Here is a 55,096-nt window from a genome sequence, read left to right as displayed (position 1 = left end):
AAATGGAAGAGTTTCAGCACGTTGGGATCTTCCAGCATCCGGCACAAGTTGGGGGCTGCGGTCTGGCCCTTCTCTACCTGCACGATATGGGCATTGCCGTCGCCGCCCGACATCTGGATCACGCAGAGCCGGTCTCGGTGCGGATTGAGCCCCATGGTTTCGCAATCGATGGCGACAACGGGTCCGAGGTCCAGCCCGTCCGGCAGGTCGTTCTTGTACAGGTGATTGGCCACTGAAAGTCCCTTTTGATTATGATCGCGGCGGCAGGGTCTGGTGAGGAGATAGGCGCTTTGCCCGCCAAACTCAACTGTGCCGTAGAAAGGGGCCGGGACCTGGAAATGCCTGAAGGCAGATGCCCTGCGCATGGGGCCTGCGCAGGGTTGCGGGCCAACGGCCGCTAATACATGAAGCCATCTACTCTAAGGCTGCTTAGATGAACGTCCTCAAGCAGGATTGAGCTGTTGACGCCAGTGGAAATCAAAACGCCCTCTGCTGTATTGGAAGCGGTGGCCCGCAGATCCGCAAAATTGTTCAGCGCGCCAACGCCGGAAAGATCAACAGTTTCTCCATCAGTACTGCCGCTGAAATCAGTGATCCGGTCGCGGCCATGATGCTCCCGAAATACGAACAAGTCACTGTGGTCGCCACCGGTCAGCGTGTCGTTGCCATAACCACCGTTCAGGTGGCCGGATCCTCTCCCGACAAAGAGCCGGTCACCCCCGCCGCCGCCGACCAGCGTGTCGCTGCCATTTCCGGCAAAGAGCCTGTCATGGCCAGCTTCTCCGAAAAGCAAGTCATGCCCTATGCCGCCAACGAGTTTGTCGCTGTGCTGGCCTCTGAGAAGATTGTCGCGGCTATCATCGCCAAAGAGGTTGTCGCTTCCATGTCGATCTTCAAACAGGTCGTGGCCATTGGCACCGGTCGGCCGATCGCTGCTATAGCCGCCGATGAGTCTTTCATTCTCGTCTGCACTAGTAAGAGTGTCATGCACGCCGATGCAATGGATAGTGTCATTACTATTTCGGCCCTTTGCAAAATCGGTACCGCCATTTGAGCGGATGGAATTGGAAGCTCCATTGCCGGACACTCTGTCGTTTCCTGAGCCGGAAATAGGGTTTTCGACAAAAGCAACCGCACGCATTGATGCGCGATCAGCAGAAAACTGTTTCTGTTCGGGAAATGGTGCCCAGGAGAGGACTCGAACCTCCACGTCCATACGGACACTAGCACCTGAAGCTAGCGCGTCTACCAATTCCGCCACCTGGGCAGGTGTCGTGAGACGGGCGTATAAGCGGAGTCGCAGGCAGCGTCAAACGGAAAATGTGCGACTTTGCCAGATTTCCGGAAAATTTGCCTGCCGATCGTTTTCCCAAGTGAAACCAGTGCGTTGACGGCAGCATCCAGGAATTTGCCTATGCGGAATTCCGGGTTTCGGTTTGATCCTGCGCAAAGTGGCGGATTCGTAAAAGGGGCATAGGAAAGTCATGAAACAGATTGACCGCCTCCAAGCCCTTGGGCTGTTCGACAGCCGGGTGCCCCGCTACACCTCTTATCCGACCGCACCGGTGTTTTCTGCAGCCGTTGGTGCTGCGGAGCAGGCCCGCGAGCTGCAGGCGCTGGATCCGGATGTGCCGGTCTCCGTGTACCTGCACATCCCGTTCTGCGAGCGGCTGTGCTGGTTCTGCGCCTGCCGCACGCAAGGCACCCAGACGCTGAGCCCGGTGGAGAGTTACATCGGCACGCTGGAGCAGGAGCTCAAACTGGTGGCGCCGCTCTTGCCCAAGGGGTTGCGGATGGGGCGGATGCATTGGGGCGGCGGCACTCCGACCATCCTACCGCCGCATCTGATTCACCGGCTGGCGCAGGCGGTGAAGGCGGTGTTCCCGCATACGGAGGACTGGGAGTTCTCGGTGGAGATCGACCCGACCATGGTGGACCGGGACAAGATCGCAGCGCTGGCCGCGGAAGGCATGAACCGCGCCAGCATCGGCATCCAGGACTTCGATCCGCTGGTGCAGCAGGCAATCGGCCGGGCGCAGCCGTTTGAGGTGACCAAGGCTTGTGTCGAGGATCTGCGCGCGGCGGGGATCAATTCGCTGAACGCTGATCTGGTCTATGGGCTGCCGCATCAGACGCAGGCGCGGATGGCGGATACGGTGGAGAAGGTGCTGAGCCTTGATCCCGACCGGCTGGCGCTGTTCGGTTACGCGCACGTGCCTTGGGTGGCCAAACGGCAGAAGCTGATCAAGGAGGAGACGCTGCCCGACGATCTGGCGCGCTATTATTTGGCCGGGCTGGCGGCGGAGAAGTTTGCTGAGGCCGGGTTTGCGGCAATCGGCATCGACCATTTCGCCAAACCCGGCGACGGGCTGGAGGTTGCGGCCCGCACCGGCCACCTGCGCCGGAACTTCCAGGGCTACACGGATGACACCTGCCCGACGCTGATCGGGTTCGGGGCCTCGTCAATCTCCCGCTTTGCCGGCGGCTACATCCAGAATGCGGCGGCAACGCCTGCATATGTGCAGCGGGTCGAGGCCGGGCAGCTAACCGGCGCGCGCGGCCATGTGATGAGCCAGGACGACCTGCTGCGCGGCCGTGCCATCGAGATGCTGATGTGCGAATTCCGGCTGGACCGGGCGGAGCTGTTGCAGCGCTTTGGAGATCTGGCGGCAAGCCTGGATGCAGAACTGGCGCAGATCGCGGCCCGCTTTGGTGACCTGGTGCACTTGGATGACGAAGCTCTAGAGATCCTGCCCGCGGGCCGTCCGCTGACCCGGATCATCGCCAGCAGCTTTGACGCCCATGTGCCTGAGGGCGTGCGCTACAGCCGGGCATCCTGAAACAGGCAAGGGGATTCCTGTCTGTTGCCGGGCCTCCTGCCGGAGGCCCCTCACAGTTGGGCGTGGCGCTGTGCTGTCGCACAGCGCGGCTTTCCTCAATGAGCACGCTGCTTGCCGGTGCGTGGTCAAGGACCGCGTTTGCCGGCGACTCACGGCGCGGCCTGCCTTTCATCGGGTTTTCGGCTGAACAGGCAGCGCAGCTGCCGGGCGCAAGGCCGCCAAGGAGTTCCGGCGCAGCCGGGGCACCTGCGGGTGCAGGAGTGCCCGGCCAAGAATTTGTCAGCTGTCCTTTACCAGCCGGAACCCCAGGTAATCCGGCGGCAGCCCGACGGCGCAGCCGCCAACGCTGGCGTCGCGGATGAAGTCGATCACCACTGCCCGGTGGCGGCCGCCGGTGATGCGGGCGCTGCAGTAAGGATCGCCAAGTTTGAGGCTGCCGTCCTTGCTGACCTCACCGTTCTGCATGCAGCCGCCGGTCCATTCCCAGATATTGCCGCCAAGGCCTGTGAGGCCGTTGCTGTTGGCGCCCGGCTCGCTTTTCGGGTCCTGTGCCGGTCCCGGCAAGCCGCGCAGCGTGACGCCGCGGGCGTATTGGCGCAGCCAGCGCTGGGCCGGGTCGCCGCTATCGGCTTCGACCACCTCGTCGCCGAAAATCTCCGCCGCAGCGAGCTGCCATTCCGCCTCGTCCGGCAGGCGCCAGCTCTCGCCGGTCTCCTTGGAATACCATTGGGCATAGGCGGTGGCGTCGTGCCAGCTGACATGGGTTTGCGGCTGGCTGCCCTCTGCCGGGGTGCTGTCCGCTTCCTTGCAGGCGCCCGCTGCCACGCAGGCCGCATATTCCGCGCCTGAGACCTGATGTTTCATGATTTCAAACGCCGCAACAGGCCGCTGCTGTTCCGGAGGCACCACGCTTTTGCCGTTGCGGTGAAAGTTCCCGATCGGGCGGTAGGCGATTGTGTCTGCGGCGATGACAACGGTTTCGGTCAGTGGCGCCGGGTCCTTGACCGTCGAAAACCAAAGGCCCGGAACACCAATTGCGGCGGCAAGCCCGGCGGCGATCAGCTCAGCTTTCATGTCAGCGTCCCTTCAAGGCAAAAACGGGCGGCCGCGTGCTGCGGCCGCCCTGTCCAGTTTCGCATCCGGCCGAAGATCAGGAGCCGGAGTATTCGGTCGGGGCGACCACCTGTTCCATCAGGTCGTTGTTCCATTCGCCTTCGACCACCACGTGGGCCGTTGCGCCGAGGTTCACCGCCTCGATCAGGTTGTGGTTGACGTAGGCATAGACGCCCGGCTGCAGGAACTCATAGAGCGCCGCCCCGGCGGAGCCGCCGCGGATGAACCAGGTTTCCAGATCGCGGTCCGGCACGTTGTTGAACTTGCCGGCTTCCCAGACCAGGTCACCGTGGCCGCCGATCAGGTGCGGACGGCTGTCGCGGTTGGCCTGGCTGTGAACAAACAGCACTTTCTCGCCCTGTTTCGCTTTCATGGCGTTTTCACCGGTCAGCGCGCCGACCGCGCCATTGAAGACCACGTGGCTGGGGATCAGTCCGTTCATGACTTCCAGTGTGTCGGGGTAGCTTTCGCCGACGTCCTCATAGCGGATGTAGTCGCCGTTTTCGTCCTTCGGAATGTAGAACTCGTTCTCGCCGATATAGTAGACGCGGTCGTATTTCACCGGATTGCCGTTGTGGTCCGACAGCCCTTCGCGCGGCAGCACCATGATGGTGCCGGCCATGCCCGAGGCGACGTGCCACGGAATCATGGGGCCGCCCGGGGCGCAGTGGTAGACAAAGGTGCCGGGGCGGGTGGCCTTGAAGCGCAGCACCGTTTTTTCGCCCGGATTCACCAGGGTCAGCGCGCCGCCGCCCAAGGCACCGGTTGCCGCGTGGAAGTCGATATTGTGCTGCAGCATGTTTTCCGGCGGGTTGATCAGCGTGAGTTCGACATAGTCGCCCTCATGCACCACCATCATCGGGCCCGGGATGGAGCCGTCAAAGGTCATGCCCTGCAGGTAAGCGCCTTGGTCGACCTCGATCTCTTTCTCGACGATCTTCATCTCGAATTCGACGATACGGGGTTCGCCGGGCGCCACTTGCTCGTGCTCATGCACGAATGGCGGGGCGACCAGCTCGCGCTTGATGCGCTGCAGGCTGGACAGGTCCACCGGTGCGGCGGCCTCGTGAACTGTGGTGCTTTCGGCCTTGGCGGCTTTGGCAAGTACAGGCAGCGCTGCTACGCCGGCTGCCCCCATCAGTGCGGCTCTGCGGGTCAGCATGATGTTCTCCTTTCAGTGTCCCATTTGCCGTGTTGGCCAGAAACTAGCCCGGGCACCGCTGCTCCATGTTGCTCTTGATCAACCTTCGATAAGTTTTCTCGAAGTCGAGATAAGGAGCCTTTAAGATGCAGGTTTTAGATTGGTGCCGCCAAGAGCCGAGCTTCCGGCGGCGGAAGCGAACTGCCGGCAAATTTAACTGTTAAGGTCAGTTTAACGGGCCGCCTGCTATCCCGGAGATGGGTGAAAATAGTGGTGGTGGACATGAGCGCACAGAGCAATGTGGCGCCCATTATCATCAAGAAGAAAAAAGTCATTGGTGGCGAGGGTCACCACGGCGGCGCGTGGAAGGTGGCATATGCCGACTTCGTGACCGCGATGATGGCCTTCTTTATGCTGATGTGGCTGCTGAACGCGACGACGGAAAAACAACGTAAGGGGCTGGCGGATTATTTCTCGCCGTCGATTCCCCTCAGCCGGATTTCCGGCGGCGGCAATGGTGCGTTTCAGGGGGACAGCATGTTCACCGAGGAAATCAAGCCGCAATCCGGAACCGGGGCGACAGATATCAATCCGATGGACGCCCAGAAGGCGCAAGGGAATACCGGTGTCGAGTCCGACGACAAGCGGGAACAGGACGACGACAAGTTCCGCGCCATTGAGGAACAGCTTTCCGGGCGCGGCGGCGAAAGCATGGTTTCTACCGCTATGGCCCGCCACATCGTGACCCGTGTCACCGACGAAGGGCTTATCATCGAGCTGTTCGCCACTGAGAACACACCGCTGTTCAAAGAGGGGCAGGCAAATCCGACGGCCTTGTTCCGGGACCTGGTCAGGATGATTGCCCGTGTGTCCGAAGGTGTGACCAACAACATTGCTGTCGGCGGCCACATCAGATCGCATCCTGTTGTGCTCGCGAAGAATCCGGTATGGGAGCTCTCCCATGATCGGGCCGATGAAACCCGCAAGCTGCTCGAATCGGGCGGGCTGGCGGCGGCCCGAATTGACCGGGTGACGGGACATGCCGACCGCAAACTGGCCGTCAGCAACCCGATGGCGGCCCGTAACGACCGGATCGAAATCATCCTTTTGCGCGAATAAATCGCTGTAAAGACGAGATTCTGCCGCTTACGGAAGCCCTGCTCCCTTCCATAAGCGGCTCGTTAGCCGCCCGTTAATCGCTGCTGCGCTAACTGTTGCATCCAGAATGATTAGATGCAGCAGAAAGGCGTGCTATGACCATTTCTTCGTCGCTGAACGCGGGCGTTTCAGGATTGAGCGCCAACGCCAGCCGGTTGGCTTCCATTTCCGACAACATCGCCAACTCCTCGACCCGCGGCTACAAGCGGGTTGAAACCGACTTCCACTCCATGGTCTTGTCCGGGTCCGGCGGCACCTATTCGGCGGGCGGTGTTCGCACCACTAATGTCCGCCTGATTGACGAGCGCGGCCCGCTGGTCTCGACCAACAATGCCACCGACTTGGCAGTTCGCGGCCGCGGCATGCTGCCGGTGGCCTCAATCACCGAGGTGGAAGCCGGCGGCAGCCCATCAATGCTGCTAACTTCAACAGGGTCTTTCCGCACTGACTCGAACGGATATCTCTCTACAGAATCCGGCCTCGTGCTGATGGGGTTCCCGGCGCTGGCGGACGGCACTATCCCTGATGTTGCGCGCGACACCAGCAATTCCTTGGAGCCTGTCCACATCGACCTGAACCGCCTGTCGGCAGAGCCGACAACAGAGATCAGCCTGACCGCAAACCTGCCTGCCTCCGAAACTGATCCGGGCGCAAGCGGCGACCCGGTGGAGCATGTTGTCCAGTATTTTGACAATATGGGCCGGTCGGAGGAACTGGCGATCACTTACACGCCGACGGTCGCAGTGGCGCCTGCAACAACCGGCACCAATGAATGGACGATGCAGATCGTCGATTCGGCAACCGGTGCAACGGTGATCGGCGAATACACACTGACATTTGATGACAGCGCAGCCTCTGCCGGCACGCTGCAAAGCGTGGCCACCACGACCGGCGGCGCCTATGACGCTACGGCCGGCTCAGTCACCATCACCACTGCCAGCGGCCCGGTTGAGATCAACATCGGCGTCATCGGCGAACAAAACGGGATGAGCCAGTTGGGCGACGAGTTCGTTCCAGGCACGACCGTGAAGGACGGCACCGCGGTTGGCTCCTTTGTGTCCGTTGAAATCAACGAATCCGGGGAAGTCATTGCCAAGTATGATTCCGGTGACACCCGAGTTATCTACCAGGTTCCACTGGCGGATGTGTCGAACCTGAACGGCATGCAGTCTCTGGATTCCCAGACCTACAAGCCGACTGATGACTCCGGGGCGTTCTACCTGTGGGATGCTGGCGATGGCCCGACTGGTGAAATCCTGGGCTATGCCCAAGAGGAATCAGCTGTCGACGTGGCGACCGAGCTGACCGACATGATCCAGACCCAGCGGGCCTATTCGTCCAACGCCAAGGTCATCCAGACCGTTGACGAGATGCTGCAGGAAACCACCAACATCAAGCGCTAAGGCGCTTGATGGCCCCCTGACACTGGCTTCATGAAAGCAGGCTGAACATGTCAATTTACTCCGCCCTGAACAGTGCGATGAGCGGTCTGTCCGCGGCCAGCCGGTCCTCGCAGATCGTTTCCGAGAACCTCGCCAACGCTCTGACGCCGGGGTATACGCGCCGGGTTCTGGACCTGAACAGCCCGGGTGCCGGTGTTCCCGGCGTCCGGGTGGGTCATGTTCAGCGCCTGAACGATCCGGTGGTGATCTCCAATCGCAGGGCTGCCGAAGCTGACTTCGGTGCGGCCAAGGTTCAGGCTGACTTCTTTAGCCGGATGTCGGACCTGGTTGGCACCGTGGATGACGAGATGTCGCTGGCTTCGCAGCTGTCGGAGTTCGAATCCTCCTTGATCGAGGTTGTCTCGCGCCCGGATTCGCAGCCCCGGCTCAATGATCTTTCGGTAAAGGCGGAAACCCTGGCGGATTCGATTTCCCGTACGGCTGAAGGGCTGCGCGATCTGAGGATCAACGCTGACAGCGCGATCAACAGCCAGGTCGACACCGTGAACCAGGCTTTGAAGGAAATCGAAAAGCTGAATGCCCGCATCATGGTGGTGGAAGCTGGCGGCATGGATGCCGTTTCCATGCATGACCAGCGCGATCAGCTGATCGACCAGGTGAACGAAATCATTCCGGTCAATGTGGTCCGGCGCGACAACGGGCAGGTGACGCTGTATTCCACCGGCGGGGTGATGCTGCTCGACGGCAAGGCGTCCGAGCTGAGTTTCAACCCCTCGCGGGATATCATGCCGCACATGACGCTTGGCAATGGCATGCTGTCCGGGCTTGAGGTCAACGGCAGGATGATCGACACCGGCCCGAACGGGCCATTGCGGGGCGGCACGCTGACTGCGCAATTCGAGATCCGTGACGTGACCGCTGTGGAAGCCCAGGAAGACCTGGACGCGATGGCCAGGGATCTGATCGAGCGGTTTCAGGACCCGGCGCTGGATGGCACCATCGGGGTGACCGACGCCGGTATCTTCACCGACGGCGGCGGCTTCTTTGATGCCGCGAACACCGTGGGCATTTCCAACCGGATTGAATTGAACGGCCTGGTGTCCCTGACCGGCAGCGCGGAGACGTGGCGGTTCCGCGACGGGCTGTATGCCGCGGCACCTGGCGACCCAGGCGACTCGAGCCTGCTGCAGGGCTATTCGGATGCCTTGAACACCACACGCACGGTGTCCTCGGTCGGGCTTGGGACGTCGGATCTGACCGCGAGCACCCTAAGCGCAAATCTGTTGTCTCGCTTTGCGCAGGACAACGAAACCGCTGCGCGCGGCTCCACCTTTGCTGCCACCAGCTTCAATGAGCTGAGCCAGGCCGAGCTGGCACTCGGGGTCGATACCGACGCCGAGCTGCAGAACCTGATGCTGGTAGAGAAATACTACGCTGCCAACGCTCGGGTCATCTCTGTTGTCGACGAGCTTATGGAAACACTTTTGAGGATCTGACGCATGATTATTAATTCTTACGGCGATATGGCGCAGCACCTCTTCCTCCGTAGCCGCAATGCGGATCTGAAGGAAAACGTCACCACGCTTTCCGAGGAATTCGCCACTGGCAAAACCGCCAATCTGTCCGAACGGCTGGGCGGAGATTTTACCTACCTGGCGGATCTGGAGAGCAATCTGAACCGGCTTGACAGCTATATGGTCACCAATAGCGAAGTGCAGCTGTTTGCCACCACCATTCAGGGCAGCCTTGATAAGGTGCAAAGCCAGGTGCAAGCGATGCGCAATGATATTCTGACGCTGTCGCCGGCGATGGATGAATACAACGCAGAGCAGTTCGGCAGCCAGGCAAAGCAGCGGATTTCCAGTGCCATCAATCTGATGAACACGTCCGTTGGCGGCCGCACAATATTTGCCGGAACCGCAACGGATACAAAGCCGCTCAATAACGCCGGCACGCTGATGAGTGCTGTTTTGACGGAAGTGTCAGGGCTGACGACAAGCAATGACATCATTCAGGCGGTCAAGGACTGGTTTGACGACCCGGCCGGCTTTGATGCGGTCATGTACCAAGGCTCTGCCACAGCTCTGCAGCCGGTAACGGTGGGTGAGGGCGAGCGGGTCTCCCTGGGTATCCAGGCCAATGATCCCAGCCTCAAGCACGCGTTGCAAAGCTACGTCATCACGGCGCTGGCGGACGAGCCCAGCCTTGGCCTGAGCGAAGACGTGAAGATCGACCTGGTCATCGAGGCCAGCAGCGAGCTGACCGAAAGCGAAGACCGGCTAATCAAGGTGCAGGCCGATGTCGGCTTTATCGAAGGGCGTCTGGATGCAATCAACACCCGCAACGAAGCCTCGAAAACCAGCCTGAGCATCGTCAAGAACAACCTTGTGTCCGCTGACCCGTATGAAACCTACACCCGGCTGCAGGAAGCGCAGACACAGCTTGAAGGCCTCTATACCGTTACCGCGCGCAGCTCGCAGCTTTCCCTGCTGAAGTACATCTCATGATCAGAATTCTTCGTCTCCTTATTGCGTGCCTGTTTCTGTTGCCTGCAGTGGCGCAGGCCAATGCTATCCGCCTCAAGGATCTGGTCGAGTTTGATGGCGTCCGCGGCAATGACCTGGTCGGCTATGGTCTGGTTGTCGGTCTCGATGGCACCGGTGACGGGCTGCGCAATTCGCCCTTTACCGAAGAGATCATGTCCAACATCCTTGAGCGTCTCGGCGTCAACGTGACCGGCGAGCAGTTCCGGCCGAAGAATGTCGCCGCGGTCTTTGTGACCGCGACGCTGCCGCCGTTTGCGCGGGTTGGCAGCACCATTGACGTTACAGTTTCCGCCATCGGCGATTCCAAGAGCCTGCTGGGCGGCACCCTGATCATGACGCCGCTGAATGCGGCTGACGGGCAGATCTACGCGGTTGCCCAAGGCACGATCCTGGCCGGTGGTGCTGTGGCCGAAGGCGAAGCCGCGGTCGTTACCCAAGGGGTGCCGACAGCCGGGGTGATCCCGTCGGGAGCCCGGGTTGAACGGGAGATCGATTTCGATCTCGCTTCGCTCAATTCCATGCGGCTGGCGCTGCGGGAACCGGATTTCACCACGGCCGGGCGGATCGAACGGGCAATCAACGCCGAGTTCGGCGGCAACGTTGCTCTGATGCGGGATTCCGGCACGGTTGAAGTGGATATCCGCCGCACCAATACCCGCTCAACCGCCCATGCGGTGGGGCGGATCGAAAACATCCTGGTTGAGCCTCAGCGCAAGGCGCGCGTGGTGGTGGATCAGCGTTCCGGCACGATTGTGATGGGCAGCGATGTGCGGATCTCCCGCGTGGCCGTGGCCCAGGGCAACCTGACCTTGCGGATCGAAGAGACCCCGCTGGTGGTGCAGCCGAATCCCTTCTCCGACGGCGAGACGGTTGTTGTGCCGCGCACCGGCGCTGCCATCGAGGAAGAGGAAGGCATTCAGCTGGCGGAAGTTCCGGAGACAACTTCATTGTCCGAAGTTGTGGCGGGATTGAATGCCCTGGGTGTGTCGCCGCGGGACATGATCGACATCCTCAAGAGCCTGAAGGCGGCCGGAGCACTGCACGCAGAGTTTGTAGTGCGCTGAACCAAGGCACAATCCTGAAAACTGCCCGGCCATTGCATCCAATGGCCGGGTTTTCTCTGTCAACTGATGCGGCGTGCAGCTTTGGATGGCCGACCGGCCGGGCCGGAAATGGTGTTTGCCGGCTCCGATCCGGGTCACTTCCGGCAGGGAATTGAGCGGGGCACATGGCAACGGAGCGGAGAGCCTGAACTACGAATTTGCGTGAGGATCGCGGCAAAACGCCGGAGCTACTGCGGCGCTTTTGCTTGCAGGCCCAGGCAGCAAATGGAAATCGGGGATGACCGGCGGACGGATTGCTGACGGGTGTTAGGCAAAATGTCTCATTCAGAAACCTCTCCGCACGAAAAAGCCGGGCACTGCATGCGCCCGGCGTGGGCCGCGTGGTTTGGGAGCGTCAGGGGTAGTAGCTGCGCACCAGTGCGGTTGCGATCAGGCTCCAGCCGTCGGCGACAACAAAGAACGCCAGCTTGAACGGCAGGGAAACGATGGCTGGGGGGACCATCATCATCCCCATCGACATCAGGATTGCGGCCACGACGAGGTCAATCACCAGGAAGGGCAGAAACACCAGAAAGCCGATCTGAAAGGCACGGGCAATTTCCGACAGCAGGAAGCTGGGCACCAGCGCTGACAGGGGCGCCTCGGGCACCGGGTCCAGGCCCTGTGTTTCCGGCCTGAGATCTGCAATTGCATAGAAAGTGTCCGGGTCCAGCCGGTTGGCCATGAAGGCCCGGAACGGCTCCAGGCTGCGGGTAATGGCCTCACCCGGCTCCAGCTGCTCTTCCAGCAGCGGATTGATCCCGGTCGTCCAGGCCTCTGTGAAGACCGGTTCCATCACGAAATAGGTCAGAAACAGCGCCAGGCTGATGATCAGCATGTTTGGCGGTGCCTGCTGCAGGCCAATGCCCTGGCGCAGGATCGACAGAACGGTCACCAGGAACGGAAAACAGGTGATCATGATCAGCAGGCCGGGGGCCAGGCTGAGCACGGTAATCAGCAGGATCAGCTGGATCGAGCGGGCGGATATAGACTGCCCGTCTGCCAGTGAGAGGCTCAGTTCTTGAGCCAGGGCGGTGTGCGGCAAGGCCAGCAGGAGCACTGCGACCAGAGCCGCCCGCACAAATGTCTTCTGTGTCATCCCAAACCGCTTTGCAGATCGGCAATTTCCGTCAGGCGCACGGCCAGCTGGCCTGCCTGGTCGCCTTCCAGCTCTTCCAATTGGCCGCGCGCCACCAGCCGGTCACCCACATAAAGGTCCACCGGGTCTTCTACCCGCTTGTCCAATGTGAGGATGGCGTTTTCACCGAGGCTGACCAGGTCGCGGATCAGCGGCCTGGCCTTGCCGACCGAGACCACCACCTCGACGGGAACCGAAACGAAAGGGTTGCTTGCGTCGGCGGGTTTCATGTTCAGATCGGCCGCGTCATCCATAATGGCTGTCCTCATTGGCGTGATAGGTAAAGGCCTCAATCGAGTCCTGGATCGATTCGAGCAGGGCATCGCAGTTGATTTCGCACTCAGCGCTGCCGACGCTCAGGTAGGCTTGGCCGGGCGACAGCATGCTGTCTTCCCGCACCGTCACCGGCACGGAGAATTTCTCCGGCAACAGACTGCGCACGGCAGCACCTTCGCCGGGGGAGACCACGATCTGCATAGGCTGATCTGCCTGCCCCTTGGCCATGCCCGCAAGCTGGTCGACAATGTGATGCCCGAAGGAAGCAGCCATTGCATCCGGCAGCACCGCACTGGTCAGCACCTTGAACATCGGATCCAGCGAATCAAGCAGCTGGCTCTGGGCTTCTTGATAAGTAAAGCTGAGGTCTTCCAGCGAGCTGGCAAGCTCAGCGGAAATCCGGGTGTTTTCCTGATCTTTGGCGGCTACCGCGTCGTCCCAGCCTGCGCTGTAGCCGTTTTCGAAGGAAGCCAGCCGCTGCTCTTCAATGAGCTCCTCGGGAATTGCGGGCAGAGCGGGTTCCACCGGCGTCTTCATTCCGAAGTCTTCAAGCAAATGTGCAATTGTCATCAGGCCTGCTCCTTATTCTCTTCCAGCCAGCCGCGCAGAATCTGGACCGTTTCCTCCTGCCGTTCGCCGATCAGGCTGCGCAGGCGGTCGACGGGATCATCCATGCCGCCGCCCATGGCCGGCAGTCCGATGGCCCCCATCATGTCGCCGGTGCCCATCTCCGGCAGGCCGCCCAACGGCTCGAACTGGCCGGTTTCGCTGTTTTCAATTTCACCATCCAAGGCCAGGCCTGCTCCCAGGTCCGGGGCGGTCATGAAGCCGTCGCCGCCCATCCCGGGCAGACCAGGCAGCGCATTCGGAGACGGGCCCGGTGCGGCCAAGGCATTGGCAGGGGCGGCTTGGTTCGACAGGATCGGGCGGACCACAAACAGGCCCAGGATCAGGCTGACAATGGCGAGTGCCGCGATCTGAACCAGCGACATTGCGTCGAAGTTCAGATTGTCCATGAAGGATGAAGTGGCCACAACGCCTTGGGGTTCCACGGCCGGCAGTTCCATCGACTTGAGCGTGATTACGTCGCCGCGGTCTGCATCGAACCCGACTGCTGCGGAGATCAGCTCCTGCATTGCGGCCAGTTCTTCATCCGGCCGGGGCCGGAAAATGGTCTCGCCCGCGTCATTGGTCACGGCGGTGCCGTTAATCAGAACTGCGACAGTCAGGCGTTTGATCGCACCGGGTCCGCGCAGAATTTCTTTTTCGGTTTCCGAGATCTCGTAGTTGATCCGCTCCCGGGTCGCGCTTGTGTTGGCTTTCGACCCTTGGCCTGAAGCGGCGTCGCCATCGGGAATATTTGAGGCAACTGTGACTTCACCGGACTGGTTGGTGGAGGAATCTGCGCGTTCTTCGACATCGGTGCTGACCGCGACACGGCTCTTCGGGTCCACCAGTTTCTCACGGATCGATTCGGTATCGGTGACGGTTTCCACGCTTACTTCGACAACGGCATTGCCCTGGCCGACGCGGGCCTCAACCAGCCGCAGAACCCGCTCGCGAATCGTCTGCGAGCGGTCATCTGTGCCGGCGCTCGCAGCTGCGGTCGCGTCTGTCGAACCGATCAGGGCGCCATTGGCGTCGATCACGGCCACGTTGTCCACGGCCAAGCCAGTAACGGCAGAAGAAACGAGGAAACGAATGGCGTTGGCCTGGGCGGGGGTGATCGGCGAGCCCATCGGCACAATTGACACGGACGCAGTCGGCTCAACAGTGCGCTGGAAGGGATTCGATCCGGTGTTGGCGATATGCACCCGTGCCTGGCTCACATGCGGGCTGGCGACGATGGTGCGGGCCAGTTCGCCTTCCTTGGCGCGCCAATAGGCGGCATCGAACATCTGCGAGGTGGTCCCGAACCCGCTGAGCGAATCGAGCAGTTCATAACCTTTGCCGCCATTTGCAGGCAGGCCTTCGCTGGCCAGCGTCATCCGCAATTCGTCGCGCTGGGTGGAGGGCACAAAAATAGAGCCGCCGCGCACCTCGAACTGGGTGCCGCGCTGCTCCAGCGCCCGCACCACATCTCCGGCCGAACCGCTTTCCAGCCCGGCATAGAGCAGTGTCATTGTTGGCTTGCTTGCCACATGGGACATCGCGATGACGCTGAGAATCATGATCACCGTGGCCCCCACGGCAATCAGACGCTTCCGCATGTCCATTTCTGCCCAGACATTCTTGATCTGCTGCACATTAACCTCCGTCGCACCGGCGTTCTCTCCGGCATGCAACCGTTTTGAGGGATCGGCCTTAACATTCGGTTAGTCCCTCGCAGGTTATGAAGAAGCTGCACGACGTTTTAGGGATAGCCATGACAGACGCTGCAGTAGATATCGAAGCACAAGCCCCGGCCAAGAAAGGCAAACTGCCCCTCATCATTGGGGCGGTGCTGGCACTGGCGGGCGCGGGCGGCGGATTCTTTGTCGTTCAGTCAGGCCTTCTTCCCTTTGGTCAGAAAGCGGCGCCAGAACCGGTGTACGCGGCCGAAGTGGCGCCAGAAGGCGTGGACACTGGTGAGACGGCGGAGGATATCGCCAATCTCGCTTTTATCGAAATGGACCCGATTGTGATTACCCTGCGCAAAGCCAGCGGTTTGAGGCATTTAAGGTTCCGTGCGCAACTTGAGGTCGGCCTGGCACATCAGGCTGAGGTCGAAAAAGTCCTCCCGCGGGTTGTCGATGTCCTGAACAGCTACCTGAGAGCACTGGAGCTAGAGGATCTGTCTGATCCGATGGCGCTGCCGAAACTGAGGGCGCAGATGCTGCGGCGGATCAATATCGCCACCGGCCAGGGCCGGGTGCGTGATCTGCTGATCATGGATTTCGTACTGAACTAGGAGGACAGGATGGACATTATTGCTGATATCCTGCTTGCAGCCGGAGCGCTGGGCGCCGGATTCTATTGTCTGGTGCTGTCGCGCCGGCTGAAGCGGTTCAATGACCTTGAAAAGGGGGTGGGCGGTGCGGTTGCCGTTCTGTCTGCGCAGGTGGATGACCTGAACAAGTCGCTGAAATCGGCACAACAGGTGTCCGACGGCTCCAGCAAGGCGCTGCAGCAGCTGACGGGCCGGGCCGAATCGGTGGCCCAGCGGCTGGAGCTGATGATGGCTTCCATGCATGACATTCCCGAGGCTGCCGCAGCGCCGGCACCGGCCGCCCCTGCGGCCGAGGACGAGGCGATGGCCGCCGCATATGAGGCAGCGCCGCAGCCTGCAGCGGAGACCCAGGAAGAGCCCAAGTCTTCGGGTTTGATGTTTGTGCGCCACAATCGCAGCCAGAACCGGGTGGCATGATGGCGAAGACGGCAAAGAAGGCAAAGAAAGCCAGGCGTTTCCGGCGCAGCGGTGCCCTGACAATGCTGGCGCTGCTGCTGATGGGATCGGGAGCGGTGCGGCTAGGGCTTGAGGCCGGCCCGGCAATCGCCCGCGAGGTGGCAAGCCTGCAGGAAACCGGCCAGGAAGAACCTTCGCACAACGGAGAGCCGCAGCGTGACGCAATGCCGACTTCTGCGGAGCTGCAAACCATGCTGGCCGCGTTCCAGGAACGGGAACAGGTCTTGGCCTCCCGTGAGGCGGAAATCGAAGACCGGATGAAGGCGCTGGAGATCGCAGATCAGGCGATCGACAAGAAATTGGCCGCATTGGAGCAGGCTGAAGCGAATCTGCGCGCGACCCTCGCGCTGGCGGACGGCGCCACGGAAGCGGATGTTACCCGCCTTACAACAGTCTACGAGCAGATGAAGCCCAAGGAGGCTGCCGCGCTGTTCGAGGAAATGGATCCCGGCTTTGCAGCGGGTTTCCTGGCCCGGATGCAGCCTGAGGCCGCAGCAGGTATCATGGCGGGTCTCAGCCCCGAGGCGGCTTATACCATCAGTGTGGTTCTGGCCGGCCGCAACGGATCCGTGCCCAAGGAGTAACTTGGGCGCCCCCTTAGTCTTTCCTTAGGAAGACTCGCCTAATCTTATAAAAACCAACGGAATTCGGAGTGGACCTATGATCGGGATTGTAGGCATTGTGGTGATCTTTGCCATGGTGTTCGGCGGATACCTTCTGGCCGGCGGCAAGATGGCGATCATCCTGAAGTCGCTGCCGTTTGAGATGATGATGATCGGCGGCGCTGCTGTCGGGGCCTTCCTGATTGCCAACGATATGGGCGGTGTCAAACACACGCTCAAGGACATCGGCAAGGTGTTCAAAGGCCCCAAGTGGAAGCCGGATGATTACCGCGACCTTCTTTGCCTGCTGTTTGCGCTGATTCGCATTGCCCGGGCCAACCCGGTGGAGGTGGAACAGCATATAGAGGACCCGGAAAACTCCTCTGTCTTCAACAAATACCCCAAGATCCTGGGCGACAAGGAAGCGGTGAACCTGATCTGCGACACCATGCGCTCAGCCTCGATGAATTATGACGATCCGCATCAGGTCGAAGAGGTCCTGGAGAAGCGGATGGAGGCCAATTTGCATCATGCGCTGCACTCCAGCCACGCGTTGCAAACCATGGCCGACGGCCTGCCCGCGCTGGGGATTGTTGCTGCGGTTCTCGGGGTGATCAAGACCATGGGCTCCATCGACCAGCCGCCTGAAGTTCTGGGCAAACTGATCGGCGGCGCACTGGTGGGCACGTTCCTTGGGGTGTTCCTGTCCTACGGCCTAGTTGCGCCCTTCGCGGGCAAGGTAAAGGCTGTGGTGGAAGAAGATTCCCACTTTTATCAGCTGATCCGCGAGGTGCTCGTGGCCAATCTGCACAACCACGCCGCAGCGATCTGCATTGAAGTCGGACGCCAGAATACGCCCTCGCATTTCCGCCCCGGCTTCTCGGAACTGGAAGAAGCTCTCAAATCGGTGAAACAGGACGCAGCATGATCTGGCGAGTATTTGCCACCGCAGCCGTTCTTCTGACGGCAGGCACTGCCCAGTCGCAGACGATCGTGACCCGCTCTGGCGAGCACAAGGGGTTCACGCGCCTGGTGATGCGGCTGCCCAACGGAGCGGACTGGTCGCTGACCCAAAGCGGCACGACGGCAACGGTGAATATAGATGCGCCTGAAGCTGTTTTCGACACCTCCCGGGTGTTCCGACTGATCCCCCGCACAAGGCTGCAATCATTGGGGCAGACCGCCCCGGGCCAGCCCTTGCGGCTGCAACTGGGTTGCGATTGCAACGTTACATCGTACGTCCAGAAGGACGGCTACCTGGTGATCGACATCCGCGACGGCGGAAAGCCGGAGCAAAAACCGCAGCTGAAATATGCCTCAAGCGTTCTGCCGCTTACCACGCCGGCGCCGCAGTCCGGCTACAGGTTCGGGTTTTCCCAGCCGGCTGCAGCAGATGCGCGTCTGGCGCTTGAATTGGCGGCGGCTGTTGCCGGACAAAGTGACAACGCGCAAGCAGTTCTGCCGCAGAAACCAGCCGCACCGGCTGGCACAGAACCTGCTGCTGTTGCGGAAGGATCTGCGGCACAGCTGAAAGAGCTAACACTGCCAATGGACGGCAGCCATCCCCCTGCAGAAACAGCAGGTGAAGCCGGCGCAGAAGCCGTGACTGAAGAGGCACCCGCCAAGAAACTTGAGACCGCCGTGCTGCTCGACCTAGAGGAATCCGAACGTGCCGCCGCGGTTAGCGAATCTGAACAGCGGCTGCTGCAGCAGATCGGCCGGGCGGCCAATCAAGGCCTGCTGAACATAGCAGCAGACGGGCTTCCGGCCGCGGACACATCTATTGGACTGGATCCGCTAAGCGGGGCCGACCGGCCGCTCAATCCGCTCGACCATATTTCTGTGACCTCGGCAATAGACCGTGAAACCGGACTGATTGCTGCCCTGGCCGATAACGGCGGCGAGGCGTCTCATTGCCTCCGGAGCGGGGATGTCGCCATCCAGACCTGGGGTAATGAAAGCCCCTTTGCGGACCAGCTGGCACCGCTGCGCAGCGTCCTGGTCCGGGAATTTGACGATGTGAACGCGGCAAGCGTCCATGCGCTTGCCAAGCTTTATCTGTACTTCAGCTTCGGGGCTGAGGCGCGCTCGATCATGACCATGCTGCCGCCTGAGCAGCAGCAAAGTCCTGAAGCGGTCTTGCTGGAAACTATGGCGATGCTGATGGATGGCACGGGCTTGCCGGTCAATCATGTGCTTGCGGGCCAGCAGGGCTGTGACAGCGACAGCGCCTTGTGGGGCGCCTTGGCGGATGGCGCGATCAAGAAAAGCGCCAACAGCGATGCCATTCAGCAGGCGTTTTCCAAGTTGCCGGTCCATCTTCGGGTGCATCTGGGGCCGCGGGTAAGCAAGATGTTTGCTGAAACAGGCAATCACCACGTCGCCGAGGCCGTGCTGCGGGCCGTGGACCGGACCGGAGTTGAGGAGGTTCCCGAGATCAACCTGGCCGAAGCAGCAATTGCTGAGCTGGAAGGCGACACTGAGGCGATGGCGGAGGAACTGACCAGCGAAGTGGCTGAGAGGACGGGCAATGCGCCAGCAGCGCTGATCGACCTGGTTGCGCTGAGTGTGAAGGAGCGGAAAGCGCTTTCGCCTGACGTGCCGGACTTGATCGCGTCGTATGAGCTGGAAAACCGCGAAACGGCGCTCGGCGCGGAGCTGCGCTATTCCCTGGTTTCCTCGCTGGCGCTGATGGGGCAGTTCCATGACGCGTTCAAAGAGCTCGAGAACGTGACTGAAAGGGACGGGCCGAATGCGCGGGCGGCAGCGTTGGAGCCGCTGATGCTGCTTTTGACGGAACGTGCCGACGATGTGACGTTTCTGCAGTACTCCCTTGTTTTTTCCAAGCAGTCCACTCCGGCTGAGGCCGCACCGGTGGCTGTACAGGTGGCGCGCCGGCTGCTGGAATTGGGCTTTGCCCAGCAGGCGCAGGATCTCCTGACCAAGCTTGCGCTGGAGCCGGAAAATGAGACCCGCCGACTGTTGATGGCAGAAGCCGCATTGGGGCTGGATAAACCGCACCGGGCGCTTGTTGAACTGATGGGTTTGGAAGGTTCAGACGCCAACCGGATGCGGGCGCAAGCCTTGTGGCACAACGGTGAGTACGGACGGGCCAGCGAGTATTTGCTGGCCGAAGAGGAAACCGGCGCAGCCGCCCGCGGCTTCTGGCATTCCGAAAACCTCGGTGCAATCGAAGCCAACGGGATAGATGCCGGTGTGCGCTTTGGGCATGTTGCTTCAGTAACTACGCACATTGGGAAGACAGCCGAGGACCCCGAGGGCCTGGCGCCGCTGGCCCATGCAAGGGCCCTGGTCGAAAGCAGCGAGGGCACGCGCGGCAGTATTGCGGACCTGCTGAACCAGATCGGAACCGGTCTGCAGAACTCTGAAGAAGATCAGTGACCTGAGAGAATTCAGGTGCCTTGCAGGCCGCCTCCTCCAGAGGCGGCCGTTGCCTATTCTGATAACACTTTGTCAACCAGCCGCCAGTAACGTGACAAGCGGGTGAATCCTGAATTGGAACGGGCAGAATGCCGGACAACGACAAGAAAAATAGCCCGCATGGGCTGATTCTGCGCGCAGCAGGCTCAGGGTGCGGAGCCGCCGCTTTGGTGCGCACGCGGACGAAATCTCTCTTACAGCAATTTTGCGTCACGGCCGGCTTGCCGCCGGGGCTGAATTTGCCGCGCGTCAATTGCGGCTGGCAGCCTGCCGGGACCGTATTCTGCTTGCGCAGAGACAGCATGTCGGCGGTTTCGACAATGCCGTTCAGACTGCCTGCCAAAGCGCGAAACCTTGCTCTCATCCGGTCTATTATTAACATATTTCGGGGTGTGACTTGTGCCTAAGCTGACGACAGAACAACTCTTCAGCCCGACGGTTCTCCTGGCGCTGGCGTTGATGGCGATCATCGTGATGATGATCCTGCCGATGCCGGCCTGGGTGCTGGATGTCGGCCTGGCCGCCTCCTTTGCGCTGGCCATCCTGATTTTCACCATCACGCTATTCATCGAACGGCCTTTGGATTTCTCGTCCTTTCCGACGATCCTGCTGGCTTCGCTGATGCTGCGATTGTCGCTCAACGTGTCCTCAACCAAGCTGATCATTGGTCAGGGGCATACCGGGACCGATGCGGCGGGCAACGTGATCGAAGGTTTCGCCCAGTTTGTTATGGGCGGAAGCGTTTTCCTTGGCCTTGTGGTGTTCGGCGTTCTGCTGATCGTCAACTTCATGGTGATCACCAAGGGCGCGGCGCGGATGGCGGAAGTCGGTGCCCGTTTTGCCCTGGATGGGATGCCTGGCAAACAGCTGGCGATCGACGCCGACATGTCTGCGGGCGCAATCGACCACCAGACCGCCAAGGAGCGCCGGGAGCGCGATCAGCAGGAAACCACGTTCTTCGGCTCGCTGGACGGTGCCTCGAAGTTCGTCAAAGGCGATGCTGTTGCCGGTCTGCTGATCACCCTGCTGAACCTGGTGATGGGGCTGATCATGGGCGTTCTGGTCCACGGCATGCCGGTTGGCAACGCGTTTGAGACCTATGCCATTCTGACCGTCGGCGACGGTCTGGTGTCGCAGATCCCGTCGGTGATCATTTCCATTGCGGCGGCGCTGCTTCTGGCCCGGGGCGGCACCACCGGTTCCACGGATATCGCCCTGTTCGATCAGTTCGGCCGCCATCCGGCTGCGCTTATCACCGTTGCGGTCCTGATGGTCATGTTTGCACTGGTTCCGGGCCTGCCGTTCCTGCCCTTTGTGACAGGCGGCGGCGTGCTGGGTTTTATTGCCTTCCGGATGGCCAAGAAAAAGAAGGATGATGCGGAAGCTGAGATCGAGGAAAAGATCGAAGAAGCCTCTGATCCCTCTGCATCGCGGCCGCTGGGCGATATTCTGGACCTGGATGATCTGCACTTGGAATTCTCGCCGGACCTGGTGAGCATGGTTCTGGACGCAGGCACCGGGCTGGACGCCCGGATTGCCAACATGCGTTCGCATATCGCCACCACATTCGGCCTGATCCTGCCGGAAATCCGGCTGACCGATCAGCATGAACTGGACAGGGGCACCTATGTGATCAAGGTGCAGGGCGTTGAACAGGTCCGCGGCACGCTGCATCCGGACATGGTTCTGGCTCTGATGCCGGACAATCATGATGCACTTCTGCCCGGCACCGACGTGACTGAGCCGGTTTACGGGGCCCCGGCGCGCTGGATCTCTGCCAAGTCGCAGGAACAGGCCGCGCTCGCCGGTGCGACCGTAGTCTCTCCGCCGGAAATCCTGGCGACCCATCTGCTGGAGATCATCAAGCAGAACTTCTCCCGGCTGCTGACCCTCAAGTCGCTGCGCCGCCTGCTAGACGAGATGACCCAGCTGTCCGATGGCTTCAGGTCTGAAGCAAACCGCAAACTGCTGGACGCGCTGGTGCCGGACAAGGTGCCGATGGACACCCTGCACGCCGTTTTGCGGCTGCTGCTGGAGGAGCGGGTGTCGATCCGTAATATGCCGCTGATTCTCGAGTCGATTGCCGAGGCGCGGATGCACACCACCCAGCCGGAACTGATCTGCGAGCATGTGCGCCAGCGTCTGGGCTTCCAGCTGGTGGCGGAAATGAAGCGCGAGGACGGTACTATCCCGCTGATCCAGCTGGCACCGGAGTGGGAGGACAAGTTCTCCACCTACCAGGTGGATGCGCAAGGGGCTGGCCTGGATATCGCCCTGCCGCCTGACCTGTTCAACCGGCTGGCTGACGGGTTGAGTGACAAGCTGGGCACGGTCACCGATCAGGGGGTTTTTGCCGCTGTGGTGACGTCCACCCGTCGCCGCCGGTACTTGAAAACAATCCTGAAATCGCGCGGCATTACCAATCCGGTCCTGTCGTTCGAGGAAATCGGCCTCGAAGCGCGGCCGGCCTTGGTCGGGATGGTCCAGGCATGAACCTGAATTTTCTGCCGCCAGAGCTGGTACTGCTGCTGGGGGCAGGATTCTGGCACGCGGCTATCGTTTTCCTGCGGGTTTCGGCGATGGTTTCGGTGCTGCCCGCAATGGGCGAGCTGTACGTGCCGACCCGTGTCAAGCTGGCGATCGCAGTTGCCTTTACCTTTGTGGTGGCCCCCGCGCTGCCGCCCTTTCCCGAACCAAACGGGGTCATGGGGTATGCCCGGTTTGCGGTGACCGAAGCCATCATCGGTCTGGCGCTTGGCATTGGCGCGCGGATATTTGTTCTGGCGCTTCAAACCGCCGGGGCGATGGCGGCGCAAAGCACATCCTTGTCGCAGGTTCTGGGTGGTATCGGGGCCGAACCTATGCCCGCGCTTGGGGCCGTTCTGATGATCTCCGGCGTGACCCTGGCGGTTATGCTGGGGCTGCATGTGAGGGTCGCTGAGCTTCTGATCGGATCCTATCAGATGTTTCCTGCCGGACAGTTTCCAGCTGCGGCCGGGCTGACGGAATGGGGAGTGTTCCGGGTATCGGAGAGCTTCTCCTTGGCCTTCACTCTGGCAGCCCCTTTTGTTCTGACGGCGGTAATTTACAATTTGGCGCTCGGGGTGATTAACCGGGCAATGCCGCAGCTGATGGTCGCCATGGTCGGTGCGCCGGTCATTACTTTCTTCGGGTTATTCATCCTGATGGTTGGCAGCCCGATGATTCTGGACGTCTGGTCTCGTGCTCTGATGGCCTTTCTGTCCAATCTCGGAGGCGGAATGCCATGAGCGGCCAGGATGACGATTCCGACAAGTCATTTGAGCCGACGGAACAGAAGCTCCGCAAGGCCCGTGAGAAGGGTGAAGTTGCCAAATCCACGGACTTGTCAGTGGCAGCGGCCTACCTGGGTCTGATTGTAGCATTCTATGCGGCCGGCAGCAGCAGCGTTGAGGGGACCGGCACTGCTCTGATGGCGTTTCTGGATCAGCCGGACCGGCTGGCTCAGCTGTTCTTTGATAGCGGATCCGCGGCTGCCCCTGTTGGAGGATTTGCCGGCAGCGTGCTGAGGCCCATTCTGCCGTGGTTCATGGTGCCTTTTGCCCTTGTTCTGCTGTCAATTGTCGGCCAGCGCGCCCTGGTTTTTGCGCCCAGCAAGCTGGAGCCGAAACTGTCGCGCATCTCGATCATTTCCAACGCCAAAAACAAATTTGGCCGGTCCGGCCTGTTCGAGTTCCTGAAAAGCTTCCTGAAGCTGACCCTCTACTCTGTCTGCCTGGGTGTCTACCTGAGCCACAGGCTGCCGGACATGATTTCATCCTCCGGCACCGGGCCGCAATCGGTTGTGCTGATGCTGTCGCAACTGGCGCTGGAGTTTCTGTTTCTGGCGCTGGTCATAGCCTTGGCCATCGGCGTTGTGGATGCGGTGTTCCAGCATGCTGAACACCGCCGCAAGAACATGATGTCGCGCAAGGAAATCCAGGACGAAATGAAGGATGCCGAAGGCGATCCGCACATGAAGGGCAAACGGCGCCAGCGCGGCCAGGAAATTGCAATGGGCCAGATGATGGCCGAAGTGCCCAACGCCGATGTGGTGATCGTCAACCCGACCCACTACGCGGTTGCCTTGAAATGGAGCCGCGAGAAGGGCGCTGCGCCGGTTTGTGTCGCCAAGGGGGTTGATGAAGTGGCAGCAGCAATCCGGCGCGTGGCCAACGAAAACGCCATTCCGATCCACAGCGACCCGCCCACCGCCCGTGCGTTGCACGCCACCATCGAAATCGGCGACGAGATTCTGGAAGAACATTATGCGCCGGTAGCGGCGGCCATCCGCTTTGCCGAGGAAATGCGCAAACGCGCCAAAGGGAAAATCACATGAAGCAAAAGATGCTCGACCAAATGGCGGCAGTGACCGCCGCGCAGTACATGCAGGAGCACGCTAAGGTTCAGCCGGCACTTGCGCGTGAAGCGGAACTGCGCGGCCAGCTCGCCAGGCTCAATGAGCAGGTGCAGGCGACCCGGGAACAGGCAAATGGCGATCACGCGATGAAAGCCTTGGGGGCGGATCTCCTTTGGCAGGGCTGGCATACCCGCACGCGGCGCCAGCTGAACATGGATCTGGCTAAGGCTACGGCGCAAAAACTGCGGATGATGGACCAGTTGCGCAAGGCATTCGGGCGCAAGCACGCAGTTGAAACTATGGCTGCTGTTGAGCGCAAACAGCATAAGGCCGCGCAGGCCAAGGCGCTGATGGACAGGCTTCTGGACGGCTAAGGCCCATCACCTCAGGCAAAAACAAAGCCGGTCCCGCGGGACCGGCTTTTACGTTGGCAATGCTCCTGGCAAGTCAGACGTCCTGCCGGGAAATCTCCATAATCAGCACGTCATAGATGCCTTTCCCAACATGCTTCTGCGCTGCTTCCCGCAAGGCAGTGCGCAGCGGCTCCAGAACATCCGAACGTGTGAAGGCCCCGCGGAAGCCGCCCATGTTCGCATGATCGAACAGCACTTGCAGGAAGACATCGCGCAGCTTGGGCTCATAGGCGTGTACCTTGTCGCTGATGCCTTTTGCGGTTTCCAGGCTGAGAGAAATGACTACCAGGGACGTCAGCTGGTCACGATCGACAACCGGCACCACAAACTGGTTGTTGATCTTGATGTATTCGCGCAGGTCTTCTTCGCTTCCTTCAGCGGGTTCCTCAATGGCCGCTGCGGGAGCATAGGATGCTTCCGTTCCAGCAGCGGCGTGGTTTTCCTCGGGCGCGGGCGCCAGCAAAATGCCGGCGCCGATGCCGCCTCCGGTTCCCAGGATCAGCAGTATGACTGGCAGGAGTTTCGACAGCATGGCAATCCTCAGAACGGCAGGACAACATCAAGCAGCTGCTGGCCGTAGCGGGGCTGCTGCACATCGGTAATCTGACCGCGGCCGCCATAGGACACCCGGGCAGAGGCAATCTTGTCATAGGTGATTTCGTTCTGGCGGCTGATATCTTGAGGCCGGACATAGCCAGTGACCAGAAGCTCGCGCAGTTCGAAATTCACACGCAGCTCCTGGGTGCCGCTGATCGCCAGCACCCCGTTTGGCAGCACGTCGACAACCGTTGCCGCGACTCGCAGCTCCAGTTTTTCACTGCGCTTGACAGAACCCTTGCCGCCGGAAGCGCTGGAGCTGCCAATTTCAACGGCATCCGCTGACGAGGCGCCTTCCGGAAGCTTCCGGTCCAGCCGTTGCGGAAGGCCCAGCAGTTGCGGCATGTTCAGGCTTTCGGAGCCCGAGCGCGACCGCTGGGTGTCATTCGAAATTTCCGCTTCCTCATCGATTTCGATCACAACTGTCAGGATATCGCCGCGCTTGATGGCACGGCGGTCGCCGAGCAAAGACTGCTGAGAGCCGCTCCACAGAGAGGAACCATCGACGGTGCGCCGGGTCTGGGTCTGTGCCGGCAGCCCTTGGTAGAGCATGGCAACATGCTCAGGCGTTTCATTGGCCGGCGTGAAGGAAGGCGCCTTACCTAGGTGATCCATCCGGCCGCAGGCCCCCAGCAGGGCCAGTCCGAACAGCAGCGGTTTGACGGGTGACAATTTCTTAGACATCAGTTTACCTCTACGGAGCCGTCTTCGGTGATCCGGCCGGTGACGGTGGTGCGTGAAGACAGGTTCATGACCCGGACGGGCTCGCCGGCGGCGCCGCGGCCCAGGGCGCGGCCTTCTGCGGCGATGGTCAGGCCGCCCTGGCGGAAGATCAAAGTCACCAGGTCATTGCGTTCAACAATTGCCGGCGGGCCGATATCGCCTGGGCGCAAGGGCCGGCCTGCATAAAGTGCCACGCGCGCTTCCTTGCCGATCACCTCGGAAGGATCTGACAGCGCGCCAAGGATTTCTCCCTTTTTCAGAGCCAGATCTTCTGCGTTCACAATCGCTTTTGCGCGGATTGTGCGCAGCGGAACCAGGTACTCCGCCCAGGCGGGCGGGGCACAGAGCGCGGCGGCGGTCAGGCAGGCAAGGGCAAGTTTCATCAGCGCACCTGTGTGGTTGCGCTCATCATCTGGTCGACAGCTGAGATGACCTTGGCATTCATTTCATAGCCGCGCTGGGCTTCGATAAGTTCGGTGACTTCACGCACTGCATCAACTGAGCTGGCCTCCAGATAGCCCTGGCGGAAAGTGCCCAGCCCATCCTCGCCCGCTGTGGAAACGGCAGCGGTGCCGGAGGCTTCGGTTTCGGTGAACAGGTTGCTTCCAATTGCCTCAAGCCCTTTGGGGTTGGTGAAGCTTGCCAGGGAAAGCTGACCCAGGAGCTGGCCTTCGGTGGTCTCGCTGAAATAGCCGTAGACTTCACCTTCGGCATTGATCGAGATGCTGGTGGCATCGTCAGGGATGGTGATTTCGGGAGAAACCGCAAACCCGTCGGAGGTCACGATCAACCCCTCTGCCGTGCGTTTCAGCGCACCGTCGCGGGTATAAGCGCTCTGACCGGAGGGCAGGGTCACTTCCAGGTAACCCTTGCCGTCGATCGCGACATCCAGATCGTTGTTGGTCTGCTGCAGCGCGCCTTGCGCAAGGTGAACCGATACCGCAGCCGGGCGGACGCCAAGGCCCACTTGCACGCCAGTGGGCAGCACCGTGCCATCCGAGGCGTTCACCGATCCGGCCCGGGAAATCTGCTGATAGTGCAGGTCGGCAAATTCGGCGCGCCGCGCGTTGTAGGCGGTGGTGTTCATGTTCGCGAGGTTGTTGGAGATGGTCTCCACCCGCAGCTGCTGGGCGCTCATGCCGGTCGCGGCGATCTTCAGGGCACGCATCTGGATTCTCCTAGGTCTTGATCAAGTTCTTGATGGCATTGCGGATGCGCTCGTCTTCCGATTGCAGGAAGCTCTGGCCCATTTCATAGGCGCGCTGCACTTCGATCATCCGGGTCACTTCGGATATCGCGTTCACGTTGGAGCCTTCGAGGAAGCCTTGCAGGACCTTCGAGTCGAAAGACTCTTCGATTTCCCCGTCGACGCGGAACATCACCCCGTCTTCGCGGACCAGTGTGTGGCTCTCCATTGGCTTGAACAATCCCAGCTGTCCCAGCAGCCGTCCGTTAGCGCTTATGGACCCGTCTGCACCTACTTCGATCTTGCCGGCATCCGGCGGCACGAAGACCGGTGCGCGGCCAGCGTCCAGCACCCGGTAGCCATCCATTGTGACAAGATCGCCGGCCGCGTTGGGGGAGAAAGCACCAGAGCGGGTCAGGCGCTCGCCCTGAGGCGTTTCGACCATGAAAAAACCATCGCCCTCTACGGCGAAATCGAAGGATCCGCCGGTTTTGGTGAGCTGTCCCTGCTCCATGGAGGTGTTGAAGATGTTAGCACGCGACATCGACAGAGACTGCTGCCCCGGGGAGGACTGCACGAACTCCGAGAAAATCAGCCCCTCCTGGCGGTAGCCGGTGGTAGCGGAGTTGGCGATGTTGTTTGCGATGACACGCATTTCGCGCATCAGCCCCGACTGGCGGGAAAGCGTGGCGTAGCCTGCCGTTTCCATTACGCGCCTCCAGCAATCATCGGAACGACGTGGCCATTGAAAAAGGCCACCAGCGTTTGTGTCATGAAGCCCATGGTCATCCAGAACACGACTATGATCGCTGCCAGCTTGGGCACGAAGGTCAGGGTCATTTCCTGCACCGAGGTCAGCGCCTGGAAGAGGCCGATGGAGAGGCCGACGACCAAGGCGACAATCAGGATCGGAGTCGACATGGTGACCGCGGCCCACATGGCTTGGCGCAGGGTGTCATAGAAAAGGCTTTCGCTCATCATGGCTCAGACCGGCATCCTCAAGATTTCCTGGTAGGCCTCGACCACCTTGTTGCGCACGGTGACGGCGGTCTCGACCGCAAGTTCTGTCTGCGCGAGCGCCTGCACCAGGGCATGCGGGTCCGCTTGTGAGGTCATTGCCTGCACAGACACCTGCTCGCTGCCCTGAAGGGTTGCTGCGAAGCTCTCGAAGCTTTCTTTCAGACGTGCGCCTGCCCCCGCGCCAACGGCGTCATGATTGGGGTCGGCTTTGGTGGCGGGCCGGGCGGCGGCATAGCCGCTGGCGGCGGAAAGGCTGCGAATATCCATTCTGGATCTCCAGTTTTTTCGGTTAACGTCTCAAAAGGTCCATCAGAGAGGCTGACATCGAGCGGGTCTGCTCGAACATCTTCAGGTTGGCCTCGTAGCTGCGCTGTGCTTCGCGGGCGTCGGCGATCTCGATCATCAGATCGACATTCGAGCCCTCATAATGCCCGCTTTCATCCGCCAGCGGATGGGAGGGGTCATAGACCTCCTCCAGGTCCCGCCGGTCCAGGGTGACCTTGCCGGTGCGCACATGCTCCACGTCCGTTTGCAGCTCGCGCACGGCTTCAAACGGCACGGTTTTGCGGCGGTAGCCCGGGGTGTCGGCGTTGGAAATGTTCTCGGACACGTGCCGCAGCCGCGAAGCCTGGGCCTTGAGGCCGCTGGCAGTGACGGAAAGGGCCCTGGAAAATTCACTCATCGCTCATCCTCCTCAGTTTTTGCCCAAGCTGGTGCGCAGGATGTTCATGGAGGATTTGTAGATCGCCATGGCGCGCTTGTGCTGGCGTGCAACCTCAACCCCTTTCAACAGTTCGGTTTCGACCGAAACCGAATTGTCATTGGGGTCGCTGCCTGCGTCTGTGGAGGTGACCGCCCAGTCCATGCCGTTGCCTGCAGTGCCGTTCAAATGGCTGCCGCGGGACGCGATCATGCTGGCCGGACGGGCGCCGGCGGCAAAAACTTCTTTGAAGGGTTTGATGTCTTTGGCGTGGTACCCCGGCGTATCGGCATTGGCGATATTCTGGGAAACCAGTGCCTGGCGTTTGCCGGCATGGGTCGCCATAGAATAGGCGATTCTGAATACGTTCAATTCTGTGAACACCAGGGCTTCTCCCTTGATCGATTTCAATCAAGGCTTAACCCCGATTCCTTTAGAAATTGTTTTCAGGACACCAAGGGAGGCCGCTGCGATGAAAGCAGAGATGCAAGCACTGACCCGTCAAATTGCCGGCAAGCGCCTGATAACCCAGGTAGGCAGGGTGACAGGGATCTCGGGCGGGGAAATCGAAATCAGCGGTCTGGCAGCGGCGGCGCGTATCGGCGACAGGCTGGTGTTGCGCCGCGGTCCGCAGGATGCGTTGCATGGCGAAGTTCTGAAGATAAATGGAAGCAATATCAGTATGCTGCCTGATCGGGCGCCGGATGGGGCTGCGATCGGGGACCCGGTTCTGCTGCACCCGTCACCTGAGTTCTCCCCCAGCGACCATTGGATCGGTCGGCTTATCGACCCCTTCGGGGAACCGCTGGATGGCCGTCCGCTGCTTCCGGGCAATGCACCGCGCGACCTGATGGCACCGCCGCCCAAGGCTGCAGGCCGCCGCTCCATGGGGGAACGCCTGGCCACGGGCCAAGCGGTTCTGAATACGATTCTCCCGATTGTTCAGGGGCAGCGGGTTGGCCTTTTTGCAGGTTCCGGGGTCGGGAAATCCTCGCTTCTGGCGAAACTGGCCAAAAGCATGGAAGCGGATGTGGTGGTGATGGCCCTGATCGGCGAGCGCGGGCGCGAAGTGAATCACTTTGTCGAACAGGTTCTGGGTCCTGAAGGCATGCGCCGTGCTGTTGTGGTGGCCGCGACGTCCGACCAGTCCGCACTGGTGCGCCGCCGCTGTGCCTGGGCGGCAATGACGGTGGCGGAGCACTTCCGCGACCAAGGCAAGAACGTGCTCTTTCTGGCCGACTCGGTCACCCGATTTGCCGAGGCGCACCGGGAAATTTCCGCGGCCTCCGGCGAGGCGCCGGCGCTGCGCGGCTACCCGCCTTCAGTCACTCCGCTGATTACCGGCCTTTGTGAACGGGCAGGGCCAGGCGGCAAAGGGCAGGGCGACATTACAGCCGTATTCAGTGTTCTTGTCGCCGGGTCGGATATGGATGAACCGATTGCGGATATTCTGCGCGGTGTTCTGGATGGGCATATTGTGTTGAACCGCGAAATTGCCGAGCGCGGGCGGTTTCCGGCGATCGACGTCTCACGTTCGGTGTCGCGCAGCCTGCCCGCCGCTGCCACCGCTGACGAAAACGAGGCGATTAAGGATGTTCGAAAGTATCTCGGCGCCTACGAACAGTCGGAGGTGATGATCCGGGCCGGGCTATATGCAGAAGGCAATGATGCCGTGCTGGATCAGGCAGTTAAACTGTGGCCGGAATTGGATGCATTCTTTGGCCGCGAGGATCCGGAAGGAATCACCAGCAGTTTCAACCGTCTTTTGCTGCTGCTGCGCCGCGCAAAGGCTGGCCGCTGAGATTTAGCCGGCCGGATGCAGATCAGCCCCTGTGGCCACTGACCGCGGGGGCTGGCGAAACTGCAAGTTTTTGATGTCCAGCCGCGGGGGCTGATTGCCTGGATTGTTATCCGGGTGTAAGCGGCCGATCCGAGCGGATCGGCCGGTCAAAGTGGCCTGCACCTAACCGGTCAACTCTGATCGCCGTTCTATCGCTCGCGGAGTTGCTCCAGCTGTGGTGCAATCAGCAACTGGCAGGCCTCAGCTCTTCCGTGAGTGCACTTTTAGCTGTGCAGAAAATCGAGCAGCGCATGTCTGGCAGTTGCTGAGATGAAGTTCGAAACCGAAAATGCGTTCCCGGCCAGGAACTGAAATTTGCTCCGGCTATCTTTGGCAAAATCAGCCGCGCTTGCCTGATGGTGGAAACTGCCGGGGAGCTGCAGCTGATTGGGGATCACGAGCTGACAGCCTGTCGCTGAAACCCGGGGGAAGACACGGCCCGCCGGCTTTGTTCCAGAGGCCTTAGCGGTCCGAGCAGAGCATGTGGCGCCCCGGCTACAGACAGCTGATCAGCTGGTCTGACACTTTCCTGAATGTTTTTCCAAGAAGGCATCCTTGCACGGAGGGGCGGCGTGCGAACGCGAGGCTAACCAATGGTGGCGTTTGGATGCCGGCTGAGTGCAAAAAGGTATTCTGGCGGCGCCCCATTCGGAAAGGGCAGTACGATCGCTGTTTTCAGGAGGCGTACGGTATTTTCAGCCCGCTCTGGCCTCGGCAGGCCAGGCGGGCAAATGATCAGGACGGCCGTACGGCAAACAGCCGGTCTTCGCGCGGCAGCAATGTGCGCAGCGCTTTCAGGCAACGGTAATGGTTGTTGCTGATCAGGGCATCGGTTGCCTCAGCAATGGATGACCGGCTGTCCGGGTCAGTGAAGACCTGGCTCAGTTCCTCGATCCGGCGCAGCATCGGCAGGCGTTCTTCCTCGGGATCTGCATCACCCGACAGGATCAGCTGCGCTGCATAGCACACGCGGCGCACCGGCGTATTGGCTTCCTCCGGATGAATTGCGTCGCGCAAACGCAGGATGTTGGCGTCCGGTGTGACAATGGACAGGCGGCTGCGGCGGTCGCCGTTTTCAATAACCGCGCCATTCACAAGGACACGCTCCTTGGGGGCAAGTTTCAGGACAAGTCCGCTCATATCAGGATGCTCCGCTGCGGAGGCCACGCATGATGGCCGTGTTGATTTCCACCAACGGCCGGACATCGGCCTTGCGCTGAAGCACTTTGGTGGTGTGTTGTCTCGTGAATTCTCCCAGTTCGAACAGGTTCTGCTTGAGATCATCCGGCAGGGGATTGCCTTTCGAAGCGATGTCGACGGTGAAAATGGACCAGAGCTTCCGGTTGTCATTCAGGGCTGTTGCGAGTTCATTGAACCCATCGCGGCCTTTTTGCGTTGCCGTGATCATCCTGCGGGTGATGCGGGCAATCACTTCATACTCGAAATTCTTTGCTGTCCGGGTCGGGGTCTTTGCCGCCGAATAGGCACTCTTCGCCTTCAGAAGGGCATTCACGTGTTTTCCTAACGTATTGTTCTTCAGGTTCTCTGAGAAGGGAAGACCGGGGCGCCATCAGCGCCCCGGATCAGGCTGTTAGCGGAACAGCTGCTGCAGGGTCTGCGGCGCCTGGTTTGCGATCGAGAGCGATTGCACGGCCAGCTGCTGCTGGGTCTGCAATGCCTTCAGCCGGGCCGACGCTTCTTCCATGTTGGTGTCGGTCATGGTGCTGACACCGGATTTCAGCGAGTCGGTCAGTTTCGACACAAAGTCGTTCTGGTCGGACAGGCGGTTGCTGTCGGCACCCAGCTGCGCGGCGCTGTCGACAGCGAAGGTCAGCATCTCTTCGATATCGGCCAGAACGGTGGCCGCATTGGTCGAGTCCAGCGCGGTGATGTTGGAAGTATCCAGCGATGCACCAGTGTCGATCGCCGAAACAGTGATCACATCGCTCGATGCGCTGAGGCCGCCCAGGACGTCCAGTTGCGAGGTTACCGCGGTATCCAGCAGGTTGGCGCCATTGAAGCTGGCCGAGTCGATGATCGATTCGATCTGCTCTTTCTTCTTTTCCAGGTCAGACTCGATCTTGGCGTGGTCAACGTTCTGCGAAACGCCGGCAACCGCCAGTTCACGCATCTCCTTCAGGGTTTCAACGATCTGCTCCATACCGGAGGAGGCGACAGCCACGGTTGCTTCGCCGAAGTTCAGGGCATCGCCCACCGCTTCGTAAGCCTGGATGTCGGATTCCATGGTCTTGGAGATGGCCCAGACAGCGGAGTTGTCTTTCGCCATGCCGACCTCTTTACCGGTCGAGATCTGGTTTTGGGTTTCTTCCAGATTGTTGTTCACGGACTTCAGGGTTTGCAGAGCAACCATTGCGCCGTTGTTGGTCAGAATGCTGGTCATAGCTTTTTCCTTTAGCTGCGGGGCGCTTTGGCCCCTGAATTACTTGCCCCTCCGGGGCGCTGTGTGACGTCTTTCTGACTGTGCGTTCCACCGTCCGGTTTCCGCGCCACCCTTCATCAGGTGCAAGGCGACTTTGGCGCAGGAGTTGCTAAGGGAGTGCTAATGACCGGATTTGGATTCTTAGAATTTTTCCCAAATTGCTTTCACGCCCGCTTTTCCAGCTTGGCGCCGCTGCGGGTGCCGTAGCGGGTTCTGCGCCCGGACTGGTCATAGACGTCCAACCCTTTGCGGATTCGGCGCAATTCGGCCATCCTTGCAGCCACTGACCGGATTCCTTCCATGGCGCTGTCCAGAAGATCCTGGTTGCGGGACAGCTTGGTCTGCACCTGTTCCAGTGACTCGCGTTCCAGCTCGGATACGGAGTTCAGGTTGCCGATGGTTTTCTCTTTTTTGGCCAGCAGATCTTCCAGCTTGCCGAGGTCGCCTGCCATCAGGGCAGAGCGTTCTTGGTCAAGGATATGGTCCAACTCATCAATGAGCAGCTGCGGTTCCGGGTTACTCACCTTGGGTCTCCTTCAATGCGTGGTAAAGTGATTCGGCCAGGCCGATGCCGCCGGAGCGGGCGATCTGGTTGGCTTGTTCTCGGATGAGAAAACTGGAGAATTGCTCTTCGCCGGCACCGCCGCCGAAAGCCTCACTGGATTCGCCTAGGCCGGCCGATTTCAGCATTTCCGCAAGAAAAGAGGCTTCCAGCTCAATCGCGGCCTCGCGCAACGGGTCGCTGCTTGCGGGCCGCACCGGGGTGGCTGCAGACGCGGTCTGAAGCGGGATTGGCAAAATATCTGACATGTCCGGTTCTCCGGTTGGTTCTCGAATTCCATCGATTTTCGGAGACTGCGCTGTAACCGGTTAAAATTGCCGTAACCGCTTTGGGCTAAGCCTGTCCGGGTCGAGATAGAATGTCTGGAACAGAAAATGATGATGAATCCGATCCTTGGTATTGAGCCTGCTGCTGGTGGAAAGGCACCGGCTAATCCTGCGCAGGTGTCAAATAAATCAAACAATTCCAATGAGTTTTCGGATTACGTGGCCGCCGAAGAAGGGCGTGGGGCAGTGCCCCGGTATGCTGCGTCAGCGACCGGCGAATCCGCAGCATCTGAAGCAGAAGCAGGGGATTCGGGGCGTCCTTCAAAGAGTGCAGGCGAGAGCGAAAACGCATCCGGTGAGGGCGGCACTACTGTAGAGACCGCATTGCCTGAAGGTGAAGCTGAGACGGAAGCCGACACGTCTGCGCTGGTTCAGCTTGCGGCTGAAGTCAGGGATTCCGGCGATACCGGATCAGAAGCCGAAGCACAGGTGGAGGCTGGGGTCGAAGTCCAGATGGAGGCTGCGGAAAAAGCACAGACGGAAACCCGAGGTGACGGTGCAAGCGACCGCGCCGAGCAAGCGGCTGACGGCGCTGATGCAATTAACGGCGGGCGCATCAAAAGTTCAGCAGATGCCAGAGAGCAGGAGAGACCTTCCCAGACTGCGGCACTGCCTGGCAGCGAGGGGCGGACCGCAGCACAAAATGCAGCTTTGGACGGCGGCAACCTGGCGGCGGAAGGCGGCTCCTCCAGGGACAGCCTGCCGAGTGGCGCGCCGAAAGAAACCTTAGCCTCCGGAGCTGCCGTCGGTCAGGCAGCCGACCCCGCGGGCAGCAACGATCAACACCCGGCAGGGCATCCGGCGCGAACTGAAGGGGACGCTGTTTCAGGTAAAACGGCAGCAACGCGGGAAACCGCAGATGCCATCAGGCAGGTCGCAGAAGCTGGCGGCCGTTCCAGGATGGCGAACGCAGGGCAAGCGGCTCCAGGTGCCAAAGATAGCGTGTCAGCAAATCAGAACATGGAAAGTTCCGAAGCGAGTAAAGCTGTTTTCAGTTCTCCAAATGACAAGGCAGTCGAGCAATTGGCTGCCCGGCAGCCTGAAAGCGTCGCACGCGCCGTTGCGGCTGGCGCGCAAGGCACAGTTCAGGCACTTGCAACAGGACTACCGGTGTCGCGGGATACGACTCGTAAAGCGGAACTCGGTCCCGTTAGCCTGAAGATTTCGGAGGATGCTCCGGCCGAAGCCCCTGCTGCGGAAAAATCTGGTTCAGGTGTGTTCCAGGCCGGGGATATTCGAACCGCAGCAGCGGCCAAGACAGCACAGCAGGCCGCGGTGATGTTTCAGCCTCTGCTGGCGGGTGGTCTGACAGAAGCAGCCGGAGAGGCTGACCTGCCGTTTCAGATTTTTGGCCTGTCCGGTGAAGCCCCGGGGCTGAGCCAGCTTTTAGCCGAAGCTTCTTTCGGCACACAGACGGCGCACCGGCCGGAAATGCCGCGGCTGATCGCGGCCCAGATTGCAGAAGCTTTTGCAGCCAAGGGTGAACATAAGGTCGAGGTGAGCCTGAACCCGCAGGAACTGGGGCAGGTCAAAATGCGCGTGGTGACCAGCGAAACCGGCATCACGATGATCATTCAGACAGAGCGCCCTGAGACCGGAGACCTGATGCGCCGTCATATCAATGAACTGGCCGAGGAGTTCCGCCGTATGGGCTACGAGGACATCTCGTTCGAGTTCAGCGGCGGTCAGACCGGCAGCGGCTCTGAGGATGGAGCTGAGGACGGATCCGGACAGGTTGGCGGCATGGCGAAATCGCAGCCCGGCCCCGAGACTGCCGGGGAACAAGCAACAAAGAATCTCCGGCTCGGAACCGCCGGCGTGGATATGAGGGTCTGATTACATGACAACAGCAGTTACTTCCGCGGCCAGCCCCGCGGCACAATCCAACCCGCTGCCGGCGGCCTCTCAGCAAACTTCCGGGCTGTCGTCGGACTTCGAGACTTTCGTGAAAATGCTGACGGCGCAGGCGACAAATCAGGATCCTCTGGAGCCCCTTGATTCGACCGAATATGCGGCGCAGCTTGCGCAGTTCTCGATGGTAGAGCAGCAGACTAAAAGCAACACGCTGCTGGAAGGGCTGCAATCGCAGCTGGGCCTGGCCAATATGGCAGCTCTGTCGGGCTGGGTTGGGATGGAGGCGCGGGCTGTTGCACCGGGTTATTTCGACGGAAGCAATACGGTCACCATTGCACCTAACCCGGCCGCTGCCGCGGATTCGGTGACATTGGTTGTGAAGAACGCAAACGGCACCGAAGTGCAGCGCGTTTCTTTGCCGGTCTCGGCTGAGCCCTATGAGTGGAACGGGCTGGATGATGACGGCAATCCTCTGGAGGCGGGTGAATACACCTTTGCCGTAGAGAGCCGGAAAGGCGACGACCTGCTGCTGCAGGATTACGCAGAAGTCTACTTCAAGGTGAACGAGACCCGGATGCAGGGCGGTGACGTGGGGCTGATTACCGAGGGTGGCTCGGTGGTTCTGGCCTCGTCGGTCAGCGCGCTGCGCGACCCAGCGGGCTAGTCCGGCTGTTTCCGCAGGCTCAAAAACTGTCTAAGAACAGGGCGGCATGACACCGGAGACCACCCTGCAACAGCTGCCTGACCAGTTCGAAGTCCGCTTCTTTGCGCATTTGTCCGCTACCGGGCTGCATGTGCCCGCCCCCCGGCGTCTGGCCGGCGGGCGGTCAAATCACGTTTGGCGGGCGGGCGGGCTGGTGATCAAGCTCTACGCCGAAGATGGGGCCAACCCGCTGTTTGCCAATGACCCGGCGCGGGAAGGCGCGACCCTGGCGGCGTTGTCTGGTACCGGCATGGTGCCGCCGCTGGTGCAGACTGGAACTTTCGAGGGCCGGAAGTGGCTGGGCTATGCCCATGTCAACGGCAGCCCCTGGCAGGAAGACACCGGTCATGTGGCGCGGCTTCTGGGGCGTCTGCATGATGTCGCGCCGCCGCCCGGGCTTCCGGGTGGTGTGAACGGCAGTGCGGCACTTGAGGAGCAGACCTTGGAGATTCTGCGGAATTGCAAGGGCAGCGGGCATTTGGCTGCCCTGCGCCCTTTGGGCCGGGTTCCCCCGTTGCTCCAGCCGCTGCTCATCCATGGCGATCCAGTGCCTGGCAACCTTCTGGCGCATGACGGCACCCTGACACTGATCGATTGGCAATGCCCGCAGATTGGCGACCCTGCAGAGGACCTGTCGCTGTTCCTTTCGCCAGCGATGCAACTGATGTACCGGGGCGCGCCGCTGACTAAGGCGGAAGAAGACAGTTTTCTACAGGCCTATCCTGACCCGCGGATTGCAGGCCGGACCCTGGCGCTGAAGCCCTGGTTCCACTGGCGTATGGCAGCTTATTGCCTGTGGCGGGCCGAACGGGGCGGGGAAAAGGACCTGCAAGCCTTTGAATTGGAGTGTGAGGCGCTTCAGTCCATCAGGCCCAAAACCGCATAGGCCGGCGGCATCAGCACCCTGCGGGCGCTGCCAAAGGGAAAGCGTGGCATTTTTTGCACGACGGGGGAATAAGGCAGCTCTGGATTTCGCCCTTGCACCAGATCGCTGAGGATCCGCCCGGCAAAACTGCCCATTGCGACGCCGTTGCCGTGATAGCACAGCCCGGCGTACATTCCGGGCCGATCCGGTACTGCCCCTATAAAGGGCACTAAGTTGCGCGACAGGCAGACCATGCCGGACCAGCAATGGGTGGTTTCCACATTCCGCCATTCCGGGAACATGGCTTCGAAATCCTGCCGCAGCTTGCGCCGGATGCCGGCCTCGGCCCGGGGCGAGGCCAGCAGCCCGCCGCGCATGCCAAACAGGAAGCGCCGGTCCGGCATCAGACGGAAATAGTGCAGCAGATTGCGGGTATCATAGGCCATCTGATGCGAAAACCAGCCCTGCGCCTGCAGGTCGTTTTCCGTCAGGGGGCGGGTCACCATGACGGTGGATTGCGCGGGCATGTAGCGTCCCGCCAGCCATCCCGGCAGGTCTTCCGAGGAATAGCCATTAGTGGCAATGACAACCTTGGATGCCCGCAAGATCCCTTTGTTAGTCTCTATTTCATAGTCGGCGCCCGTCCGCGTTACAGAAAGCGCCGGGCTGTTCTGGAACAGTGCGGCTCCTGCATTCCGCGCCGCCGAAGCCAGGCCAAACAAGTATTTGCGCGGGTTCAGCGCAAAGCCCGAAGGTGTGGTCAATGCGGCATGGAAATCGCCGTTCAGCCCATGTTCCGCAAGCTGGCCGCGGGATAGGAACTCCGGCGCTTCGCCAGCCTTTTGCATTTCCGCTGCCTGTGCGGACAGTTGGCGCGCAGCATTTTTGCTGTGCGCCAACTGCGTTTCTCCGCGCGAGTGGGTGTCGGCCTCGATGCCATGCGTCCCCAGCAGTTCCTGCACAAGGTCCACCGCCGCTTCTTCGCTGGCGGCATAGGCATCAGCGGCGGGTTTGCCGAAGAACCTGCGCATTGCGCTGCCCGAGAGTTTAGAGCCGCCCAGGCAGCAAAATCCGCCGTTTCGTCCGGATGCGCCCCAGCCGGGTGTTTCCGCTTCCAGCAATGCAACGGAAACACCGCTTTCGGCCAGGTGCAGGGCTGCTGAAACGCCGGTGAAGCCGCCGCCGATGATCGCAACATCGGCAGCAGTCTCTCGGTCAAATTCCGGCCAGTCCGGTGCTGCTATGGTCTCGTCCCACCAGCAGTTGCTACGAGGGCCGGGACCATAGGCGTAGCCGGAGAAAATTCTGCGCATCAGGTGCGCACCGCAGCCTGCTCCTCGCGCTTCTGGCGGGCCACCTGATGTTTGGTCACCAGCGAGGCGGTGATGACGCCCACGGTGACGATCGAGATCATGATCGTCGACAGCGCGTTGATTTCCGGGCTGACGCCCAGGCGCACGGCCGAGAAGATCTTGATCGGCAGGGTGGTGGCCGAGGGGCCGGAGGTGAAGGATGCAATCACCAGGTCATCGAGCGACAGGGTAAAGGCCAGGAGCCAGCCGGAAATCACCGCGGGCGCAATGATCGGCAGGGTCACCAGCCGGAACGCCTCAGACGCGGAACAGCCCAGATCCAGCGCGGCTTCCTCCAGCGAGCGGTCAAAGGTCACCAGCCGGGACGACACCACCACCGAGACATAACACATGGAGAACGTGGTATGCGCCAGCACAATAGTGAACACGCCGCGATCCAGGCCGATGCCGATGAACAAGAGGAGCAGCGACAGGCCGGTGATCACCTCAGGCATCACCAGCGGCGCATAGATCATGCCGGAAAACAGTGTCCGCCCCATGAACCGCCCGCCGCGCACCAGCACATAGGCGGCGATGGTGCCCAGCACGGTCGCCATGGTGGAGGAGAACACGGCCACCTTGATGGTCACCCAGGCGGCATTCAGGAACGCCTCGTTCTGCAGCAGTTCGCCGTACCACTTGGTCGAAAACCCCGCCCAGACGGTGACCAGCTTGCTTTCGTTGAAGCTGAAGATCACCAAGATTACCATCGGGATGTATAGGAAGGCAAAGCCGAGGGTCAAAGATACGGCGTTAAACCAGCTCATACGGTTCATTGCTCTGCCTCCTGCTGTTTCTGCTGGTTGCGCTGGAACAGCACGATCGGGATCACCAGGAGCAGCAGCAGAACCACCGCCACCGCGGATGCTACCGGCCAGTCGCGGTTGGAGAAGAACTCCTCCCACAGCACCTTGCCGATCATCAGCGTGTCGGATCCGCCCAGCAGCGACGGGATCACGAATTCACCGAGCACGGGGATGAAGACCAGGAAGCTGCCGGCAATGATGCCGGTCTTGGACAGCGGCACGGTTACCAGCCAAAAGGCCGTCAGGCGCGAGCACCCAAGGTCCTCGGCAGCCTCGATCAGCGAGCCGTCCAGCCGTTCCAGTGCCGAATAGACCGGCAGGATCATGAACGGCAGGTAGGTGTAGACGATGCCGATATAGACTGCGGAATTGGTGTTGAGGATGGTCAGCGGCTCGGAGATCACCCCGATCCACATCAGGAATTGGTTGAGAAAGCCCTCGTTCGACAGGATCCCCATCCACGCATAAACGCGGATCAGGAAAGAGGTCCAGAACGGCAGGATCACCAGCATCATCAGGGTCGGGCGCCATTCTTCCGGCGCGCGCGCCATACCGTAGGCAATCGGATAGCCGGCCAGCAGGGTGAAGAAGGTCGAGATGACCGCGATTTTCACGGAGCTGAGATAGGCCTTCCAGTACAGGTCATCCTCGGTCAGCCAGACGAAGTTCTCGAAGTCCAATTCCGCAACAAAGGCAGCGATCCCTTCGGCCCAGTCGAATTGCGGGAAATAGGGCGGGCGGGCAATCGCCGCGTCCGACAAGGAGATCTTCAAAACAATGGCAAAGGGCACCAGGAACAGTGCCAGAAGCCAGACATAGGGGATGGCAATCAGGACAAAGCGGCGCATCAGTCTGCCAGCAGAACGCCTGCCGTGGCGGTCCAGGACAGCCAGACAGTGTCTTCCCAAGTGAAGGCCCGGCGGGCGATGCGGCGGGTGTTGGCGGTCTGTGCCTTGATCACCGCACCAGTGGGCAGCTCTACGTGGTAGGTGGAAATATTGCCGAGGTAGGCTATATCCAGAACGCGGCCCTGAACGGCATTGTCCGCGTCTGCCGGTTTTTCGGCGCTGATCGAGACCTTCTCGGGCCGGATTGCCAAATGGCATTTTTGCCCTTCGGAGAATGCAACTGGCGATTTCACCGTCAGGGGCGCGTGGCCTTCGTGCCAGGACATGGCGTAAGCTTCGCTGCCATTGAGCTTGGCGGTGCCTTCGATCAGGTTCACGTCGCCGATGAAATCCGCCACATATACGGAATTCGGGTTTTCATAGATCCGGTCTGGCGTCGCCACCTGGATGATTTTGCCGTGATCCATCACCGCGACCCGTGAAGCCACGGTCATCGCCTCTTCCTGATCGTGGGTCACAATCACAAAGGTGGTGCCGGTTTTCTCCTGAATGTCCATCAGTTCGAACTGAGTGTCCTGGCGCAGTTTCTTGTCCAGCGCACCCAGCGGTTCGTCGAGCAGCAGCAACTTCGGGTGTTTCGCGAGCGAACGGGCCAGGGCGACGCGCTGGCGCTGGCCGCCGGAAATCTGGTGCGGCTTGCGGCGGGCGAACTTCTCCAACCGGGTCAGCCGCAGCATCTCCTCAACGCGGTCGTTGATGTCGTGCTTGGGCATCTTTTCGCGCTTCAGGCCAAAGGCGATGTTTTCCCAGATCGAAAGATGCGGGAACAGCGCGTAGGACTGGAACATCATGTTCACGGCGCGTTTGTTCGGAGGTACGGGGGCAATGTCCTGCCCGGCTAGGAATATCTTGCCTTCTGTCGGGGTTTCGAACCCGGCCAGCATCCGCATTAGCGTGGTCTTTCCGCAGCCTGACGGGCCCAGGAGCGCGTAAAACTCCCGCTCGAAGATGTCGATGGTCAGGTTGTCGATGGCAGTGAATTCGCCATAGCGCTTAGTGACGTTCTGAAAGTGGATCAGGGGCTTTGCCTCAGGATCGTTCCAGGGTTCGAATACGGAAGCAGTCAAGCCGGGCCTCTTCTGCGAAGTGTCGCGGGGATGTTTTTGATGGCCGCGCGTGGAGAACCCAGGCGCGTTGGGAGGAGCGGGGCGGCATTGCGCCCCGCAAGTCAGGCACGGCTGATCAGGTGCCGGACTTGATCTTGGTCCACATGCGGGTGGCCTTGCGCTGCACTTTCGGCGGGTAGCCTTCCTTGATGTACAGGTTCTTGACGGTCTCGTCGTTGGGATAGATTGCGGGATCGCCGATCACATCCTCTTCCAGGAACTCCTGGCTCGCCTTGTTGCCGTTGGCATAATAGACGTAGTTGGACGCAGCCGCCATGTTCTGCGCATCCATGATGAAGTTCAGGAACTTGTGGGCGCCCTCCGGGTTCGGGGCATCGACAGGAATGGTCATCTGGTCGAACCACATCAGCGCGCCTTCCTTGGGCGCGTTGTATTCGATCTCGACGTCGTTGCCCGCTTCGGCCGCACGGTCGCGCGCCTGCAGAATGTCACCGGACCAGCCGAAGGCCACGCAAATATCGCCATTGGCCAGGGCGTTGATATATTCGGAGCTGTGGAACTTGGTGATGTAGGGGCGCACGCCCATCAGCACCGGCTCAGCCTTTTGAACAACATCGGCATCCATGCTGTTGGGGTCTTCACCGATGTATTTGAGCGCGGCGGGAATCATCTCATCGGGAGCGTCCAGGAAGTGCACGCCGCAACTCGCGAGCTTTTCCATGTTTTCCGGGTTGAACACCAGTTCCAGCGAGTCGATCGGGGCATCCTCACCCAGAACTTCCGTCACCTTGGCTACGTTCACACCGATGCCGGTGGTGCCCCACATGTAGTTGATGGAGTATTCATTGCCGGGGTCATACTTCGCGGTGCGCTCCTCGATCGCGTTCCACATATTCCCTTTGTTCGGCAGCTTCGACGGGTCCAGCTTCTGGAAGGCGCCGGCCTGGATCTGGCGCGCCATGAAGGAGCCGGTCGGCACCACCACATCATAGCCCGAGCCGCCTGCCAGCATCTTGGTCTCCAGAACCTCGTTGCTGTCGAAGACGTCATAGATCAGGTCGATGCCGGTTTCTTTCTCGAACTTCTCCAGCAGGCCTTCGTCGATATAGTCCGACCAGTTGTAGACGCGCACCTCTTCTGCCGAGGCGGCGGCTGCCGTGCCAAGGGCAACGACGGCAGTCATGGTCATCGTTTTAAGTGTCATGAAATTCTCCCTGTGCATGCCGGCTTCCAGGTCCGGCTGTAAATGGATTTGATCAAGTTTTGCCGCGTTCGGCAATACTCTTTATGTTTTCACTTGGCTCAGGATGGTGCAAGCTGGCCAAAATCGAGGAGGAAACCCCCAGGTGACAGAGACCACTTCGCCCCCCGCAGCGGCGCAGGAAAACCCGGCGAAACTGCCCGCGCATGAGATCGTTTACCAGAAGCTGAGGGCGCAGATTCTGTTCGGCGAACTGGTGCCCGGGCAGGCGGTGACAATCCAAGGTCTGGTCGAAACGCTGGAGGCCGGCATGACGCCGGTGCGCGAGGCGATCCGGCGGCTGATTTCCGATGGAGCGCTGATGTTCCAGGGCAACCGGCGGGTGTCGGTGCCGCTATTGGGGCCGCAGGACCTGGAGGAGCTTATTTTTGCAAGAAAAACAATTGAGTGCGAACTTGCTCGCCGGGCAACGATGCAGATTGGCACAGCGGATATCGAGGAGCTTGTGACCATAGACAACGCGTTGGACAAGGCGATCGCCACCGGTGATGTCGCTGGCTATCTGGTGCAGAACTACAGCTTCCACACAGCACTTTACTCCCACGCCAAAGCGCCGATTCTGAGCGACATTGCCGACCGTCTGTGGCTACGCTTCGGCCCCTCTCTGAGGGTGGTCAGCGGTCGGCTTGGCACCCAGAGCTTTCCGGACCGGCACAAGGACATCCTCGATGCGCTGCGGCGGCAGGATCCGGAAATGGCCGCTTTGGCGATGGAGCGGGACGTTTTTGAGGGCATGGAGCATGTGGTTCAGGGTCTGCGGGCCGCTAACTGATTCGATTGACACCTGAGAATTTGATCATATTCTGGTGCCAATCAGTTATTCTCAGGAGCGAGTCTCATGACCGTGATCACCAACCACATGCCGACGGCCGAGCTGCAGGCGCTGGACGCCGCCCACCACATGCATCCGTTCACCGCCAATGGCGAGCTGTCGCAGAAGGGCGCGCGCATCATCACCCGCGCCGATGGCGTGCATCTGACCGACAGCGAAGGGCATCAGATCCTTGATGCGATGGCGGGCCTGTGGTGCGTCAACATTGGCTACGGCCGTGAGGAACTGGCCGAAGTGGCCGCCCGCCAGATGCGCGAACTGCCCTACTACAATACCTTCTTCCAGACGACACATGTGCCGGCCATCGCGCTGGCTGCCAAGATCGCCAAGTTGGCGCCGGGCGACCTGAACAATGTGTTCTTTGCCGGTTCCGGTTCCGAGGCCAATGACACCAACATCCGCATGGTGCGCCATTACTGGGCGCTGAAGGGCAAGCCGTCGAAATCCGTCATTATCAGCCGAAAGAATGCCTATCATGGCTCCTCTGTCGGCAGCGGTTCTTTGGGCGGCATGAGCGGCATGCACGCCCAGGGCGGCATGCCGATCCCGGATATCCACCATATCAACCAGCCGAACTGGTGGGCCGAAGGCGGCGACATGCCGCCGGAGGACTTCGGCCTGCAGCGCGCGCGCGAGCTGGAAGAGGCGATCCTGGAGCTGGGCGAGGACCGCGTGGCGGCCTTCATCGCCGAGCCGGTGCAGGGTGCCGGCGGCGTGATCGTGGCGCCGGACAGCTACTGGCCGGAAATCCAGCGCATCTGCGACAAGTATGAAATCCTGCTGATCGCGGATGAGGTGATCTGCGGTTTCGGGCGCACCGGCAACTGGTTCGGCAGCGAAACCCTGAACATCCGCCCCGACATCATGACCATCGCCAAGGGCCTCAGCTCCGGCTACGCGCCGATCGGTGGCTCTATTGTCAGCGATGAGATTGCTTCGGTGATCGCAAGCGACGAGTTCAACCACGGCTACACCTACTCCGGCCACCCGGTGGCCGCAGCGGTAGCGCTGGAAAATCTGCGCATCCTGGAAGAGGAAAACATCCTGGGCCATGTGCGCGACGTGGCGGCCCCGTATCTGAAAAAGAAATGGGAGGCGCTGATTGATCACCCGCTGGTGGGCGAGGCCAAGATCGTCGGCATGATGGGCTCGATTGCGCTGACCCCGAACAAAGAAACTCGCGCCGCGTTTGAATCTGATGCAGGCACCGTCGGCTACATTTGCCGCGAGCGCTGTTTTGCCAACAATCTGGTCATGCGCCATGTCGGCGACCGGATGATCATTTCGCCGCCGCTGGTGATCACGCCGGAGCAGATCGACGTGCTAATCGAACGTGCCGTGAAGTCGCTGGATGAGTGCTATACGGACCTGAAAAAACAGGACCTTCTGCACAGCGCTTGATGCCATTTCCCTGCCCTACAACAGGGCGACTCAGCAAGGCCCGGCAATATTATTGCCGGGCTTTTTCTCTTCGGTTCTGAGAGTGAAAGAGTCGGTTTTTGACCGGGAATTCGCATTCCAGGGCGCAAAATGTCAGAGGGGCGTCGCAAAACGTCCGATCACGGGACGCAGAACGGGACTAGGGTTCCGCTAGGGTATTCTATTTCGCTGGATGAAGTCCGAAGTATGAATTTCGTAAGCTCAACGGTGAAAGAATATTTTTTTCATATCTAGCGCTTGATAGCGTTGGTGTGATTAACTTCAAATAAGTGCAGAGCAAATCTGCCGGAATGACAAACTACGGGGAGCCTGCTTTGGCTGATGCGTCAAACGTTGATGCGTTCGTTGAATTCGAACGTGTCCAAAAGAGCTATGATGGCGAAAATCTCGTTGTCAAAGATCTCAACCTCACCATGCCCAAAGGTGAATTTCTGACCATGCTTGGCCCGTCAGGGTCCGGGAAAACCACCTGTCTGATGATGCTGGCTGGTTTTGAAACCGCGACCCATGGCGACATCCGTTTGGACGGGACATCGATCAACAACATTCCGCCGCACAAGCGCGGCATTGGCATGGTGTTCCAGAACTACGCGCTGTTTCCGCACATGACGATTGCGGAAAACCTCTCCTTCCCGCTGGAAGTCCGCAAGATGGGCAAGTCCGAGCGCGAGGAAAAGGTGAAGCGGGCGCTGGACATGGTGGAAATGGGCGCCTTCGGCGGCCGCCGCCCGGCGCAGCTTTCGGGCGGCCAGCAGCAGCGGATCGCCTTGGCCCGCGCGCTGGTGTTCGAACCCGAGCTGGTTCTGATGGACGAACCGCTCGGTGCGCTCGACAAGCAGCTGCGCGAGAAGATGCAGTTCGAGATCACCCATCTGGCCCACCGTCTGGGGATCACCGTGGTTTATGTGACCCACGACCAGACCGAGGCGCTGACTATGTCGGACCGCGTTGCGGTGTTTGACGACGGTCGCATCCAGCAGATCGCGCCGCCGGACCAGCTGTATGAAAGCCCGGAAAACAGTTTCGTGGCCCAGTTCATCGGCGAAAACAACACGCTCGAAGGCACCGTCAAGGAAATCAACAACGGCATCGCGCTGGTGCAGCTGGACGATGGCGAGCTGATCGACTGCAAGCCGGTGAACGTGTCCCGGCCAGGCGAGCGCACCCGCGTTTCCATCCGCCCGGAACGGGTGGAATACAACAAGGAACGCCTTCGTGAAGGCGTGCATACTCTCAAGGCGGAAGTGCTGGAGTTCATCTATATGGGCGACATCTTCCGCACCCGTCTGCGGGTGGCCGGCAATGATGAGTTCATCATCAAGACCCGGAACGCCCCGGACCAGGTCCGTCTTCAGCCCGGTCAGCAGATCGAAATCGGCTGGCTGCCGGAAGACTGCCGCGCGCTGGACGCCTGATCCGCGCGCGCCGAACCCCCGGCAGAATAACGACCGGGGGGAATCTCACATCTGTGAATTTCAACAAGGAGAGACTCTCTATGAAACTCAGCAAACTGTCTGCACTGGCGATGTCCACCGCCCTTTGCGCCCCTTCGGCTTTTGCCGAAGAAATGGCCAATGAGCTGACCCTGGTCTCCTGGGGCGGTGCCTACCAGGCCAGCCAGCAGAAGGCCTATGTGGAGCCCTACCTGGCCGCAAACCCCGGCGTTAAGGTGATCTGGGATGAAAGCTCGGCCGAAGCCGTAGCCAAGATCCGTGCCATGAACGAAGCCGGCAACGTGACCTGGGACTTGGTCGATGCCGTGGCTTCCGACTCGATGCGCCTTTGCGACGAAGGCCTGGCAGAAGAAATCAACCATGACGAAGACCTGGCTGCCGCACCCGATGGCACCCCGGCTTCCGAAGACTTCGGCGATCTGATCGTCAGCGACTGCTTTGTGCCGCAGATCGTCTACTCGACCACCTTCGGCTACCGTACCGATCTGATCGACAAGCCGGACACTGTCTGCGCGATCTTCGATACAGAGAAGTATCCGGGCAAGCGCTCGCTGCAGAAGCGCCCGATCGATAACATGGAATGGGCGCTGTACTGCGACGGCGTGGCCAAAGATGAAATCTATGACGTGCTAAGCACCGACGAAGGTGTCGATCAAGCGCTGGCCAAGCTCGACACCATCAAGGACCAGGTGGTCTGGTGGACCGCCGGCGCGGAAACCCCGCAGCTGCTGGCCGACGGCGAAGTCGTGATGGGCTCTACCTTCAACGGCCGCCTGTTCTCCGCTATTGCCGAGCAAGGCCAGCCGATCGGCATGCTTTGGGACATGCAGTCGTTTGACCTCGACGGCTGGGTTGTTCCGGCAGGTCTGCCTGCGGACCGTAAGGCGCGCGTGATGGACTTCCTCAAGTTTGCAACCGATACCCAGCGTCTGGCCGACCAGGCCGCGTACATCTCCTACGGCCCGGCCCGCGCTTCCTCGGCGCCGCTGGTTGGCAAGCACGCCGAACTGGGCATCGACATGGCGCCGCACATGCCGACCGACCCGGCGAACTCCGCCAACGTCCACGTCTATGACTACGAATGGTGGGCAGACAACCGCGATGACCTGAACGCCAAGTTCCAGGCATGGCTGGCCAAGTAATCTGACCCTTCCAAGATTGCAGGGGGCCTGCTGCGTTCAGGCCCCCTGCCCAAAAAAATAAAGACCCGACGGGGAATCCTATGACTGACATTAGCCAATCCGGCCCGGTACTGGCCGCGGACGGCACGCCGCTCAAGCGCAGCCTGTCGCGGGCACTGCGGATGCAGAAACTGCGCGCGCTGATGCTGATCGCGCCGCTTTTGCTGTTCATCCTTGTGACCTTCATCCTGCCGGTTGCCGACATGCTGTTCCGCTCGGTGGAGAACCGGATCGTTCAGGACACGCTGCCCCAAACGGTCGAAGCGCTGGCAGACTGGGATCCCGCGTCAGGCCAACTGCCTGAAGAGGCCGTGTTTGCGGCTATGGCCGCTGACCTGCAGGTCGCCGCCGAACAGAAAACCCACACCAAGGTCGCCAAGCGCCTGAACTACGAAAATCCGGGCCTGTCGTCGGTGTTCCGCAAGTCCGGGCGCAAGGTCAAGAAATGGGACCTCGCCACCGACGGCCCGTTCCGCGAAAAGCTGATCGACATCGACGACGGCTGGGGCGACATTGAGCTGTGGCGCACCATCAAGACCTATTCCGGCACCTTCACTTCCGGCTACTTCCTGAACGCCGTTGATATGCAACTGGGCGCGGAAGGCCCGGAAATCCGGCCCGAGAACGAGCGGATCTACAACACCATGCTGGTCCGCACCATGCGGATGTCCCTGATCATTACCTTCAGTTGCATTCTGCTGGGCTATCCGGTGGCCTGGATTCTGGCCAACCTGCCGGCACGCAAGGCGAACCTGCTGCTGATCCTGGTGCTGCTGCCGTTCTGGACCTCCCTGCTGGTGCGGACCTCCGCCTGGAAAATTCTGCTGCAGCAGCAGGGCGTGATCAACGACACCCTTGTCTGGATCGGCATTGTGGATGATGCCAACCGATTGGTTCTGATCAACAACGAGCTCGGCACCATCATCGCAATGACTCACATCCTGCTGCCGTTCATGATCCTGCCGATGTACTCGGTGATGCAGACGATCAACCCGTCCTACCTGCGCGCCGCCAAATCGCTGGGCGCAACCGACTGGACAGCCTTCTGGCGGGTCTATTTCCCGCAGACCGTGCCGGGCATCGGCGCAGGCTCGATCCTCGTCTTCATCCTTGCCGTGGGCTACTACATCACCCCGGCCCTGGTCGGTGGCACCAAAGGCACCTTCATCTCCAACCTGATTGCCTACCACATCTCGACCTCCGGCAACTGGGGCCTGGGTGCGGCGTTGGGTGCAATCCTTCTGGCGGTCGTCCTGCTCCTCTACTGGGTCTACGACAAGGTCGTCGGCATCGACAACGTTAAGCTGGGATAACCGATATGAGCGCACTTCCTCCTTATGCGACCGTTGGCCAGCGCACCTGGCACTACACTTTCCGGGTGATCTGCGGTCTGGTCTTCTTCTTCCTGATCGCACCGATCGTGGTGATTATCCCGCTCAGCTTCAACGCGCAGGACTTCTTCACCTTCACGCCGGAGATGCTGCGGCTGGACCCGGAAGGCTACTCGCTGAAGCACTACCGCGATTTCTTCAACAATGACTCCTGGCAGTCTGCGATGTGGAACTCGCTCAAGATCGCGCCGATGGCCACCATCGTCTCGGTCACCTTCGGCACGCTGGCCGCCATCGGCCTCAGCCAGCCGCATGTGCCGTTCCGCCGGGCGATTATGGCGATTCTGATTTCGCCGATGATCGTGCCGCTGATCATCTCCGCGGCCGGCATGTACTTCTTCTACAGCCGCATCGGCCTGCAGGGGACCTACATCGGCGTGGTTCTGGCGCATGCCGCTCTGGGCATCCCCTTCGTGATCATCACGGTGACGGCGACGCTGGTGGGCTTTGACCGCTCGCTGACCCGCGCCGCGGCCAACATGGGCGCTGATCCGGTGACCACCTTCTTCCGGGTGCAGATGCCGCTGATCCTGCCGGGGGTGATCTCGGGCGGTCTGTTCGCCTTCATCACGTCCTTCGACGAAGTGGTTGTGGTACTGTTTGTCGGCTCGGCCGGACAGAAAACGCTGCCCTGGCAGATGTTCATCGGCCTGCGCGAGCAGATCTCGCCGACCATCCTGGCGGTGGCGACGATCCTGGTTGCAATCTCCATCATGCTGCTGGCCACGGTCGAAATGCTGCGCCGCCGCTCCGAGCGCCTGCGCGGGATGTCTCCCAGTTAATCCGCGCCAGCACTGCCGGAAACAGAAAGGCCCCGCGCTGCGGGGCCTTTTTCTTGTTCATCGGGCCAAGAGGGGGCTGGCCTCTTCCAGCTCGTGTTACCGCAGCCGCTGCAGCAGCCGTAAGGAAGCATAGCCATCCGGTGTCAGTCCGTTTGCCACTTGATAGGCGCGCACCGCCCCGATAGTTTTGGGCCCGATCTTGCCGTCGATACCGTCGGTGCCGAACCCGGCGCTGGTCAACCGCCTTTGCATCTCTTCCCGTTCGGACAACGTCAGCGCCCGGTCACCGCGCGGCCAATTCGCCTTGATCGGCGAACCGCCCTTGATCCGGTCAGCCAGATGCCCGACCCCGATCACATAGGCATCCGCTGTGTTGTAGCGTTCCAGCACAGCGAAGTTTTGGAATATCATGAAGGCCGCGCCCTCACTGCCCGCAGGCAGCAGGATTGCGGCGGGCCCGTGATCCTTCACCGCACGCCCATCCAGCCCTTTAATGCCGAGCGCTGCCCATTCTGCCGGCGGTTTCTCGATGTCGCGATCAGCCAGAGTGTAATCAAACCCCTTGGGCAGGGTCACTTCCACCCCCCAGGGCTGGCCTTTTACCCAGCCGAACTGCTTTAGGTAGGCCGCAGTTGAAGCAAGCGCATCAGCCGGGTTGTCCGACCAGATATCCCGCTTGCCGTCGCCTGTGAAATCCACTGCGTAGTCCAAGTATGATGTTGGAATGAACTGGGTATGCCCCATTGCCCCGGCCCAGCTGCCGGTCATGCTGCGGGCGGCGACATCACCCGCCTGCAGGATCTTCAGCGCGGCAACCAGCTGCCCCTCAAAGAACGCGCCGCGCCGCCCGTCAAAAGCCAGCGTTGCCAGGGAGCGGATCACATCCATCTTGCCGCGGAAGGTGCCAAAGCTGCTTTCCAGCCCCCAGATCGCGACCACGATTTCTTTCTCGACACCGTATTTGGCCTCAATCTGATCCAGACGTGCCCGCTGGTTGCGCAGCGCCGCCTTGCCGTTCTTCACCCGCAGCTCTGAGGCGGCGCTGTCCAGGTAATCCCAGATCGTCTTGGTAAACTCCGATTGGTTGCGGTCGCGCCGGATCACTTCGGGATCGTAGCGCACCCCGGCAAAGGCGCTGTCCAGCACAGAGGCGCTGATGCCCTGCGCCAAGGCGCGGTCTTTGAGCTCTGAAATCCAGCCTATGAAGTTCAGCTCCGCCGCCGCCAGTTCCTCCGCGGCATTCTGAAGCGAAACCGGTCTGGCGACCGGTCTTATGGTTGTGGCCGAAGCCAGCTGATAGCTTTCACCTTGCCTCTCCTGCTTCGCGGCCCCGGGCCGCTCGGCAGGCCTCAAGGAGTTGTCCGGCGCGGCCTCTGCCGCCATTGCACTGCCTGCCACCAGCGATACAGCTACCCATTTGCGCATGATGCACCTCGTTATTCACTGCCCAGCTCCAGTTTAGCGGCAGCGCGAACCGGGTAAAGAGGTCACTACTGGCGTGTGCGGGGTGCCGCCTGCCTGGCCTACTGACGATGCTCTTGCCGGTGCTCCTGGCGCATCTGTTCCAAGGCCTCCCGCAGCATTGGCACCCGGTGCGGGCGGAAGCTCTGCTCCGTCACTTCCAATCCGCGCATCCGGTCCAGCCTGAACACCCGCACGGCTTCACGCAGGCAGCACCAGGCGATCAGCACGGTGGAGCGGTCAAAATACACGACGCTCAGCGGTTTCACCTGCCGTTCGGTTACCGCGCCGTACCCGTCAGTGTAGCCAAACCGCACCTCCACCTCGTCCCAGGCTGCCTGGCGCAGGTCTTGTGCAGGGATTGCTGGAGGAATCGGGCGTTCGAACCGGTAGGGCGCCAGCACCGCATGGCGCAGCCTGTGCGCTTGCCGCGGCGGCAGCCGCGCCTGCAGTTTGCGCAAGGCTTCTGAGGCCGCGGTGGCCAGCTCCGGGTCGCCGATCAGCTCCACTTCCCGCAGGCCCAGCACCAGCGCTTCCAGCTCGGTGTCGCGGAAGCCCATCGGCGGCAGCGCATTGTCTTCTATCAGGGTAAAACCGTATCCCGCCTCGCCATCAATCACCGCCCCCATCTCGCGCAGGGTGGCGATATCGCGGTGGATACTGCGGGCCGACACTCCCAGTTCCTCCCCCAGCCGCGCAGCGGTATGCGGGCCGGGCCCCAGGCGCAGGGCCTGCATCAGCTGAAAGAGGCGGTGTGTTCGGGACATAGCCTATTCTCTCTACGCCTGATGACAGTTTTTGTCACCATGAAGATCTAGGCTGCCCGCAGCCCGAAACAACTGGAGCCTCCCATGCTGACCCTTCTGACCTATCCCTGCAACGGCGCCGTCTTCAGCCTCAGCCCGTTTTGCGTCAAAGCGGCTCTGTTACTGGCCTTTTCCGGCCAAACCTGGACCCGTGAAGACCTGAACGACCCCCGCGGGATGCCGCACCGCAAGCTGCCGGTGTTGCGCACCCCCCGCGGTCTGGTGCCGGACAGCAGCGCCATCCGCGCCTGGCTGGAGCAGCAGGGCACTGACTTCGACGCGGCTCTCGGCGCGCGGGACCGGGCCCAGGCGCAGATGCTGATCCGGATGGCGGAGGACACGCTCTATTTCCACGTGGTGCGCGACCGCTGGGACAATGACGCGGTCTGGCCTACGATTCGCGACAAGTATTTTCATGAGATACCTGCATTGATCCGACGCCCGGTAGCCGGCGCCATTCGCCGCTCTGTGCACAAAGGGCTGATTTTCCAGGGAACCGGGCGGTTCAGCGATGAAGAACGCAGCCAGCGCGCTGACCAGGATCTGCGGGCCATCACGGCATTGCTGAACGGGCAGGATTTCCTGTTTGGATCGCAGATCTCCAGCGCGGATTTCAGTGTCGCTTCCATGCTGCAGGCAATGACAACGACACCTGTGCGTACCGTGTTGGTGCGGCGTGTTCTCGACGACGCGGTGCTGAAAGCTTACGTTAACCGTGTGTTCGAAACGGTTCCCCTGCCATGAAACCTGATTTTGCCACCCCGGAGATCGAGGCCGCTTTTGCGGTCTCTGACCCGCTGGCGCGGGAAGGCATGCTGCGGCTCCGGCAGCTGATTTTTGATACCGCCGCTGAAACACCGGAAGCCGGGCGGGTGGAGGAAGTGCTGCGCTGGGGCCAGCCATCCTACATCACGACTGAGACCAAGGCGGGGTCCACCGTCCGGCTGGGGGTGCCGAAGGGCGCGCGCTTTGCGCTCTTTGTGCATTGCCAAAGCCGCCTGATCCCGGAGTTTGCCGCGGCCTTCCCGGCCTGGGACCGGTTCGAAGGCACCCGCGCGGTGCTGTTCGACGATCCGCAGCAAGTGGAGCCGCTCCGCCACGGCTGGCTGATCAAACGGGCGCTGACTTACAAGATCCGCGCACCGCTGGATATTCCGGCGTAGGAGAACACCAGCCTGTCCCTGCAGGGACAGGCGTCTATTTCCGCCGCTTGCGTTCCACCTTACGCTTCACCTTGGCGGCCTTGTGCTTGGACTTGGCCGCCTTCCGCTTCACCGTGCGGCCAGCCGGGCTGCGGCGGCCGCGCGGGCCTCCGCCAGCGGGGATCGGCATTTCGTCCAGCGCCAGCAGCTCCAGCTCCAGCCCGCCGGTGACAGGTGCGGCTTGGGTCAGCCGCACCGTCACCCGCTGTCCAATCGTTAGGGTCATGCCAGTGTCCGCCCCGGTCAGCGTCCCGGCCTGGGCGTCAAAATGAAAGAACTCGCGCCCGATGGACCGCACCGGCACCAAACCATCGGCACCGGTCTCGTCCAGCTTCACAAAGGCGCCGAAGCGGGCAATGCCGCTGATCCGGCCTTCGAACTCATTACCGACCCGTTCGCTGAGATAGGAGGCCAGGTAACGGTCCGTTGTGTCCCGCTCCGCAATCATCGAGCGCCGCTCGGTATCCGAGATATGGGTGGCTGTATCTTCCAGCCGCTCGATCTGGGCCTCATCCAGCCCGTCATCCCCCCAGCCGTGCGAGGAGATCAGCGACCGGTGCACGATCAGGTCGGCATAACGGCGGATCGGTGAGGTGAAATGCGCGTAGTTCCTGAGCGCCAGTCCGAAATGCCCGAAGTTCTCCGGGTTGTAGTATGCCTGCTGCATCGAGCGCAGGGTGGAGATGTTGATCAGCTCTGCATCATCTGTGCCCGCCGCTTGGTTCAGCAGCGCATTCAAGTGCCGGGTTTGCAGAACCTGACCCTTGGCCAGGCTGAGGCCCGCAGCCTGTGCGGTCTCGCGCAAGCTTTCCAGCTTCTCCTGCGCCGGCTCCTCATGTACCCGGAACAACAGCGGCGAGCGTTTCTTGATCAGCGTCTCCGCGGCGGCGACATTGGCGAGGATCATGAACTCCTCGATCAGCTTGTGCGCGTCCAGCCGGTCACGGAAGGCAACCGAGGTCACATTGCCATCCTCATCCAGCACGATCTTGCGCTCGGGCAGGTCCAGATCCAGCGGCTCGCGGGCGGCCCTTGCCCTTGTTAGAGCCTTATATGCTGCAAACAGCGGCGTGATCACATCGTCCAGCAGCGGCGCGGTCTTGTCGTTCGTATTGCCGTCCTGCGCCTCCTGGACCTCGGCATAATTCAGCGAGGCCACAGATTGCATCAGCCCGCGCACGAATTTGTGCGCCAGCTTGTTGCCTTCTGCATCCACCTGCATCCGCACCGCGATACAGGCCCGCGGCACACCCTCGTGCAGGCTGCACAGGTCACCCGACAGCCGGTCCGGCAGCATCGGCACCACCCGGTCTGGGAAATAGCTGGAGTTGCCGCGCTTCTTCGCCTCGCGGTCCAATGCTGAGCCGGGGCGCACATAGGCGGCGACATCGGCAATTGCT

At 60.9% G+C, this 55,096-nt stretch carries 56 protein-coding genes, 1 tRNA gene and 1 pseudogene (2 of these 58 only partly in view); 27 read left to right on the top strand and 31 right to left on the bottom strand.

The features are described 5' to 3' along the window. The 3 genes from AC58NV_RS14680 to AC58NV_RS14670 form a co-directional block, all read right to left on the bottom strand. Window positions 1-233, bottom strand: partial view of a ribonuclease D gene (locus AC58NV_RS14680; RefSeq protein WP_497227786.1) — the 5' portion only. 382 nt of this gene lie to the left of the window's left edge; 233 of the gene's 615 nt are visible here — the first part of the coding sequence; its start codon is at window positions 231-233; the stop codon falls past the left edge of the window. A 164-nt stretch (window positions 234-397) separates the two neighbouring features. Beyond that, window positions 398-1,216, bottom strand: a complete 819-nt coding sequence (locus tag AC58NV_RS14675) for a calcium-binding protein (RefSeq protein WP_497227785.1) — start codon at window positions 1,214-1,216, stop codon at window positions 398-400. Next, window positions 1,181-1,267, bottom strand: a tRNA-Leu gene (locus AC58NV_RS14670). The genes AC58NV_RS14675 and AC58NV_RS14670 overlap by 36 nt, the downstream gene beginning before the upstream one ends. Window positions 1,268-1,484: 217 nt before the next feature. Here AC58NV_RS14670 and hemN point away from each other — a divergent pair. Further along, window positions 1,485-2,840, top strand: coding sequence for an oxygen-independent coproporphyrinogen III oxidase (gene hemN / locus AC58NV_RS14665; protein WP_497227784.1), 1,356 nt, complete (start codon window positions 1,485-1,487; stop codon window positions 2,838-2,840). A 279-nt stretch (window positions 2,841-3,119) separates the two neighbouring features. Here the strand turns inward: hemN and AC58NV_RS14660 are convergent, their stop codons facing one another. After that, window positions 3,120-3,914, bottom strand: a complete 795-nt coding sequence (locus tag AC58NV_RS14660) for an SUMF1/EgtB/PvdO family nonheme iron enzyme (protein WP_497227783.1) — start codon at window positions 3,912-3,914, stop codon at window positions 3,120-3,122. A gap of 76 nt (window positions 3,915-3,990) precedes the next feature. After that, entirely contained in the window at window positions 3,991-5,115 is a 1,125-nt protein-coding gene (gene nirK, locus AC58NV_RS14655) for a copper-containing nitrite reductase (RefSeq protein ID WP_260016791.1), read from the bottom strand. A 261-nt stretch (window positions 5,116-5,376) separates the two neighbouring features. Between nirK and AC58NV_RS14650 the strand changes: the two genes are divergently transcribed. The 5 genes from AC58NV_RS14650 to AC58NV_RS14630 all read left to right on the top strand — a co-directional run bounded on the left by AC58NV_RS14650 (window position 5,377) and on the right by AC58NV_RS14630 (window position 11,265). Beyond that, complete coding sequence (locus AC58NV_RS14650; protein ID WP_497227782.1) at window positions 5,377-6,213, top strand: flagellar motor protein MotB; 837 nt, start codon at window positions 5,377-5,379, stop codon at window positions 6,211-6,213. Between the two features lie 134 nt (window positions 6,214-6,347). Then, on the top strand, window positions 6,348-7,655 hold the full coding sequence (locus tag AC58NV_RS14645; RefSeq protein WP_019295239.1) for a flagellar hook protein FlgE: 1,308 nt from the start codon (window positions 6,348-6,350) through the stop codon (window positions 7,653-7,655). A gap of 47 nt (window positions 7,656-7,702) precedes the next feature. Beyond that, window positions 7,703-9,151, top strand: coding sequence for a flagellar hook-associated protein FlgK (gene flgK / locus AC58NV_RS14640; protein ID WP_497227781.1), 1,449 nt, complete (start codon window positions 7,703-7,705; stop codon window positions 9,149-9,151). A 3-nt stretch (window positions 9,152-9,154) separates the two neighbouring features. Beyond that, window positions 9,155-10,162 (top strand): flagellin, encoded by a 1,008-nt coding sequence (locus tag AC58NV_RS14635; protein WP_497227780.1) that lies wholly within the window; start codon window positions 9,155-9,157, stop codon window positions 10,160-10,162. After that, window positions 10,159-11,265: a flagellar basal body P-ring protein FlgI gene (locus AC58NV_RS14630; protein WP_366660232.1), complete on the top strand. Its 1,107-nt coding sequence runs from the start codon at window positions 10,159-10,161 to the stop codon at window positions 11,263-11,265. Before AC58NV_RS14635 ends, AC58NV_RS14630 begins: the two co-directional genes overlap by 4 nt. A 394-nt stretch (window positions 11,266-11,659) precedes the next feature. Here the strand turns inward: AC58NV_RS14630 and fliP are convergent, their stop codons facing one another. The 4 genes from fliP to fliF are packed head-to-tail and all read right to left on the bottom strand — an operon-like array spanning window position 11,660 to window position 14,964. Continuing rightward, complete coding sequence (fliP, locus tag AC58NV_RS14625) at window positions 11,660-12,403, bottom strand: flagellar type III secretion system pore protein FliP (RefSeq protein ID WP_497227779.1); 744 nt, start codon at window positions 12,401-12,403, stop codon at window positions 11,660-11,662. Beyond that, window positions 12,400-12,696, bottom strand: a complete 297-nt coding sequence (locus AC58NV_RS14620; RefSeq protein ID WP_366660228.1) for a FliM/FliN family flagellar motor switch protein — start codon at window positions 12,694-12,696, stop codon at window positions 12,400-12,402. Before AC58NV_RS14620 ends, fliP begins: the two co-directional genes overlap by 4 nt. Next, complete coding sequence (locus tag AC58NV_RS14615) at window positions 12,689-13,288, bottom strand: FliH/SctL family protein (RefSeq protein ID WP_497227778.1); 600 nt, start codon at window positions 13,286-13,288, stop codon at window positions 12,689-12,691. Before AC58NV_RS14615 ends, AC58NV_RS14620 begins: the two co-directional genes overlap by 8 nt. Further along, the gene (gene fliF / locus AC58NV_RS14610; RefSeq protein ID WP_497227777.1) at window positions 13,288-14,964 is read right to left on the bottom strand and encodes a flagellar basal-body MS-ring/collar protein FliF; all 1,677 of its coding nucleotides are present in this window, start codon (window positions 14,962-14,964) and stop codon (window positions 13,288-13,290) included. The genes AC58NV_RS14615 and fliF overlap by 1 nt, the downstream gene beginning before the upstream one ends. Window positions 14,965-15,083: 119 nt before the next feature. Here fliF and AC58NV_RS14605 point away from each other — a divergent pair, with 119 nt between their 5' ends. The 9 genes from AC58NV_RS14605 (at window position 15,084) to AC58NV_RS14565 (ending at window position 24,898) form a co-directional block, all read left to right on the top strand. Continuing rightward, window positions 15,084-15,608 carry a flagellar basal body-associated FliL family protein gene (locus AC58NV_RS14605; protein WP_497227776.1) on the top strand — a complete coding sequence of 175 codons (525 nt, stop codon included), beginning with the start codon at window positions 15,084-15,086 and terminating at the stop codon, window positions 15,606-15,608. Between the two features lie 9 nt (window positions 15,609-15,617). After that, window positions 15,618-16,064, top strand: a complete 447-nt coding sequence (locus AC58NV_RS14600; protein ID WP_497227775.1) for a hypothetical protein — start codon at window positions 15,618-15,620, stop codon at window positions 16,062-16,064. Then, window positions 16,064-16,687, top strand: a complete 624-nt coding sequence (locus tag AC58NV_RS14595; RefSeq protein ID WP_497227774.1) for a MotE family protein — start codon at window positions 16,064-16,066, stop codon at window positions 16,685-16,687. The genes AC58NV_RS14600 and AC58NV_RS14595 overlap by 1 nt, the downstream gene beginning before the upstream one ends. A gap of 76 nt (window positions 16,688-16,763) precedes the next feature. Further along, complete coding sequence (gene motA, locus AC58NV_RS14590) at window positions 16,764-17,633, top strand: flagellar motor stator protein MotA (protein WP_039184425.1); 870 nt, start codon at window positions 16,764-16,766, stop codon at window positions 17,631-17,633. Beyond that, entirely contained in the window at window positions 17,630-20,107 is a 2,478-nt protein-coding gene (locus AC58NV_RS14585) for a hypothetical protein (RefSeq protein WP_497227773.1), read from the top strand. The genes motA and AC58NV_RS14585 overlap by 4 nt, the downstream gene beginning before the upstream one ends. A 438-nt stretch (window positions 20,108-20,545) precedes the next feature. Continuing rightward, window positions 20,546-22,639: a flagellar biosynthesis protein FlhA gene (gene flhA, locus AC58NV_RS14580; protein WP_497227772.1), complete on the top strand. Its 2,094-nt coding sequence runs from the start codon at window positions 20,546-20,548 to the stop codon at window positions 22,637-22,639. Next, entirely contained in the window at window positions 22,636-23,415 is a 780-nt protein-coding gene (locus AC58NV_RS14575) for a flagellar biosynthetic protein FliR (RefSeq protein ID WP_497227771.1), read from the top strand. Before flhA ends, AC58NV_RS14575 begins: the two co-directional genes overlap by 4 nt. Continuing rightward, entirely contained in the window at window positions 23,412-24,503 is a 1,092-nt protein-coding gene (locus tag AC58NV_RS14570) for an EscU/YscU/HrcU family type III secretion system export apparatus switch protein (RefSeq protein WP_497227770.1), read from the top strand. Before AC58NV_RS14575 ends, AC58NV_RS14570 begins: the two co-directional genes overlap by 4 nt. After that, window positions 24,500-24,898: a hypothetical protein gene (locus tag AC58NV_RS14565; protein ID WP_497227769.1), complete on the top strand. Its 399-nt coding sequence runs from the start codon at window positions 24,500-24,502 to the stop codon at window positions 24,896-24,898. The genes AC58NV_RS14570 and AC58NV_RS14565 overlap by 4 nt, the downstream gene beginning before the upstream one ends. Before the next feature lie 73 nt (window positions 24,899-24,971). Here AC58NV_RS14565 and AC58NV_RS14560 read toward each other — a convergent pair whose 3' ends face one another. From AC58NV_RS14560 to AC58NV_RS14520, 9 genes are read right to left on the bottom strand one after another with little or no spacing between them, the layout of a single operon-like run. Continuing rightward, window positions 24,972-25,469 (bottom strand): flagellar basal body-associated FliL family protein, encoded by a 498-nt coding sequence (locus tag AC58NV_RS14560; RefSeq protein WP_497227768.1) that lies wholly within the window; start codon window positions 25,467-25,469, stop codon window positions 24,972-24,974. Window positions 25,470-25,477: 8 nt separating this feature from the next. Then, a complete protein-coding gene (gene flgH / locus AC58NV_RS14555) occupies window positions 25,478-26,218 on the bottom strand; it encodes a flagellar basal body L-ring protein FlgH (RefSeq protein WP_497227767.1) in 741 nt (246 codons plus the stop codon). After that, window positions 26,218-26,640 carry a flagellar basal body P-ring formation chaperone FlgA gene (gene flgA / locus AC58NV_RS14550; RefSeq protein WP_497227766.1) on the bottom strand — a complete coding sequence of 141 codons (423 nt, stop codon included), beginning with the start codon at window positions 26,638-26,640 and terminating at the stop codon, window positions 26,218-26,220. Before flgA ends, flgH begins: the two co-directional genes overlap by 1 nt. Further along, window positions 26,640-27,425, bottom strand: a complete 786-nt coding sequence (gene flgG / locus AC58NV_RS14545) for a flagellar basal-body rod protein FlgG (RefSeq protein WP_366660206.1) — start codon at window positions 27,423-27,425, stop codon at window positions 26,640-26,642. Before flgG ends, flgA begins: the two co-directional genes overlap by 1 nt. A gap of 10 nt (window positions 27,426-27,435) precedes the next feature. After that, window positions 27,436-28,152: a flagellar hook-basal body complex protein gene (locus tag AC58NV_RS14540; protein WP_497227765.1), complete on the bottom strand. Its 717-nt coding sequence runs from the start codon at window positions 28,150-28,152 to the stop codon at window positions 27,436-27,438. After that, window positions 28,152-28,424 carry a flagellar biosynthetic protein FliQ gene (locus AC58NV_RS14535; RefSeq protein ID WP_366660204.1) on the bottom strand — a complete coding sequence of 91 codons (273 nt, stop codon included), beginning with the start codon at window positions 28,422-28,424 and terminating at the stop codon, window positions 28,152-28,154. Before AC58NV_RS14535 ends, AC58NV_RS14540 begins: the two co-directional genes overlap by 1 nt. 3 nt (window positions 28,425-28,427) lie before the next feature. Next, window positions 28,428-28,730, bottom strand: coding sequence for a flagellar hook-basal body complex protein FliE (fliE, locus tag AC58NV_RS14530; RefSeq protein ID WP_497227764.1), 303 nt, complete (start codon window positions 28,728-28,730; stop codon window positions 28,428-28,430). Window positions 28,731-28,752: 22 nt separating this feature from the next. Further along, window positions 28,753-29,145 (bottom strand): flagellar basal body rod protein FlgC, encoded by a 393-nt coding sequence (flgC, locus tag AC58NV_RS14525; protein ID WP_019295215.1) that lies wholly within the window; start codon window positions 29,143-29,145, stop codon window positions 28,753-28,755. Window positions 29,146-29,157: 12 nt separating this feature from the next. Then, window positions 29,158-29,547, bottom strand: a complete 390-nt coding sequence (locus AC58NV_RS14520) for a FlgB family protein (RefSeq protein WP_497227763.1) — start codon at window positions 29,545-29,547, stop codon at window positions 29,158-29,160. Window positions 29,548-29,635: 88 nt separating this feature from the next. On the opposite strand from AC58NV_RS14520, the gene AC58NV_RS14515 reads away from it, so the two are divergent. Then, window positions 29,636-30,964, top strand: a complete 1,329-nt coding sequence (locus tag AC58NV_RS14515; RefSeq protein WP_497227762.1) for a FliI/YscN family ATPase — start codon at window positions 29,636-29,638, stop codon at window positions 30,962-30,964. A gap of 774 nt (window positions 30,965-31,738) precedes the next feature. On the opposite strand, the gene flbT is transcribed toward AC58NV_RS14515, so the two are convergent. From flbT to AC58NV_RS14490, 5 genes are all read right to left on the bottom strand, one after another. Then, window positions 31,739-32,143 carry a flagellar biosynthesis repressor FlbT gene (gene flbT, locus AC58NV_RS14510; protein ID WP_019295212.1) on the bottom strand — a complete coding sequence of 135 codons (405 nt, stop codon included), beginning with the start codon at window positions 32,141-32,143 and terminating at the stop codon, window positions 31,739-31,741. 1 nt (window position 32,144) lies between these two features. Continuing rightward, complete coding sequence (flaF, locus tag AC58NV_RS14505) at window positions 32,145-32,516, bottom strand: flagellar biosynthesis regulator FlaF (protein WP_260016816.1); 372 nt, start codon at window positions 32,514-32,516, stop codon at window positions 32,145-32,147. A 78-nt stretch (window positions 32,517-32,594) separates the two neighbouring features. Beyond that, a complete protein-coding gene (locus AC58NV_RS14500) occupies window positions 32,595-33,404 on the bottom strand; it encodes a flagellin N-terminal helical domain-containing protein (protein ID WP_497227761.1) in 810 nt (269 codons plus the stop codon). A 203-nt stretch (window positions 33,405-33,607) separates the two neighbouring features. Continuing rightward, window positions 33,608-33,967 (bottom strand): flagellar biosynthesis protein FlgN, encoded by a 360-nt coding sequence (locus tag AC58NV_RS14495; RefSeq protein ID WP_497227760.1) that lies wholly within the window; start codon window positions 33,965-33,967, stop codon window positions 33,608-33,610. Continuing rightward, window positions 33,960-34,253: a rod-binding protein gene (locus AC58NV_RS14490; RefSeq protein WP_497227759.1), complete on the bottom strand. Its 294-nt coding sequence runs from the start codon at window positions 34,251-34,253 to the stop codon at window positions 33,960-33,962. Before AC58NV_RS14490 ends, AC58NV_RS14495 begins: the two co-directional genes overlap by 8 nt. 126 nt (window positions 34,254-34,379) lie before the next feature. On the opposite strand from AC58NV_RS14490, the gene fliK reads away from it, so the two are divergent. Genes fliK through AC58NV_RS14475 form a run of 3 tightly spaced genes read left to right on the top strand, consistent with a single transcriptional unit; the run spans window position 34,380 to window position 37,774 of the window. After that, the gene (fliK, locus tag AC58NV_RS14485) at window positions 34,380-36,167 is read left to right on the top strand and encodes a flagellar hook-length control protein FliK (protein WP_497227758.1); all 1,788 of its coding nucleotides are present in this window, start codon (window positions 34,380-34,382) and stop codon (window positions 36,165-36,167) included. Window positions 36,168-36,171: 4 nt separating this feature from the next. Continuing rightward, a complete protein-coding gene (locus tag AC58NV_RS14480) occupies window positions 36,172-36,849 on the top strand; it encodes a FlgD immunoglobulin-like domain containing protein (RefSeq protein WP_497227757.1) in 678 nt (225 codons plus the stop codon). Between the two features lie 46 nt (window positions 36,850-36,895). Then, entirely contained in the window at window positions 36,896-37,774 is an 879-nt protein-coding gene (locus AC58NV_RS14475; protein WP_497227756.1) for a phosphotransferase family protein, read from the top strand. Here AC58NV_RS14475 and AC58NV_RS14470 read toward each other — a convergent pair. The 5 genes from AC58NV_RS14470 to AC58NV_RS14450 all read right to left on the bottom strand — a co-directional run bounded on the left by AC58NV_RS14470 (window position 37,747) and on the right by AC58NV_RS14450 (window position 43,090). Beyond that, complete coding sequence (locus tag AC58NV_RS14470) at window positions 37,747-39,066, bottom strand: NAD(P)/FAD-dependent oxidoreductase (RefSeq protein WP_497227755.1); 1,320 nt, start codon at window positions 39,064-39,066, stop codon at window positions 37,747-37,749. The genes AC58NV_RS14475 and AC58NV_RS14470 overlap by 28 nt on opposite strands. Next, complete coding sequence (locus tag AC58NV_RS14465; RefSeq protein ID WP_222477088.1) at window positions 39,066-39,881, bottom strand: ABC transporter permease; 816 nt, start codon at window positions 39,879-39,881, stop codon at window positions 39,066-39,068. Before AC58NV_RS14465 ends, AC58NV_RS14470 begins: the two co-directional genes overlap by 1 nt. Further along, window positions 39,878-40,759, bottom strand: a complete 882-nt coding sequence (locus AC58NV_RS14460) for an ABC transporter permease subunit (RefSeq protein ID WP_497227754.1) — start codon at window positions 40,757-40,759, stop codon at window positions 39,878-39,880. The genes AC58NV_RS14465 and AC58NV_RS14460 overlap by 4 nt, the downstream gene beginning before the upstream one ends. After that, window positions 40,759-41,886, bottom strand: a complete 1,128-nt coding sequence (locus AC58NV_RS14455) for an ABC transporter ATP-binding protein (protein ID WP_497227753.1) — start codon at window positions 41,884-41,886, stop codon at window positions 40,759-40,761. The genes AC58NV_RS14460 and AC58NV_RS14455 overlap by 1 nt, the downstream gene beginning before the upstream one ends. A 115-nt stretch (window positions 41,887-42,001) precedes the next feature. Next, a complete protein-coding gene (locus AC58NV_RS14450; protein ID WP_497227752.1) occupies window positions 42,002-43,090 on the bottom strand; it encodes a polyamine ABC transporter substrate-binding protein in 1,089 nt (362 codons plus the stop codon). Between the two features lie 142 nt (window positions 43,091-43,232). Here AC58NV_RS14450 and AC58NV_RS14445 point away from each other — a divergent pair, with 142 nt between their 5' ends. The 6 genes and pseudogenes from AC58NV_RS14445 to AC58NV_RS14420 all read left to right on the top strand — a co-directional run. Further along, a complete protein-coding gene (locus tag AC58NV_RS14445) occupies window positions 43,233-43,919 on the top strand; it encodes a GntR family transcriptional regulator (RefSeq protein WP_497227751.1) in 687 nt (228 codons plus the stop codon). A gap of 66 nt (window positions 43,920-43,985) precedes the next feature. After that, window positions 43,986-45,380, top strand: coding sequence for an aspartate aminotransferase family protein (locus AC58NV_RS14440; RefSeq protein ID WP_497227750.1), 1,395 nt, complete (start codon window positions 43,986-43,988; stop codon window positions 45,378-45,380). A 353-nt stretch (window positions 45,381-45,733) separates the two neighbouring features. Further along, a complete protein-coding gene (locus AC58NV_RS14435) occupies window positions 45,734-46,834 on the top strand; it encodes an ABC transporter ATP-binding protein (protein WP_497228150.1) in 1,101 nt (366 codons plus the stop codon). Between the two features lie 80 nt (window positions 46,835-46,914). Then, window positions 46,915-48,015 (top strand): extracellular solute-binding protein, encoded by a 1,101-nt coding sequence (locus AC58NV_RS14430; protein ID WP_497227749.1) that lies wholly within the window; start codon window positions 46,915-46,917, stop codon window positions 48,013-48,015. Between the two features lie 80 nt (window positions 48,016-48,095). Continuing rightward, complete coding sequence (locus AC58NV_RS14425) at window positions 48,096-49,367, top strand: ABC transporter permease (RefSeq protein ID WP_497227748.1); 1,272 nt, start codon at window positions 48,096-48,098, stop codon at window positions 49,365-49,367. Between the two features lie 14 nt (window positions 49,368-49,381). Beyond that, window positions 49,382-50,227, top strand: a pseudogene (locus AC58NV_RS14420) (ABC transporter permease); the annotation flags it as partial. A 96-nt stretch (window positions 50,228-50,323) separates the two neighbouring features. Here the strand turns inward: AC58NV_RS14420 and AC58NV_RS14415 are convergent. Both AC58NV_RS14415 and AC58NV_RS14410 read right to left on the bottom strand, forming a co-directional pair. Next, window positions 50,324-51,652, bottom strand: coding sequence for a lytic murein transglycosylase (locus tag AC58NV_RS14415; protein ID WP_497227747.1), 1,329 nt, complete (start codon window positions 51,650-51,652; stop codon window positions 50,324-50,326). A 98-nt stretch (window positions 51,653-51,750) separates the two neighbouring features. Next, window positions 51,751-52,455 carry a helix-turn-helix transcriptional regulator gene (locus AC58NV_RS14410; protein ID WP_497227746.1) on the bottom strand — a complete coding sequence of 235 codons (705 nt, stop codon included), beginning with the start codon at window positions 52,453-52,455 and terminating at the stop codon, window positions 51,751-51,753. A gap of 84 nt (window positions 52,456-52,539) precedes the next feature. On the opposite strand from AC58NV_RS14410, the gene AC58NV_RS14405 reads away from it, so the two are divergent. Next, on the top strand, window positions 52,540-53,238 hold the full coding sequence (locus AC58NV_RS14405) for a glutathione S-transferase family protein (protein ID WP_497227745.1): 699 nt from the start codon (window positions 52,540-52,542) through the stop codon (window positions 53,236-53,238). Continuing rightward, a complete protein-coding gene (locus AC58NV_RS14400; RefSeq protein ID WP_497227744.1) occupies window positions 53,235-53,657 on the top strand; it encodes a DUF1801 domain-containing protein in 423 nt (140 codons plus the stop codon). Before AC58NV_RS14405 ends, AC58NV_RS14400 begins: the two co-directional genes overlap by 4 nt. 34 nt (window positions 53,658-53,691) lie before the next feature. Here AC58NV_RS14400 and rnr read toward each other — a convergent pair whose 3' ends face one another. Next, window positions 53,692-55,096 carry the 3' portion of a ribonuclease R gene (gene rnr / locus AC58NV_RS14395; protein ID WP_497227743.1) on the bottom strand. It continues 869 nt past the right edge of the window, so the window shows 1,405 of its 2,274 coding nt (coding positions 870-2,274); the start codon falls outside the window, past its right edge; the stop codon is at window positions 53,692-53,694.

The sequence above is a fragment of the Leisingera sp. ANG49 genome, from assembly GCF_059694505.1.
The sequence above is the reverse complement of the archived record's forward strand: the minus strand, read 5'-3'. Positions and strand labels throughout refer to the sequence as shown.

What these genes read in the sequence shown, in the direction of transcription:
- AC58NV_RS14660 (WP_497227783.1), bottom strand. Translation starts at nt 3,914, where the DNA reads ATGAAAGCTGAGCTGATCGCCGCCGGGCTTGCCGCCGCAATTGGTGTT.
- AC58NV_RS14500 (WP_497227761.1), bottom strand. Translation starts at nt 33,404, where the DNA reads ATGACCAGCATTCTGACCAACAACGGCGCAATGGTTGCTCTGCAAACC.
- AC58NV_RS14635 (WP_497227780.1), top strand. Translation starts at nt 9,155, where the DNA reads ATGATTATTAATTCTTACGGCGATATGGCGCAGCACCTCTTCCTCCGT.
- AC58NV_RS14450 (WP_497227752.1), bottom strand. Translation starts at nt 43,090, where the DNA reads ATGACACTTAAAACGATGACCATGACTGCCGTCGTTGCCCTTGGCACG.
- flgH (WP_497227767.1), bottom strand. Translation starts at nt 26,218, where the DNA reads ATGTCTAAGAAATTGTCACCCGTCAAACCGCTGCTGTTCGGACTGGCC.
- fliE (WP_497227764.1), bottom strand. Translation starts at nt 28,730, where the DNA reads ATGGATATTCGCAGCCTTTCCGCCGCCAGCGGCTATGCCGCCGCCCGG.
- hemN (WP_497227784.1), top strand. Translation starts at nt 1,485, where the DNA reads ATGAAACAGATTGACCGCCTCCAAGCCCTTGGGCTGTTCGACAGCCGG.
- AC58NV_RS14535 (WP_366660204.1), bottom strand. Translation starts at nt 28,424, where the DNA reads ATGATGAGCGAAAGCCTTTTCTATGACACCCTGCGCCAAGCCATGTGG.
- AC58NV_RS14480 (WP_497227757.1), top strand. Translation starts at nt 36,172, where the DNA reads ATGACAACAGCAGTTACTTCCGCGGCCAGCCCCGCGGCACAATCCAAC.
- AC58NV_RS14575 (WP_497227771.1), top strand. Translation starts at nt 22,636, where the DNA reads ATGAACCTGAATTTTCTGCCGCCAGAGCTGGTACTGCTGCTGGGGGCA.
- AC58NV_RS14400 (WP_497227744.1), top strand. Translation starts at nt 53,235, where the DNA reads ATGAAACCTGATTTTGCCACCCCGGAGATCGAGGCCGCTTTTGCGGTC.
- AC58NV_RS14470 (WP_497227755.1), bottom strand. Translation starts at nt 39,066, where the DNA reads ATGCGCAGAATTTTCTCCGGCTACGCCTATGGTCCCGGCCCTCGTAGC.
- AC58NV_RS14595 (WP_497227774.1), top strand. Translation starts at nt 16,064, where the DNA reads ATGGCGAAGACGGCAAAGAAGGCAAAGAAAGCCAGGCGTTTCCGGCGC.
- AC58NV_RS14585 (WP_497227773.1), top strand. Translation starts at nt 17,630, where the DNA reads ATGATCTGGCGAGTATTTGCCACCGCAGCCGTTCTTCTGACGGCAGGC.
- AC58NV_RS14650 (WP_497227782.1), top strand. Translation starts at nt 5,377, where the DNA reads ATGAGCGCACAGAGCAATGTGGCGCCCATTATCATCAAGAAGAAAAAA.
- AC58NV_RS14570 (WP_497227770.1), top strand. Translation starts at nt 23,412, where the DNA reads ATGAGCGGCCAGGATGACGATTCCGACAAGTCATTTGAGCCGACGGAA.
- AC58NV_RS14675 (WP_497227785.1), bottom strand. Translation starts at nt 1,216, where the DNA reads ATGGACGTGGAGGTTCGAGTCCTCTCCTGGGCACCATTTCCCGAACAG.
- motA (WP_039184425.1), top strand. Translation starts at nt 16,764, where the DNA reads ATGATCGGGATTGTAGGCATTGTGGTGATCTTTGCCATGGTGTTCGGC.
- flgK (WP_497227781.1), top strand. Translation starts at nt 7,703, where the DNA reads ATGTCAATTTACTCCGCCCTGAACAGTGCGATGAGCGGTCTGTCCGCG.
- AC58NV_RS14560 (WP_497227768.1), bottom strand. Translation starts at nt 25,469, where the DNA reads ATGCTGTCGAAACTCCTGCCAGTCATACTGCTGATCCTGGGAACCGGA.
- AC58NV_RS14475 (WP_497227756.1), top strand. Translation starts at nt 36,896, where the DNA reads ATGACACCGGAGACCACCCTGCAACAGCTGCCTGACCAGTTCGAAGTC.
- AC58NV_RS14605 (WP_497227776.1), top strand. Translation starts at nt 15,084, where the DNA reads ATGACAGACGCTGCAGTAGATATCGAAGCACAAGCCCCGGCCAAGAAA.
- fliP (WP_497227779.1), bottom strand. Translation starts at nt 12,403, where the DNA reads ATGACACAGAAGACATTTGTGCGGGCGGCTCTGGTCGCAGTGCTCCTG.
- fliK (WP_497227758.1), top strand. Translation starts at nt 34,380, where the DNA reads ATGATGATGAATCCGATCCTTGGTATTGAGCCTGCTGCTGGTGGAAAG.
- AC58NV_RS14440 (WP_497227750.1), top strand. Translation starts at nt 43,986, where the DNA reads ATGACCGTGATCACCAACCACATGCCGACGGCCGAGCTGCAGGCGCTG.
- AC58NV_RS14600 (WP_497227775.1), top strand. Translation starts at nt 15,618, where the DNA reads ATGGACATTATTGCTGATATCCTGCTTGCAGCCGGAGCGCTGGGCGCC.
- flgG (WP_366660206.1), bottom strand. Translation starts at nt 27,425, where the DNA reads ATGCGTGCCCTGAAGATCGCCGCGACCGGCATGAGCGCCCAGCAGCTG.
- AC58NV_RS14615 (WP_497227778.1), bottom strand. Translation starts at nt 13,288, where the DNA reads ATGACAATTGCACATTTGCTTGAAGACTTCGGAATGAAGACGCCGGTG.
- AC58NV_RS14430 (WP_497227749.1), top strand. Translation starts at nt 46,915, where the DNA reads ATGAAACTCAGCAAACTGTCTGCACTGGCGATGTCCACCGCCCTTTGC.
- AC58NV_RS14460 (WP_497227754.1), bottom strand. Translation starts at nt 40,759, where the DNA reads ATGCGCCGCTTTGTCCTGATTGCCATCCCCTATGTCTGGCTTCTGGCA.
- AC58NV_RS14540 (WP_497227765.1), bottom strand. Translation starts at nt 28,152, where the DNA reads ATGGAAACGGCAGGCTACGCCACGCTTTCCCGCCAGTCGGGGCTGATG.
- AC58NV_RS14645 (WP_019295239.1), top strand. Translation starts at nt 6,348, where the DNA reads ATGACCATTTCTTCGTCGCTGAACGCGGGCGTTTCAGGATTGAGCGCC.
- AC58NV_RS14490 (WP_497227759.1), bottom strand. Translation starts at nt 34,253, where the DNA reads ATGTCAGATATTTTGCCAATCCCGCTTCAGACCGCGTCTGCAGCCACC.
- AC58NV_RS14410 (WP_497227746.1), bottom strand. Translation starts at nt 52,455, where the DNA reads ATGTCCCGAACACACCGCCTCTTTCAGCTGATGCAGGCCCTGCGCCTG.
- AC58NV_RS14620 (WP_366660228.1), bottom strand. Translation starts at nt 12,696, where the DNA reads ATGGATGACGCGGCCGATCTGAACATGAAACCCGCCGACGCAAGCAAC.
- flgA (WP_497227766.1), bottom strand. Translation starts at nt 26,640, where the DNA reads ATGAAACTTGCCCTTGCCTGCCTGACCGCCGCCGCGCTCTGTGCCCCG.
- AC58NV_RS14415 (WP_497227747.1), bottom strand. Translation starts at nt 51,652, where the DNA reads ATGCGCAAATGGGTAGCTGTATCGCTGGTGGCAGGCAGTGCAATGGCG.
- flgC (WP_019295215.1), bottom strand. Translation starts at nt 29,145, where the DNA reads ATGAGTGAATTTTCCAGGGCCCTTTCCGTCACTGCCAGCGGCCTCAAG.
- nirK (WP_260016791.1), bottom strand. Translation starts at nt 5,115, where the DNA reads ATGCTGACCCGCAGAGCCGCACTGATGGGGGCAGCCGGCGTAGCAGCG.
- flbT (WP_019295212.1), bottom strand. Translation starts at nt 32,143, where the DNA reads ATGAGCGGACTTGTCCTGAAACTTGCCCCCAAGGAGCGTGTCCTTGTG.
- AC58NV_RS14405 (WP_497227745.1), top strand. Translation starts at nt 52,540, where the DNA reads ATGCTGACCCTTCTGACCTATCCCTGCAACGGCGCCGTCTTCAGCCTC.
- AC58NV_RS14630 (WP_366660232.1), top strand. Translation starts at nt 10,159, where the DNA reads ATGATCAGAATTCTTCGTCTCCTTATTGCGTGCCTGTTTCTGTTGCCT.
- AC58NV_RS14515 (WP_497227762.1), top strand. Translation starts at nt 29,636, where the DNA reads ATGAAAGCAGAGATGCAAGCACTGACCCGTCAAATTGCCGGCAAGCGC.
- AC58NV_RS14465 (WP_222477088.1), bottom strand. Translation starts at nt 39,881, where the DNA reads ATGAACCGTATGAGCTGGTTTAACGCCGTATCTTTGACCCTCGGCTTT.
- AC58NV_RS14425 (WP_497227748.1), top strand. Translation starts at nt 48,096, where the DNA reads ATGACTGACATTAGCCAATCCGGCCCGGTACTGGCCGCGGACGGCACG.
- AC58NV_RS14565 (WP_497227769.1), top strand. Translation starts at nt 24,500, where the DNA reads ATGAAGCAAAAGATGCTCGACCAAATGGCGGCAGTGACCGCCGCGCAG.